At 61.0% G+C, this 55,946-nt stretch carries 57 protein-coding genes and 4 pseudogenes (2 of these 61 only partly in view); 24 read left to right on the top strand and 37 right to left on the bottom strand.

Annotated elements, in window-relative coordinates:
- From shn_RS34020 to shn_RS33990, 9 genes and pseudogenes are all read right to left on the bottom strand, one after another.
- Window positions 1-3,673: pseudogene (locus tag shn_RS34020) on the bottom strand (DEAD/DEAH box helicase family protein); it reaches 1,433 nt to the left of the window's first position.
- Window positions 3,674-3,980: 307 nt separating this feature from the next.
- The gene (locus tag shn_RS34015) at window positions 3,981-4,325 is read right to left on the bottom strand and encodes a hypothetical protein (protein ID WP_064334829.1); all 345 of its coding nucleotides are present in this window, start codon (window positions 4,323-4,325) and stop codon (window positions 3,981-3,983) included.
- A gap of 54 nt (window positions 4,326-4,379) precedes the next feature.
- The gene (locus shn_RS34010; RefSeq protein ID WP_064334828.1) at window positions 4,380-5,012 is read right to left on the bottom strand and encodes a hypothetical protein; all 633 of its coding nucleotides are present in this window, start codon (window positions 5,010-5,012) and stop codon (window positions 4,380-4,382) included.
- The gene (locus tag shn_RS34005) at window positions 5,009-6,037 is read right to left on the bottom strand and encodes a hypothetical protein (RefSeq protein ID WP_245337562.1); all 1,029 of its coding nucleotides are present in this window, start codon (window positions 6,035-6,037) and stop codon (window positions 5,009-5,011) included. Before shn_RS34005 ends, shn_RS34010 begins: the two co-directional genes overlap by 4 nt.
- Before the next feature lie 163 nt (window positions 6,038-6,200).
- Window positions 6,201-6,806 carry a DUF1419 domain-containing protein gene (locus tag shn_RS34000; RefSeq protein ID WP_064334826.1) on the bottom strand — a complete coding sequence of 202 codons (606 nt, stop codon included), beginning with the start codon at window positions 6,804-6,806 and terminating at the stop codon, window positions 6,201-6,203.
- 113 nt (window positions 6,807-6,919) lie between these two features.
- Entirely contained in the window at window positions 6,920-7,903 is a 984-nt protein-coding gene (locus tag shn_RS33995; protein WP_145926158.1) for a DUF3991 and toprim domain-containing protein, read from the bottom strand.
- A 713-nt stretch (window positions 7,904-8,616) separates the two neighbouring features.
- Window positions 8,617-8,808: a hypothetical protein gene (locus tag shn_RS36215; protein WP_145926157.1), complete on the bottom strand. Its 192-nt coding sequence runs from the start codon at window positions 8,806-8,808 to the stop codon at window positions 8,617-8,619.
- Window positions 8,805-8,984 carry a UPF0262 family protein gene (locus shn_RS37735; RefSeq protein WP_145926156.1) on the bottom strand — a complete coding sequence of 60 codons (180 nt, stop codon included), beginning with the start codon at window positions 8,982-8,984 and terminating at the stop codon, window positions 8,805-8,807. The genes shn_RS36215 and shn_RS37735 overlap by 4 nt, the downstream gene beginning before the upstream one ends.
- Window positions 8,985-9,024: 40 nt before the next feature.
- The gene (locus tag shn_RS33990) at window positions 9,025-9,594 is read right to left on the bottom strand and encodes a TlpA disulfide reductase family protein (protein WP_145926155.1); all 570 of its coding nucleotides are present in this window, start codon (window positions 9,592-9,594) and stop codon (window positions 9,025-9,027) included.
- A 129-nt stretch (window positions 9,595-9,723) separates the two neighbouring features.
- Between shn_RS33990 and shn_RS33985 the strand changes: the two genes are divergently transcribed.
- A complete protein-coding gene (locus tag shn_RS33985; protein WP_064334824.1) occupies window positions 9,724-10,329 on the top strand; it encodes an SCO family protein in 606 nt (201 codons plus the stop codon).
- A gap of 368 nt (window positions 10,330-10,697) precedes the next feature.
- Here shn_RS33985 and shn_RS37730 read toward each other — a convergent pair whose 3' ends face one another.
- From shn_RS37730 to shn_RS33975, 3 genes and pseudogenes are all read right to left on the bottom strand, one after another.
- Window positions 10,698-11,474, bottom strand: coding sequence for an HAD-IC family P-type ATPase (locus tag shn_RS37730; RefSeq protein WP_327510613.1), 777 nt, complete (start codon window positions 11,472-11,474; stop codon window positions 10,698-10,700).
- Window positions 11,475-11,596: 122 nt separating this feature from the next.
- Window positions 11,597-12,745 (bottom strand): annotated as a pseudogene (locus tag shn_RS37725) (heavy metal translocating P-type ATPase); the annotation flags it as partial.
- Window positions 12,746-12,771: 26 nt separating this feature from the next.
- Window positions 12,772-12,993 carry a heavy-metal-associated domain-containing protein gene (locus tag shn_RS33975; protein WP_064334823.1) on the bottom strand — a complete coding sequence of 74 codons (222 nt, stop codon included), beginning with the start codon at window positions 12,991-12,993 and terminating at the stop codon, window positions 12,772-12,774.
- A 177-nt stretch (window positions 12,994-13,170) separates the two neighbouring features.
- On the opposite strand from shn_RS33975, the gene shn_RS33970 reads away from it, so the two are divergent.
- From shn_RS33970 to shn_RS33950, 5 genes are all read left to right on the top strand, one after another.
- Window positions 13,171-13,590, top strand: a complete 420-nt coding sequence (locus shn_RS33970; protein ID WP_023517224.1) for a helix-turn-helix domain-containing protein — start codon at window positions 13,171-13,173, stop codon at window positions 13,588-13,590.
- Between the two features lie 105 nt (window positions 13,591-13,695).
- Entirely contained in the window at window positions 13,696-13,902 is a 207-nt protein-coding gene (locus tag shn_RS33965) for a hypothetical protein (RefSeq protein ID WP_023517225.1), read from the top strand.
- A gap of 29 nt (window positions 13,903-13,931) precedes the next feature.
- Complete coding sequence (locus tag shn_RS33960) at window positions 13,932-14,348, top strand: helix-turn-helix domain-containing protein (protein ID WP_023517226.1); 417 nt, start codon at window positions 13,932-13,934, stop codon at window positions 14,346-14,348.
- Window positions 14,349-14,485: 137 nt separating this feature from the next.
- A complete protein-coding gene (locus tag shn_RS33955; protein WP_064334822.1) occupies window positions 14,486-14,989 on the top strand; it encodes a copper chaperone PCu(A)C in 504 nt (167 codons plus the stop codon).
- Window positions 14,986-15,666, top strand: a complete 681-nt coding sequence (locus shn_RS33950) for an SCO family protein (RefSeq protein ID WP_064334821.1) — start codon at window positions 14,986-14,988, stop codon at window positions 15,664-15,666. The genes shn_RS33955 and shn_RS33950 overlap by 4 nt, the downstream gene beginning before the upstream one ends.
- A gap of 61 nt (window positions 15,667-15,727) precedes the next feature.
- Here shn_RS33950 and istB (shn_RS33945) read toward each other — a convergent pair whose 3' ends face one another.
- The 5 genes from istB (shn_RS33945) to mntR all read right to left on the bottom strand — a co-directional run bounded on the left by istB (shn_RS33945) (window position 15,728) and on the right by mntR (window position 20,138).
- Entirely contained in the window at window positions 15,728-16,483 is a 756-nt protein-coding gene (gene istB / locus shn_RS33945; protein WP_035089229.1) for an IS21-like element helper ATPase IstB, read from the bottom strand.
- A gap of 14 nt (window positions 16,484-16,497) precedes the next feature.
- Window positions 16,498-18,009 (bottom strand): IS21 family transposase, encoded by a 1,512-nt coding sequence (gene istA, locus shn_RS33940; protein WP_371328596.1) that lies wholly within the window; start codon window positions 18,007-18,009, stop codon window positions 16,498-16,500.
- A gap of 347 nt (window positions 18,010-18,356) precedes the next feature.
- Window positions 18,357-19,004 (bottom strand): thioredoxin domain-containing protein, encoded by a 648-nt coding sequence (locus tag shn_RS33935; protein WP_064334820.1) that lies wholly within the window; start codon window positions 19,002-19,004, stop codon window positions 18,357-18,359.
- Window positions 19,001-19,441 carry a disulfide bond formation protein B gene (locus shn_RS33930; RefSeq protein ID WP_064334819.1) on the bottom strand — a complete coding sequence of 147 codons (441 nt, stop codon included), beginning with the start codon at window positions 19,439-19,441 and terminating at the stop codon, window positions 19,001-19,003. The genes shn_RS33935 and shn_RS33930 overlap by 4 nt, the downstream gene beginning before the upstream one ends.
- A gap of 226 nt (window positions 19,442-19,667) precedes the next feature.
- Window positions 19,668-20,138 (bottom strand): manganese-binding transcriptional regulator MntR, encoded by a 471-nt coding sequence (mntR, locus tag shn_RS33925; protein WP_145926160.1) that lies wholly within the window; start codon window positions 20,136-20,138, stop codon window positions 19,668-19,670.
- 182 nt (window positions 20,139-20,320) lie between these two features.
- Between mntR and shn_RS33920 the strand changes: the two genes are divergently transcribed.
- The 4 genes from shn_RS33920 (at window position 20,321) to shn_RS33905 (ending at window position 24,442) form a co-directional block, all read left to right on the top strand.
- Complete coding sequence (locus shn_RS33920) at window positions 20,321-21,475, top strand: multicopper oxidase domain-containing protein (RefSeq protein ID WP_064334817.1); 1,155 nt, start codon at window positions 20,321-20,323, stop codon at window positions 21,473-21,475.
- Window positions 21,472-22,665: a ZIP family metal transporter gene (locus shn_RS33915; RefSeq protein ID WP_064334816.1), complete on the top strand. Its 1,194-nt coding sequence runs from the start codon at window positions 21,472-21,474 to the stop codon at window positions 22,663-22,665. The genes shn_RS33920 and shn_RS33915 overlap by 4 nt, the downstream gene beginning before the upstream one ends.
- A 166-nt stretch (window positions 22,666-22,831) precedes the next feature.
- A complete protein-coding gene (locus shn_RS33910; protein ID WP_145926154.1) occupies window positions 22,832-23,107 on the top strand; it encodes a metal-sensing transcriptional repressor in 276 nt (91 codons plus the stop codon).
- A gap of 15 nt (window positions 23,108-23,122) precedes the next feature.
- Window positions 23,123-24,442, top strand: a complete 1,320-nt coding sequence (locus shn_RS33905; RefSeq protein ID WP_064334814.1) for an MFS transporter — start codon at window positions 23,123-23,125, stop codon at window positions 24,440-24,442.
- Window positions 24,443-24,475: 33 nt separating this feature from the next.
- Here shn_RS33905 and lspA read toward each other — a convergent pair whose 3' ends face one another.
- From lspA to metC, 15 genes are all read right to left on the bottom strand, one after another.
- Window positions 24,476-24,982, bottom strand: coding sequence for a signal peptidase II (gene lspA / locus shn_RS33900; RefSeq protein WP_064334813.1), 507 nt, complete (start codon window positions 24,980-24,982; stop codon window positions 24,476-24,478).
- Window positions 24,983-24,985: 3 nt separating this feature from the next.
- Window positions 24,986-25,675 (bottom strand): L,D-transpeptidase, encoded by a 690-nt coding sequence (locus shn_RS33895; RefSeq protein WP_064334812.1) that lies wholly within the window; start codon window positions 25,673-25,675, stop codon window positions 24,986-24,988.
- A 193-nt stretch (window positions 25,676-25,868) separates the two neighbouring features.
- A complete protein-coding gene (locus tag shn_RS33890) occupies window positions 25,869-26,909 on the bottom strand; it encodes a murein L,D-transpeptidase family protein (RefSeq protein WP_064334811.1) in 1,041 nt (346 codons plus the stop codon).
- 69 nt (window positions 26,910-26,978) lie between these two features.
- Window positions 26,979-27,848: a peptidylprolyl isomerase gene (locus tag shn_RS33885; RefSeq protein ID WP_064334810.1), complete on the bottom strand. Its 870-nt coding sequence runs from the start codon at window positions 27,846-27,848 to the stop codon at window positions 26,979-26,981.
- Window positions 27,848-28,489: a DsbA family protein gene (locus shn_RS33880; RefSeq protein ID WP_064334809.1), complete on the bottom strand. Its 642-nt coding sequence runs from the start codon at window positions 28,487-28,489 to the stop codon at window positions 27,848-27,850. Before shn_RS33880 ends, shn_RS33885 begins: the two co-directional genes overlap by 1 nt.
- Window positions 28,490-28,657: 168 nt before the next feature.
- Complete coding sequence (locus shn_RS33875; RefSeq protein WP_064334808.1) at window positions 28,658-29,227, bottom strand: MAPEG family protein; 570 nt, start codon at window positions 29,225-29,227, stop codon at window positions 28,658-28,660.
- A gap of 204 nt (window positions 29,228-29,431) precedes the next feature.
- Window positions 29,432-30,034 (bottom strand): transglutaminase-like cysteine peptidase, encoded by a 603-nt coding sequence (locus shn_RS33870; protein ID WP_064334807.1) that lies wholly within the window; start codon window positions 30,032-30,034, stop codon window positions 29,432-29,434.
- Window positions 30,035-30,132: 98 nt separating this feature from the next.
- Complete coding sequence (gene copD / locus shn_RS33865) at window positions 30,133-30,975, bottom strand: copper homeostasis membrane protein CopD (protein WP_064334806.1); 843 nt, start codon at window positions 30,973-30,975, stop codon at window positions 30,133-30,135.
- Between the two features lie 10 nt (window positions 30,976-30,985).
- Entirely contained in the window at window positions 30,986-31,348 is a 363-nt protein-coding gene (gene copC / locus shn_RS35605; protein ID WP_168169022.1) for a copper homeostasis periplasmic binding protein CopC, read from the bottom strand.
- A 240-nt stretch (window positions 31,349-31,588) separates the two neighbouring features.
- Window positions 31,589-32,044 carry a pseudoazurin gene (locus tag shn_RS33860; RefSeq protein WP_064334805.1) on the bottom strand — a complete coding sequence of 152 codons (456 nt, stop codon included), beginning with the start codon at window positions 32,042-32,044 and terminating at the stop codon, window positions 31,589-31,591.
- Window positions 32,045-32,192: 148 nt separating this feature from the next.
- Window positions 32,193-32,984 carry an amino acid ABC transporter ATP-binding protein gene (locus tag shn_RS33855; protein ID WP_064334804.1) on the bottom strand — a complete coding sequence of 264 codons (792 nt, stop codon included), beginning with the start codon at window positions 32,982-32,984 and terminating at the stop codon, window positions 32,193-32,195.
- Entirely contained in the window at window positions 32,984-34,057 is a 1,074-nt protein-coding gene (locus shn_RS33850) for an amino acid ABC transporter permease (RefSeq protein ID WP_064334803.1), read from the bottom strand. Before shn_RS33850 ends, shn_RS33855 begins: the two co-directional genes overlap by 1 nt.
- Window positions 34,058-34,059: 2 nt before the next feature.
- Window positions 34,060-35,202, bottom strand: coding sequence for an amino acid ABC transporter permease (locus tag shn_RS33845; protein WP_064334840.1), 1,143 nt, complete (start codon window positions 35,200-35,202; stop codon window positions 34,060-34,062).
- 61 nt (window positions 35,203-35,263) lie between these two features.
- Window positions 35,264-36,286 (bottom strand): transporter substrate-binding domain-containing protein, encoded by a 1,023-nt coding sequence (locus shn_RS33840; RefSeq protein WP_064334802.1) that lies wholly within the window; start codon window positions 36,284-36,286, stop codon window positions 35,264-35,266.
- Window positions 36,283-37,509 (bottom strand): cystathionine beta-lyase, encoded by a 1,227-nt coding sequence (metC, locus tag shn_RS33835; protein WP_064334801.1) that lies wholly within the window; start codon window positions 37,507-37,509, stop codon window positions 36,283-36,285. Before metC ends, shn_RS33840 begins: the two co-directional genes overlap by 4 nt.
- Window positions 37,510-37,595: 86 nt before the next feature.
- On the opposite strand from metC, the gene shn_RS33830 reads away from it, so the two are divergent.
- From shn_RS33830 to shn_RS35600, 5 genes are all read left to right on the top strand, one after another.
- Window positions 37,596-38,525, top strand: coding sequence for a LysR substrate-binding domain-containing protein (locus shn_RS33830; protein WP_064334800.1), 930 nt, complete (start codon window positions 37,596-37,598; stop codon window positions 38,523-38,525).
- 232 nt (window positions 38,526-38,757) lie between these two features.
- On the top strand, window positions 38,758-39,081 hold the full coding sequence (locus shn_RS33825) for a hypothetical protein (RefSeq protein ID WP_064334799.1): 324 nt from the start codon (window positions 38,758-38,760) through the stop codon (window positions 39,079-39,081).
- Window positions 39,082-39,222: 141 nt separating this feature from the next.
- A complete protein-coding gene (locus shn_RS33820) occupies window positions 39,223-39,852 on the top strand; it encodes a L,D-transpeptidase (RefSeq protein WP_084438751.1) in 630 nt (209 codons plus the stop codon).
- Between the two features lie 11 nt (window positions 39,853-39,863).
- Entirely contained in the window at window positions 39,864-40,919 is a 1,056-nt protein-coding gene (locus shn_RS33815; RefSeq protein WP_242224962.1) for an NAD(P)/FAD-dependent oxidoreductase, read from the top strand.
- A 214-nt stretch (window positions 40,920-41,133) separates the two neighbouring features.
- Window positions 41,134-42,321, top strand: coding sequence for a DUF882 domain-containing protein (locus shn_RS35600; protein ID WP_371328653.1), 1,188 nt, complete (start codon window positions 41,134-41,136; stop codon window positions 42,319-42,321).
- Between the two features lie 13 nt (window positions 42,322-42,334).
- Here shn_RS35600 and shn_RS33805 read toward each other — a convergent pair whose 3' ends face one another.
- The gene (locus tag shn_RS33805) at window positions 42,335-43,264 is read right to left on the bottom strand and encodes a cation diffusion facilitator family transporter (RefSeq protein WP_064334797.1); all 930 of its coding nucleotides are present in this window, start codon (window positions 43,262-43,264) and stop codon (window positions 42,335-42,337) included.
- 184 nt (window positions 43,265-43,448) lie between these two features.
- Here shn_RS33805 and shn_RS33800 point away from each other — a divergent pair, with 184 nt between their 5' ends.
- The 9 genes and pseudogenes from shn_RS33800 to shn_RS33765 all read left to right on the top strand — a co-directional run bounded on the left by shn_RS33800 (window position 43,449) and on the right by shn_RS33765 (window position 52,346).
- Entirely contained in the window at window positions 43,449-43,964 is a 516-nt protein-coding gene (locus tag shn_RS33800) for a copper chaperone PCu(A)C (RefSeq protein ID WP_064334796.1), read from the top strand.
- Window positions 43,965-44,057: 93 nt separating this feature from the next.
- Window positions 44,058-45,205: pseudogene (locus tag shn_RS33795) on the top strand (FAD-dependent oxidoreductase).
- A gap of 580 nt (window positions 45,206-45,785) precedes the next feature.
- A complete protein-coding gene (locus shn_RS33790) occupies window positions 45,786-47,201 on the top strand; it encodes an amidase (RefSeq protein ID WP_064334795.1) in 1,416 nt (471 codons plus the stop codon).
- 258 nt (window positions 47,202-47,459) lie between these two features.
- Complete coding sequence (locus tag shn_RS33785; protein WP_064334794.1) at window positions 47,460-48,191, top strand: LuxR family transcriptional regulator; 732 nt, start codon at window positions 47,460-47,462, stop codon at window positions 48,189-48,191.
- Window positions 48,192-48,382: 191 nt separating this feature from the next.
- Window positions 48,383-48,754: a transposase gene (locus shn_RS37720; protein WP_371328652.1), complete on the top strand. Its 372-nt coding sequence runs from the start codon at window positions 48,383-48,385 to the stop codon at window positions 48,752-48,754.
- A complete protein-coding gene (tnpB, locus tag shn_RS33780) occupies window positions 48,751-49,101 on the top strand; it encodes an IS66 family insertion sequence element accessory protein TnpB (protein ID WP_064334793.1) in 351 nt (116 codons plus the stop codon). The genes shn_RS37720 and tnpB overlap by 4 nt, the downstream gene beginning before the upstream one ends.
- A 59-nt stretch (window positions 49,102-49,160) precedes the next feature.
- Window positions 49,161-50,798, top strand: coding sequence for an IS66 family transposase (locus tag shn_RS33775; protein WP_064334792.1), 1,638 nt, complete (start codon window positions 49,161-49,163; stop codon window positions 50,796-50,798).
- Entirely contained in the window at window positions 50,798-51,097 is a 300-nt protein-coding gene (locus shn_RS33770; protein ID WP_064334838.1) for a hypothetical protein, read from the top strand. Before shn_RS33775 ends, shn_RS33770 begins: the two co-directional genes overlap by 1 nt.
- Window positions 51,098-51,248: 151 nt before the next feature.
- Window positions 51,249-52,346 (top strand): class I SAM-dependent methyltransferase, encoded by a 1,098-nt coding sequence (locus shn_RS33765; RefSeq protein ID WP_245337560.1) that lies wholly within the window; start codon window positions 51,249-51,251, stop codon window positions 52,344-52,346.
- On the opposite strand, the gene istB (shn_RS33760) is transcribed toward shn_RS33765, so the two are convergent.
- The 4 genes and pseudogenes from istB (shn_RS33760) to shn_RS35590 all read right to left on the bottom strand — a co-directional run.
- Window positions 52,347-53,141, bottom strand: a complete 795-nt coding sequence (istB, locus tag shn_RS33760; RefSeq protein WP_064328778.1) for an IS21-like element helper ATPase IstB — start codon at window positions 53,139-53,141, stop codon at window positions 52,347-52,349. It abuts the gene before it with no gap.
- Window positions 53,131-54,663: an IS21 family transposase gene (gene istA / locus shn_RS33755; protein WP_145925847.1), complete on the bottom strand. Its 1,533-nt coding sequence runs from the start codon at window positions 54,661-54,663 to the stop codon at window positions 53,131-53,133. The genes istB (shn_RS33760) and istA (shn_RS33755) overlap by 11 nt, the downstream gene beginning before the upstream one ends.
- Before the next feature lie 72 nt (window positions 54,664-54,735).
- A complete protein-coding gene (locus shn_RS33750; protein WP_064334791.1) occupies window positions 54,736-55,302 on the bottom strand; it encodes a transglutaminase-like cysteine peptidase in 567 nt (188 codons plus the stop codon).
- Between the two features lie 390 nt (window positions 55,303-55,692).
- A pseudogene (locus shn_RS35590) lies at window positions 55,693-55,946 on the bottom strand (DUF1403 family protein) (it continues 708 nt past the right edge of the window).

The following is a 55,946-nucleotide window of genomic DNA, read 5'->3' as shown; positions in this document are numbered from 1 at the left end:
TGCGGCTGTCGAGGATCTGCTGGTACATCTTGAACGCCGCGGTGGGTGTCGCGGTGACGATCTGCCGTCCGCCGGTGGAAATGGCCGGAACACGGACATATTCCCGGAGATCGGCGGGCATCACGACGTCCGCAAAGGAGCGGAACATCGAGATCAGTTCCGGGACGTTGACGAAGCTGGCAAAGCGCGAGACCGGCTTGTATTTGCCCGAAGGCTGGATCTCCAATTCGGTGGTCGTCTCACCGAAGGTGCTCGCCCAGGCGTCGAACTCATGCAGGCCGCGTTCATGGAGAGCGTCGTAGCCGAGCAGGCGCTGGACGGAGAACATCTCGCCGAGCGTGTTGGTGATCGGCGTGCCGGAGGCGAGAACGAGCGCGCGGCCGGGGTTCTTCGTTTCGATATAGCGCGACTTTACGTAGAGATCCCAGGCGCGCTGCGAGCCGTTCGGGTCGATGCCCTTCAGCGTCGACATATTGGTTGCAAAGCTGAGCTTGCGGAATTCCTGCGCCTCGTCGACGACAATCTGGTCGACGCCGATTTCCGAGATGGTCAGCAGATCGTCCTTGCGGGTGGATAGCGCTGTCAGCCGCTCCTCCAGCCCTTCCTTCAATCTCTCTAGCCGCTTGCGCGACACGCGGTCGTCGGCCTCGACCCGGGTCAGCAGTTCCTCGTAGAGCTGCAACTCGTCCTGGATCATGCTCTGCTCGAAGGCGGAGGGACGGCGATGAACCTGAAGGCGGAGTGGGTGATGATGATCGCGTCCCAGGTGGCCGTCGCCGCCCGGCTGAGGAAACGCGCGCGCTTGTCCTTGGTGAAGTTGCTCTCGTCGGCGACGAGAATGCGGGCGGATGGATAGAGCGCCAGGAATTCGCGCGCCGCCTGTGCGAGGCAATGGCCGGGTACGACCAGCATCGCCTTGGCGATCAGGCCGAGACGGCGCTGTTCCATGATGGCGGCCGCCATGGTCATCGTCTTGCCGGCGCCGACGGCATGGGCGAGATAGGTCGCGCCATCTGCAATGATCCGCCAGATGCCGCGCTTCTGGTGAGCATAGAGCGTGAACGCAGCGGAGGCGCCGGGCAGCTGGAGATGCGAGCCGTCGAACTTGCGCGGCGCAAGGTTGTTGAAGCGCTCGTTATAGACGCCGGCCAGTCGGTCGGTCCGCTCGGGTCCGTCCAGACCCAGCGCTCGAATTCCGTCTTGATCTTCTGCAGCTTCTCGCGCGCGGCTTCGGTATCGACGACGTTCAGTACCCGCCGTTCGCCGCCGGCGTCCTTGAAGGTGTCGAAGATCTGCGGCACGCGGCTGTTGAGCGCATCGGCGAGCAGTTCGCCGGCGTGTCGGCGGCTGGTGCCCCATTCCGACGTGCCGGCGGCGCGATAGCCGAGCTGGCGCGCTTCGACGGTCCAGGAACCGAGTTCCGGCATATGGTGGATCTTGATCTCGACGTCCATCGTCTGCTTGACGAAGGCGACGACATCGGCGGCCGGGATCCATGGCGCGCCAAGACGCGCGGTAATATCCGAGGGACGCAGAGGCGAAGGCTGGACAGCCACCAGCGCGCGGACATTGCGCTCAAAGGTCGGATCGAGCGCCGCAGCGACTTCAGCGGCCGCAAGCTTGGTGCGGACCGGGCCGGAGAGATAGGCGTCAGCGGTCTGCCACGCGCCGTCCGCCGGGTTCTGGAACACGGTGTCACCGAGCTGGTCGACCACCTTGTCACGGTCGCAATGGAGTAGCTCGGCGATGTGGTCGAGGTCGACGCGGCCGCGCTCGTTGAGCACGACGGCAAGCGCGTCGCCGGCATTCGTCACCACCGGCGGGGCAGGGGGCGCGATCACCCGCTGCGAGAAGATCGGACCGGGTTTGGCCGTGTCGGTGTCGAGGTCGTAGTCCTCGATGGAGGCTACCAGCCAGCAGTCGGGATCGTCACGAAATGGCTGGAGGTTCGGCTGGCGATGCGTCTCGCGGTCTCGCCGGAGTCCACATCCTCGGTAATGCTGACGGTCGTGTGGTTGATCGGCCCGAAATCCCTGACGAAGCTCGACCAGGCGATGCGCAGCCGCACCTGCAGGTCGCGCCACGGCCGGCCGGTCTCCTGCGCCTTCAGCACCTCGCGCACGGCGTCGCGGACAGCTATCAGCTTCTGTACGATACGGACGTGCTTTTCCGTCAGACCGTCACCGACACGGCCCTTCCTGACCTTAATCACGACGGGCTGGCCGTCGACGATCTGCATCAGGCCCTGCCTGTTGTCGACGAAGTAGCTGCCTTCGCGAACATTGGCATTGCCGGGCCGCAGGTCGACAATTTCCGTCAGCTCCTCCTCAAGATCGAGATCGATTTCGGTCGGCTCGCCGTCATAGATGTCTTCCGGCAGACGGCAGATGGCAGCGTCCAGCACCTCGGCGGGATCCTCGCCCGCCCGCGCCCGGCAGGTGTAGGTCTCGCCGAACGGACCGGAGGTCAGCGCATGGGTACCGAGAACCATGCCGGGATTGTCTGCGAACCAGCGATTGACGCGGATGGCGCCTTCGTCCTCCGTGGCGGGGCAGACTTCCTCGATATCGAGCCACGACGTATCGCCCTCCGGCTCGCCGGCTTTGCGCTTGCGGAAGAAGAGGATATCGACGACGGTGTCCGTGCCGGCGTCGCGGCGGAAGCTGCCTTCAGTCAGGCGGATAGCCGCGATCAGGTTGGCCGATTTGGCGATATGCACCCGCGCCGTGGCGTCCGCTTTGTCCATGGTACCGCTGCTCGTCACGAAAGCCGCCAGCCCACCGGGTTTCAAAAGGTCGATAGAGCGGGCGATGAAGTAGTCGTGCAGACGAAGCGCAAGCGGTCGATAATGATGGTCGGAGCGAACCGTCCTGTCGGAGAAGGGCGGATTGCCAATCGCGAGATCGTAGACGACGCCGAGATCGGTGCGGGCGAAGTCGCCGTTGACGATGCGCGCCTTCGGCTGCAGCAGCCGCACGATGCGGGCCGTGACCGGATCGAGTTCGATGCCCGTGACATGGCTGGTGGCGCGATAGGTCGGTGGCATCAGCGCGGGGAACAGCCCCGTGCCGATGCCCGGCTCCAGCACGCGGCCGCCGCGCCAGCCGAGACGCTGCAGCCCGGCCCACATCGCCCGCACGATGAATTCGGGTGTGAAATGCGCATATTGGGTGCAGCGGGCGAGCGAGGCATAGTCCGCCTCGTTGACGGCCGTCTCCAGAAGGCTGCCGAGATCGTCCCAACCCTCGCGGAACTCCACCTCGCCCGGACGGCGGAACATGCCGTTGGCAAGCTCCGACGCGCCGAAGCCGGTGAAGCGAATGAGTTTCTGCTGTTCCTCCCGTGTCGCCGGCCGGTCCTGTTTTTCAATTTCGCCGGCGATGAGGATGGCGCCGACGTTCGCCTTCGCCCGTTCCTTCCAGCCGGCGGCGAGACCGCGGCCCTCGTCGTCGAGGAAGAAATTGCTGCGCGCGCCCTGTTTGCGCGGTGCCGGCTTACGCGCCGCGGCGATCGGTAGAGCCGGGGCAGGGGCGGGCGGCGTCGGGTCCGGATCGTCGTCATTGGCGGCGAAGGGATCGTGGCCGCTGAACCCGGTCATGCCGAGGCCGAGGCCCAGGCCGGACGTCAGCGCGGTGTTGCCGAACATGTCGAGCGTGAAAGGATCGTTGCTCATCGAGATCTCCTTGTGAGCAGGCGTGCGCCATCGTCCGCGGGAAGGGGTTCCGGCAGGTGAGGGGCGCTTGTGATGGGACGAGGGGGGTGATGCGGTCGGAAGCGGAGCGATGTCCTTCCTTCTTCAGACCTTGTCTTGCACGATCCGGAGCCCGCATCGCGGGCAGCCGGTCAAGGGCCGCTTCAGCGGCAACGCCTGCCCTTGACGGGCCGGACGCGCATGCGGGAAAGGCGCTTCTCCTTTCCTTTTCTTCTCCTTTTTTCACCGGCCGGCGGTCAGGAGCTGGCAGGCGACGTCCGAGGAATGACTAGGGTGATGCCTGCTTCCGCCTGTGCTCCTCCAGAATCTTTTCCGAGGCGGCTTTCGCGCGTGCCCGTGATTGCGCGGCGCGTGCGGGCAGGTCGCGGGTCTTGACGTCCTTCAATTCCTCGACGTCTCTCATCACGGTTTCCCTGGCGATGTAGCTCCAGATGTTGGCGGCCAGTTTCGGGTTCTTGAGCGAGCGCCGGTAAACGGCCACAGCGACCTCCGTGGCATCGTCCATCTCGAAGCAGGTATCGAAATGTCGGGTATGGCCACCTTTCCGGGAAATGACCGTCGCGGCATAGTTGACACGTCCGGCGAAGTTGTCGGTGCGGTAAACGCTGGGCATGGATATGCTCCTCAGTGTGGGGGAAAATGGTCTGTCGGAGTGAATGGGCGAGGCTCACGCGTCGCGCTTCGCCGCGAGCCAGTCCTCGTAGCCGCGTCGAGTGTCGCCGTTCGCAACCTCGTACTGCCAGTCCTCGATGGGGAACTGGCGTTCCGGTTCCGATCCGTCCGGATCGAGGTTCGATAGAGCGTCCTCGGCGTCGGTGAACGTCATCATTTCCATGATGGCGACAGCTTGCATCCAGGCCTTGCGGCTTCGGGGATCCCGTTCCTCGTAGAATTTCCAGGTGTCGGGCACCTGGTAGCCTGTGCCGATCAGCTCGGCCAAGAGGTAGCGGGCAAGCGCGTTCGTTTCCTCGACGATCTGGCTATCGCTACGCCCCTGCAGGGCGGTTAGGATAGCCGCGAGAAGCTGATCGACACCCTCCTGCAGCTCGTCACCCTCGAAACCGGCAATGAAGCGCTCCGCGCGATCGAGCGCCTGAAGGAGGAGAGGCGAAGGCGATGCGATCCGCGGGCATCGGACCTCCTCCAGATCGACGACGGTGACGACACCGTCCGGCGCCTCGACATTGTAGACGTTGGCTGAACTGGCCGGGCGCCGAACGATCTCGTGCGCCTTGCACGCCGCGTCGATCGGCGATGCGGCGTCATCGATGTCGATGTCCCATGAAACACGGTAGGTCATTGGCGCTTCTCCCGATAATCCGCCAGCTTCCCCAAAACCTTGACCGCGGCCTCCTCGGTCGATCCTGGAAGCGCTGGGCCGCGGTCCGTCCAAGCCAGAACCTCGATGACCGCCGGCACGAAATCGTGGTCGAACGGCGTCGGCGGTCCGACCAGGCGCTCGCGCAAATGATTGTGGATCTTGAGTGCCAGACCCGCGACCTGGATGGCCCGCCGGCGCATTCCAAGCGGTCCCACCAATGCCCAGACTTCGACCATCTTATGCACGCTTTGCGAAATCGGCTCATCATTCATGAACCGATCGTTGAAGTCGAGCATGGCTTCCCAGCAGGCGAGCGTCGTCTCCAATCGCCGTTCATCCTTGTCGACTTCGACAGGAACAGGTGCGCCGAAGGACTCGACGAAGCGGCGAATCCTGGTCAGAGAATTGTGCCCGCGCGGGTCCAGGATGAAGTTCTCGCTCGGGAACTTGCCGTCCCGCTGCAGGTCGATGACGTCGCGCATCCGCTTGACGGCCGGTTCGGCGCCGGCAAGATCGGGAACGCCCGGCGATCGCCTGATACCCTCGGCCGGTCGCTGGATCTCGGTCTCGGCGCGCATCTCCTCGAAAAAGTCGTCGCTGTTCCTGCCGGCAATCTCATTCGCCGTCACCAGCATGATGTTCATGCCGAAACTGTCCGGGTTCTGCGAGGGATGCCGATACCACTCCAGCACCCTGATCTCTGCCAGGGCCGTGGAGCGTGCAACGATATCTTTCAGGATGAACTCCCAAGATGTTTCGCTCAGGTCGACCGCAACCGTTTTTCCCGGCTCGTCCTCTTCGCACCAGGATTTCCAGACCCGCGCGATGATCCGGTTGATCTCGCTATGCGCAACAGCGCGCGACATCATATAGGCATTGGTGAGTTCGTGTGCCGGGATGCGCAAGTGGCTCGCCACGCCGCGGTCGCTATAGAGCAGCAGACCGCTGTCGGTCTCGCCGGCGTCGAAGACATGCGAGAGCACGAGGCGTTCAAGCAGGGTCATGTCGTCGAGCGGGATCGCCGGCGTGATGACGACGGTCGTTTCAAGGTCATTCATGGGTTTCTCCTTCCGGAAATGGAAAACCCGGCGCTATTGCCGGGCTAGTCGATGGTTTCGAGATGCAGTTGGGACGCCTATTCGGCTTCACCTGCCGGTTATGTCGCGTTCACGCGGCGGCCACGTCCGGCAGGTAGCGCAGATGCACCGGGAGCTTGGCGGCGATCTCCTCGTCGGTCATGGCTTCGAGCAGTTTCGGGACGCTGCCCAGTTTGCCACCGAAGAAGTGAACAGTGCGCCGGCCGCGCGATGCATGAGGCCAGCGATAGTCGGCGTAGCCGCGATAGAGTTCCGCAGTGCTGCTCCAGATGTGCTCGAGACGTTCCTCCCGCGTCATCGCCTGCACCGGCCGGCTCTCGCGTTCGATGATGGCGAGACGCATCCGCTCGACGGAGACATCGTCGGAAAGATCGCAGTAGCCATGGAAGTAGCGGATGGCATCATCGATGCGCAGCGCGAAAAACACTGATGTCACCGATCCGGTGAGGAATTGCCAGAGCGCGAACATCGAGCCACGGATCCAGAGGGGCGGCTCCACAGCGAACATATAGTCGTGCTCGGCCTCGCCGATCTCGAACCATTCCCCGGCATAGAGCACTGTTGCGTCATCAGCGCGGCGGTGGACGCGCCCGGCATGGCGGTCGAACATGCGATACATCTGGCGGCGGTCAGCAATGCCCTGGAAAACCTTGCGGATTGCGGGTGCTGTGGTCATGTACGGCTCCTTCGGGGTTGTCGGACCGAAGCGCGGCGCAGCCTTCTCGACCTCGCCTTTTCCTTCAGTCCTCTGTTACCCCTTCTCGACCGCCGGCATCGCGATCGGCCGGGTCAAGGGCCGGCTCGCCGGGCAAAGCCTCCCCTTGACGCGGACGGCGCGCATGCGGCAAGCCTCCCCTTCTTCCTTTCAATCCTTTCTTCGCTGCTCTTTTCCTTGAGCACCTCGTTCCAGTCCTCGGCCAACGGCCGCAGCCGTTGCCACCTGCACCCAGACACCTCGGCGAGCGCCCGCAGGCGCTCCGAGAAGGTCTCACCTTGCGCGTTGGCATCCGTCGCCGCAACCAGAAGCGCACCCGGTCGTGTGGCAAGGTTGCGGAGAGCGGCGTCGGTTTGGGGCGACCAGCCACCACCCGTGCTGACATAGACCGTCCCGTCCCGGATGCCTTCGATCGCCGCAAGGCTCATTGCATCAATCGCGGCTTCGGCCACGCAGAGGCGCAACGCCGTTGGCGGGCCAAACCGGAAGAGCGTCTTCGTTCCGCCGCTGGAAAAACCTCGCCATTCAGGACCGCGCTCCTCCCATCCGCAAACGACACCTCGCCCATCGACGTGCGCCGCCCACATGCTCCCGCAGGGGCCCTCGCGAAGGAGATCCGCCGAGACCACGGCTGCAATGATATTGACGGGGAGATATCGTTGATCGGAGAGATAGCGCCAGGTGTACGAACCGGGCCATGGCCGCCGACGTGCCACCCATCGCTGCGGCACGGACACGTCCGGCAACCGAGGACGCAGACTCTCACGCCAGGTCGGCGCCTCCGACTGAAATCCGACCAGGGCGGCGGCCCGAGCATAGCCTTCGGCGAAGCCAACGCGATCCAGGCGTTCGATCAGGGAGAACACATCGCCCTTATCGTCGCTGAGTGGATCGAACCACCCTAGTCCGCCATGAGTGACGATGACGATCTCGCCGCCGCGGCGGAATTTGACCGCGCGGCGCGTACTCTCCCTGAGGTCGATGGCGAAGCCGGCGCTTTCGAGCACCGCACCACAGCTCACCTTTTCTTTGACTGCCTCGATTTCGGATTTTTTCATTCTTTCTCGGCCGCGCTAGCGGCCCCTCCTTTTTTCCTTCCGGCGAACCTCTCGCCACTCTCACCAAAGGCCGCGAAGAGAAGACCCCTGCAAGGGCGCGGCTGGCTACTGCCGAAACTTGCAGTCAAGCCAGCCGGCCGCGGCGGAGCCTCCCTTGCGGGGGGCAGCTCGCTCGCGGCAACCGAGACGGCAAGGCCGGCTCAATGAGCCGGCCAGAGGAAGAATTCATGGATGACGTCAAGATTGTCATCAGCGTCGATTTCGCCGGAGGGGACGACGCCGTATTCTCCGCCGATCTGTAAGACCGTGACCGGGTCCAAAAGGTCGCGAGAGCGCTGGAATGCGTGGTATTATGCGAGTGAAAGGTCGTGTAACATCGTTTTGGCTCGATCAGAGAGCGGGCCAATTCCCGCTCGATGGCGCCTTGACGGATCGGGACGGGTCGCGATCACCGTGAAGGCCCCGATCGAAGGGACCCAAGCTTGCCAGCTGACCACGAAGCGGGTTCGGGTTGATCGCCTGAGACCCGAGCTTGGCTAGAACGTCATCCCAATAGAGCGGGATTGGTTCACCGAGTGGCAACGCTGGAGGCCATGCTGTTTACGACCATCATAACACCGCAAACCTGGATCGAGGAAACGTCGGCTGCGGCTGCAAGACCATCTTGAGTCGAGCGGAGTTCTGCTAGTCCACGGTGGGTCTTGGTGGATGAGTTAGATCACCTCACGCATCTTGGCGTTCTCGATCGCTTCCACAAGTGTCGATGCGCCTAATTTTGTCAAAGCGCTTGAAAAAAGAGAGGCGACCATCTCGACGGGCACGGCTTCGAGCACCGCTATGTCTCGGGAGCCTTTTCCTTCAGCTGCCCATCGAAGGCAGATTGCCTCGCAGACCGAAATCTTCATTTACCCACCATCGGCACGAAAACTAATCTGATAGACGGGCGTGCTCTGTCGGAATCAATCTGATATTTAACCGCCATTCGCTCCATCACGAATTCAGCACCTTGCTTGTCAATTGCCCTGTGCGCCAAATCGATCGCTTCGACACAATGGCAGCGCGTAGCTCTTGCCAATGACATCAAACGCGGTTTCGCTTGTCTGGGCGTAGTCTTTGATTGTTCATCGTGTTCCAGCGTTGGAATCGCGGGCGGCAAGCGCCTTCAACTCTGCAATCGTTCCCGCATCATCCCACTCCTTGGGACCGATCCAGCGCTTGAGCTCAACGCCGTCCGCACCGATGAGGATCGTCGTTGGCAGGCCTGTCACCATCAAACCTCGCATCCCGGCGCTGTCGGGATCGACGTAGATTCCGAGATTTCGTATGCCGATCTCCTCGTAGAACGGTCTTACGCGTTGCACTCCACCAAGGTCGATCGACAACGCCACCACTTCAAATCCATTCGTGCTGGCTGATGCCTGTAACCGATCGAGCGAGGGCATCTCTTTGCGACACGGCGTGCACCACGTCGCCCAGACGTTAAGGAGGATGGGCTTGCCCCCGAAATCGCCAAAGCCCCTCTCGCGGCCGGCTTGATCGGTGAATGTCAGCGAGACAGGCTCTGCGACCCCGTGGTCGACCATGCCGCTGCCAAGAGCCCACATCCCCCCGATAACGGTACCAGCTAGGAGGGCGACTGCCACGCCCCCAATTTTCATCGTGTATTTCACTATTCCGACATCTCTCGCCAAGCGGTCACATCACGCCGTACGCCCTCTACCAACTAGAGGGTCAAGACGAATCATTCTGTGCCCGTTGACCCTGAAGCCGCTTCAGCCTTTAGAAGACCAGCCAGATCGCAAGAAAGTGGAGCGTTTTGCATGGCATCGAAGACTTTGAGGATCGTGAGAAGGGTCACATGGGCGACGATCACGATCCTTGCTGTTGTGCTCGCCGTGCTGACCTGGACGCTGCAATCCGACAAGGACCGCCTCTCGCAGCAATCCTTCCCCCTGAACGGTCCATTCTCGATGGAAACCCATACGGGGGAAACGTTCAATTCGACGTCGTTGGCCGGAACGGCATACCTCGCGTTCTTCGGCTTTACGCACTGCCCCGATATTTGCCCTACGACCCTTTTCGAACTGACCGACATGATGAAGGAACTCGGGCCCGCGGCAGACAACCTCAAGGTGCTGCTGATTTCCGTCGATCCGAAGCGCGACAGTCAGGAACTGCTCTCTCAATACATGACGGCATTCGATCCGCGCTTTGTCGCCTTGCGCGGCACGCGCCAGCAGACCGACGACGTCGTCAAATCCTTTGCCGCCTTCGCAAAGAAAGTTCCCCTGGACGGCGGCCAGTACACGATGGAGCACACGGCTGGCGTCTACGTAATTGACGCGGATGGCCGCTTCGTCAGGTTGTTGCGGATGGAGGAACCTCGTGAAGAGCGGATGAGGCTCCTAAAGGATGTCACCTCGTAAAAGACTGCCTTTTTCGATATCCCGGCCTGCGCCAAAGAAGAGTGCTGCATTTCGCGGTCATGAGCGTTCTGGTAGCCGCATAGCGACTTGCCTACCGAGTCAGATAAGATTGATAAACACCACGAAAAGTGCCGCTATCATGAGGCCTGTCGCGCAGAGAGCGATGCGGACGCGTTTGATCAGATGAGGCGACGCGTGCCTCTTTCGATTGGTCCGCACCACGCTTCGGAAATGCGGATCCTGCCTATAGATCTTCTTCTTGCCGCCCACTTGATTTCTCCGACCGGCGCGAAGGATAGGTCTGGTAAAGCGCTATGAGAGGAGATTGACCGCCGCAAGTTAGCGGCGGTCCTGTGTGGTCTTCGGCACTACTTCTGCCGGATCAAGCGTGAAGAATTCGCAAGAATCCCGATGTCCGGTATCGACTGCATCGCGGCGGCGAAGATCGGCGGAATGACCCCGAACGCTGCAAGCGAAAGACCGACAAGATTGTAAAGCGCGGTAAAGGCGATGTTCATCCTGACCACCCCCATCGTGCGTCGCGCGATGCGGAAGGAGTCGGCGACGAGCGTCCAGTTCTCCCGCATGAGCACGATATGGGCCGCCTCCATCGCGACATCCGTTCCACCGCCCATGGCGATGCCCACATCGGCCTGCGCGAGCGCCGGCGCGTCGTTGACGCCATCCCCAACCATTACGACCCGATGGCCCTTCTCCTGCAGCTCCTTCACGACGCGGATTTTGTCCTCGGGGAGCAGGTTCGCCTGGAAACCGATCCCGAGCGGGCTCGCGATGGCAGCGGCCGTGCGCTCGTTGTCCCCTGTCAGAAGCTCGATCCGCGCAATACCAAGCTTGCGGATTTCCGTGATCGCATCGGAGACTTCCGGTCGCACCGTATCCATCGCCGCAAAGATTCCGGCCGGGCGGCCATCGACAGCCATGATCAGAAGTGTCTTCCCCTCATCTTCCAAGCGAGCGACATCATCAAAGCGCTCGTCCACATCCACCAGCCGCCGGTTCCCAATCTCAACAACCTGCCCATCGACGGTGGCGCGAATACCCTTGCCCGGAATTGCCTCGAAACGCTCTGGCTCACCACCCTTGACGCCTCGATCCTTAGCGTGATTGCGAACGGCCTCGGCCAGGGATGTTCGGAATGGCGCTCGGCGATGGCCGCAAGCTGCAGAAGTGCTTGCTCCGGCGTGCCATCCAGCGACACGACATCCGTCACACGTGGCTTTCCCGTCGTCAAAGTGCCCGTCTTGTCCATAAGGACGACATCCGCGACCTTGATGGCTTCGACATACTTGCCGCCCTTGATGAGCAGGCCACGCTTCGCTGCTGCGCCGATCGAGGCCATCATCGCGATAGGTGTGGCGAGTGCAAACGAGCAGGAGCACGCGACGACCAGGACGGCAACAACCGAGAGGACGTTCCCACTCAGCAGGTAGGTAAGAATCGCGATCGTCGCGACGACCGGCAGATAGTATCCACTGAACTTGTCGGCGACCCGCTGCACCTCGCCGCGGTTGGCTTCCGCCTCCTCGACGAGCTTGATCGTGCGACCGAAGGTCGTGTCACGACCGATCCGTTCGGCCTCGAGCTTGAGATGTCCCAGTTTGGCGAGCGTGGCCGCAAAAACCTTGTCTCCGGCTTCCGCTTCTACGGGCATGCTCTCGCCCGTGATGGCCGCCTGATCGAGGGTCGCCTGCCCTTCGATCACGATACCGTCGACAGGAACGCGCTCGCCCGGGCGCACGATAACCGTGTCGCCGACCGCAACCGCTTCGATCGTCACCTCGATCTCCTCTCCACCACGCAGCACGCGCGCCTTTTGCGGCGCGAGCGCGGTCAACCCCTTCAGAAGCTGCCGTGCCTTTTCGCTGGTGAAGCGCTCGGCGAACACACCAATGCGCATGAAGAAGACGACGATCGCCGCCGTCGCCCATTGGCCGGTGACCAGGGCCGCGACGGCACCTACGGACATAAGCGTGTGGCTCGTCACCTCCAGGCGAAGGGCCGAGCGACCAACATCGAGGAAGATCGGCGCACCAAACGCGAGGACCACCGCCGTCCCAAGCCAGAGAGGGACGCGATCCGTAACCACGTCGAACAGACCAAGGCCTTCCCCAATAACGACGAGAAACAGGATGACGCCGAACAGCACGCCAAGCAGCGTAAAGAGCTGCCGTTGCAGCAGATTGCCTTGAATCATATAGGCTGTATCGGCCGCCTGAGGCGCCGGGACGGTGAAGCCGACCTTTTCCACCGTCGCCTGTAATGCCTCGCGCGTCACGAGTTTCGGGTCATGGTCGATGACGGCCTTTTCAGCACTCAGGAGCACCTCGACATTTACGACGCCGGGGAGCTTCTTCAGGGCCCGCTGGACTTTCTTGGCACAGGCGGCGCAATCCATGCCGCCAATGGGAAGCTCAAGCGTGATCATCGCGGAACGTCATACCCTGCGTCCTCGACAGCTTCGACGATCGCATCCTGCGACGTAAGGGCAGCATCAAAGCTGATTATCGCGTTGTTATCGGAAAGGGAGACCTTGACCTCCTCGATGCCCGGCAGGGCATGAACCGCCTTCTCGACTGTACTGATGCAATGGCCGCAATCCATGCCTTCGATCTTGAGATCGATGGTGGTGAGGGAAGAGGTCATATTCTGCTCCTTTGGAAAATACGCTCGAAGTGCACCGATGGAATGTGCGCTCTGTAGTCGCTACAGGGTCAAGAGCCGTCTTTCAGCTTTCGATCGTTGGGCGGTAAAGTGAAATTGACTGGCGCGCCGGGACGATTGCCCCTATCTAAAGACTGTAGTCAGTACAGGGATGAAGCTATGGCAAACCGCCCGCTGACCATCGGGGCGCTGGCGCAAATGACCGGCACGAAGGTCGAAACTATACGGTTCTACGAGAAAAGCGGCCTTCTACCCGCACCAGCGCGTACGGGCGGCAATTACCGGTCCTACGAGCGCTCGCACCTCAATCGCCTAAGCTTCGTCCGGCGTGCACGCGATCTCGGCTTCTCGCTCGATCAGATTCGAACACTGCTCGATCTTTCAGACGACAAGAGCCGGCCGTGCGGAGCGGTCGATGCGATCGCCAAGGAACATCTGCTGGAGGTCGAGCGGAAGATCGCCGATCTGAACGCATTGCGGAGCGAGCTCGATCGGATGCTGTCTCAATGCTCGAGCGGCACGGTGGGCGACTGCCGCATCATCGAATCATTGTCCCCATCCCACGAGAACATGACATGACGCTTTCAAAGCGGAAGCGCGGTGACGCCGTCGCCATCATTTCGAACAACAAGAGTTGAGTTTGCGATCATCCTCGCCCGGGCTAGGCTTGGATGGAGGTGAAACATGGCCAAGGCGATCAGGTCGTCCGCTCTCTTTCTTGGTCTTGCACTGCTCGGCATTCTGGGTGTCAAGCTGGCAATGCTCTTCGTTTGCTGGGCGACTGCTCACACGACTCTCGAAGGCCTGTTCGGCGTTGTTGCGCCTCTCGTCATCGGTCCTCTCATCGGAGCCGAAGGCTTCTTCTGGTTCCGAATACTCCATGGCGATTGAACTCTTATAACAGACTTTGGAAAAACGACATGTTGACGATTGGTGATCTTTCGAAGACCTCCGGCGTGAAAATCCCGACAATCCGCTACTATGAGCAAATGGGTCTTCTTCCCCACGCGGAGCGCTCCGAAGGCAATCAGCGCCGCTATACCAAGGAGGAGATGGATCGCCTGACCTTCATAAAGCACTCCCGTGATCTGGGCCTTTCGATAGATGCCATACGATCCCTTATCGAACTCAGCCATCACCCTGACAAACCCTGCGCGGATGCCGACCGAATTGCCCTTGAGCAACTTGCCTCCGTTCGCGACAAGATCGCCAAGCTCCGGAAGCTTGAAATCGAACTAGAGCGCATAACCTCTCACCAGCACAACAATCATGTGCGGGATTGTTATGTGATCCGGGCGCTCGCTTCACACGACCTATGCTGCTCGGATCACGATTGATCCGCGTCATCAGGGGCAGACCAGCAGACGACAGAAAGCCGCAGGCGTCCGGGGTCGATTGACCCTAAAGCTGCTAGAGGGTGTAGAGCGGGGTCGCGGGCCAAGGTCCGGATCGCGCTCCTTACTCAGAGGCTGACATGAAACGTCTTTTCACCCCTGTTCTTATGTTCACGCTTTCCCTCGCAGCAGGGCCCGCCGCATTTGCGCATGATTATAGCGCTGGTGATCTGCAGATCGATCATCCCTGGTCGCGTGCAACGCCGATGGTCGCTCCCGTTGCCGGCGGCTATCTGAAGATCACGAATACCGGCGCCGAATCTGACACATTCCTTGGCGGCAGCTCTCCGATCGCAACGGCGGTTGAAGTGCACGAGTCGACTCTTCAAGATGGCGTCGCCCGCATGCGACTACTGACCGCAGGGGTGACGATCAAACCGGGTGAAACGGTCGAGCTTGCGCCAGGCGCTACCCACCTCATGTTCATCAAGCCCACGAAGGTTTTCAAGGAAGGCGAAAAGGTCGAGGCGACACTCCGTTTCGAAAAGGCCGGCGAGATCAAGGTTGAATTCGCGGTTCAGGGCATGGGCGCGAAACAGCCGGCTGAAAACGAAGACCATCAGGGCCATGGCGCAACCCCATGACGTCGATTTACAGCCGACGTGCGCTCTTCGGATCCGCAATCGCCGCCCTGTTGGTTGGCGGCCTCGTCTCCGGAGCTCTGGTTCTTGCGAATATGGCCGAAACCGAGCCCACCGGCGGGATCGGCGGCCCGTTTGAACTGACGTCCCATCGCGGCGAGGCCGTGTCGGATAGAAGCCTACGCGGCAGGCCCTACCTCGCATTCTTCGGCTTTACGCACTGCCCGGACATCTGCCCGACCACGCTGTTCGAACTGACGGATCTCATGAAGGAACTCGGTCCGCAGGCCGATGCGTTCAACGCGCTTCTCATATCCGTCGATCCGGAACGTGACACGCAGAACCTGCTTTCGCTGTACATGGAAGCATTCGATCCGAGGATCATCGCGGTGCGCGGCACGCGGAAGCAAACGGATCAGGCGCTGTCAGCGTTCCGGGCAACAGCCAAAAGGGTCGATACCGAGGGCGGCAGCTATACAATGGACCACACAGCGGGCATCTTTCTCATGGATGCGGATGGTCGGTTCCAAGGTATGCTGGACATGCACGAGCCGCGAGAAACCCGTCTGAAGAAACTGCGCAATCTCGCGGAAGTGCGTATTCCGATGATGCCGGACGGTTATTCCGACGCGAAGCCGGACAGGCATTCCAATTTGATGCCGGACACTGTTCCGATCTGAAGCCGGACGCGGCAAGTTGCCTTTGGGTCTGATTGATGATTGCCGTTGAGGCAGTGGTGGGTCAAGCGACGGTTGTGTCGGATATGGACACGGCGCGCTGTTTGCGCAGGCTCTCCCCAGATAATTCGATGCGATAGGCATTGTGCACGAGGCGGTCGAGAATGGCGTCGGCGATGGTGGCGTTGCCGATCATGTCATACCAGTGGTCGACGGGAATCTGGCTGGTGATGATGGTTGAGCGCCGCTCGTATCGATCCTCGACGATCTCCAGAAGATCACGGCGCTGTTCGTCGTTGAGCTTCTCCGGCCCCCAGTCATCGAGGATGAGCAGATCGGTTCTGGCCAGCGACTTGATCAGTCTGGTGTATCGTCCGTCCCCGCGGGCCAGCGCGAGGGCGGCGAAGAGCCGGGGAACGCGGTGGTAGGCGACGGAAAGATCCTCGCGGCAGGCCTTATGCCCGAGAGCACAGGCCAGCCAACTCTTCCCGACGCCGGCCGGCCCGATGAGGAGCAGGCTATGGTGCTGCCTGATCCAGTCGCAACCGGACAGCTTGAGGAAGAGATTGCGGTCGAGGCCGCGGGCAGCGCGGAAGTCGATGTTCTCGACCTGGGCGTCATGGCGCAATTTTGCGGCGCGCGCCCTGGCCTCGAAGCGCTTCTGGCGGCGCGTCGTCATCTCCCGCTCGAGCAGAAGGGTGAGCCACTCTCCATGCTGGAGGCTTTGGGCCTCCGGCTGCTGATCGAGTTCCTGGAAAGCGGACGCCATACCGGAAAGGCCGAGGGCGCGCAGGGTGTCGAGGGTGGGATTGGTCAGCATGGTCGATTGTCTCCTTAGTGAAAGTAGCCGGGGCCGCGAAGATTGGCGTGTTCGCCGACGGCGGCCGGTTCAGCGGAATGGCGGGGTGTTTTGTAGCTTTTGATGAGCGCGCCGATGCTTTTGCAGGTCAGCCCGCCGATCTCGACGGCGCGGGCCGAGACGGCCTCGGCCTGGGCGGCGCTGATGGCGCGGTAGAGCCCGAGAACCCCGAGGCAGGTTCGGAACCCCTGTTCTGGATGCGGCCGGCTGGCAAGGATCGCGACGATCAGGCCCTCGGTGTGCGGGCCGATCGATGCGGCCCAGCGTCGGAAGCGTTCCGGCGACCATTCGGCATATCGGCGATGCGAACTGGGCATGTGATCCGGATCGGTCCCGAAGCGTGAACCGCCGTATCGGCGCTGATGAGCCGCAATCCGCTGGCCTTTGAGGAATATCTCGATGGTGCGGCTCGTGGCCCTGACATCCACCTGCTGGCGGATAAGATGGTGGGGCACGGAATAGAAGTAACGCTCGAACTCGACATGGTAGTCCGTCGAGACCCGCGCCAGACGCCATTCGGCGAACTCGTAATCCTGCGCCGGAAGTGCTGCCAGCGCGGTGCGCTCCATCGCCTCGAACATGTCCCGGCGGCTTTGGCCGAGCCGGCGCATGACATGGGTGTTGATCCGCTCGACGGCTCCGACGATGGCGGCATTGGCCTCGGCCAGCGAGAAGAAGGTCTGGTTGCGCAAGCGGCCGAGAATGCAGGTTTGGGCGAAACGCACGCCACTTTCGACCTTTGCCTTGTCTTTGGGGCGCTTCGGGCGGGCAGGCAGAACGCCGACGCCATAATGCGCCGCCATCATGCCGTAGGTGCGGTTGATCTCGGGATCGTAGAAGCTGGCCTTGTTCACGCCGGACTTCAGATTGTCGGGAACGAGGAGCCGCGGGACGCCGCCGAAGAAGCGGAACATGCGCACATGCGAGCCGATCCAGTCCGGCAGGGCCTGGCTCCAGGTTACCTCCGCGAAGGTGTAGCTCGACGCACCCAGCACGCCGAGGAAGATCTCCGCCTCGCGGATCTCGCCGGTCTTGCCGTCGACGATCGGCAGCGTCTTGCCGGAATAGTCGACGAACACCTTGTCGCCGGCAACATGTTCCTGGCGCATCGTGGGCGAAAGCCGCTGCTCGAAACTGCGGAACAGCTCGCAGAACCGGCTGTAGCCGTAGCCATCAGGATGAATCGCGCGATATTCCTCCCAAAGGATCTGTAGGGTCACGGCCGGCTTCTTCAGCTCGACCGCCAGCGCGCTCCAATCGGGTTCCACCCGCCGGCGCAGGCCCTGCTTGACGCCCTGTCGGGAGAATAGCCGGCGCTCGATGACGTCGTCCGTCAGGTCTCCGGACAAGGGCCAGCTCAGTCCGGCCGCTCTCGCACGCTCAAGGTTATCCTGCACCGTGCTGCGGGCAAGCCCCAGCATCATGGCAATATCGCGCACGCTCACGTCGTCCGAGCAAAGCCGAAGCATTTGTCGTAGTTGTCTCATGGTCAGCCTTCTCTTCGCCGGCATCAGCATCTCCTCGTTCGTCACGAGGAAACACATGCCAAGGTTGCTGACCCAAAGGCATCGGTGGACCGCCTAAACTGTCCGGTTATTTATCGGAATCGCGTCCGGCTTCATGTCGGAATGGCGTCCGGTTTTTGATCGGAACACCGTCCGGTTAATTCCCGGAATCCGCAGCGGAAGTGGGCGGGGCGTGACCTTCAAACTTTCTCGGCCAAGGCAGTTGCTCACCCTATCGACCTCCAAGCATTGGTGAGGGACATCGAACCTACCACCAGCCGTGAAGCGCCCTACAGGCGGACAAGCCGCGATTTCTTGCAAGAGCGCTGTCAACTCGTCTTGTCGACTTCGCCTTTCACCAGATCGATCAAGCCCTGCGGGCTGAAATTGACCAGCAGCTTGCCGTTGACGAAGAACGTAGGCGTCTGCTCGACATTGTTCGCCTTGACGTCCGCTAGATCGGTCTGAAGCACCTGATCAACTTCCGGCTTCACGCTGTCGAGACGGGCGCCCATGAGTTCCAGACCCGCCTCACCGGCAATGTTCCAGGCCCGCTTCATGTCAGGCTCCCCGTGAGTAGCCCACTCGGGCTGCTTGTCCACAAGCGCCGCAAGGACCGGCTCGAACTTGTCCTGTTTGCGTGCCGCCTCGAGGATGCGCACGGCTTCGTCGGAGCCCTTGTGGAATGTGGTATAGCGGATCACCACACGCACATCATCCGGATAGGTCGCCAGGATATTCTTCACAAGCGGAAAGAAGGCGCGGCAGGCCTCGCATGAGGGGTCGAAGAACTCCACGATCGTGACGGGTGCGTCTTCCTTACCCAGAATCGGCGAATGCGCGCGCACGAGCGTATCCGCCGACGCTGTGACAGAAGCCGCATGTTCTTTCTGCTGCGCAGTGTAGTAGTAGGCACCTCCTCCAAAAACAGCGAGCGCGGCAAGCGCGGTGAGAGTGATGACGAGCGCTCGGTTCATCGGGCATGCTCCCTTCGGTCGATGAGGAGGAGGAATGAAATCGCGGCGAATGCCAGAAGTGACAGCACCGGCAGCGGGATCACCTCGAAAATGGTCATCTTCGCATCAGTACAGGAAGGCCCCTTCCCACAAGGAACGACTGCCTCCGGAATGAAGCCGTAATATAGCAGGACGTGGTATGTCGCGATCAACAGACCTGCTCCACTCAGCGGCAACGCATAGCGCCATACGCCACGGTCCATGCGAAAGGCGGAAACCGCCAGGACTAGCGCCAGCGGAAACATGAACGCGCGCTGATACCAACATAAGATGCACGGCGTCTGGCCCATGACTTCGCCGATGAAGAGAGCCCCGAGCGAAGCGATAAGCGCAACCATCCATGCGAGGAACAGCGTCAGCCACCCATCGTCTTCCGATCTCTTGTCCCGAACGCTCATGCAATGTCCGATATCGCCTTGATTCCCGAATTATGGACCCTCAAGCAGCTAGAGGGTCAAGCAGCGTGACTCCGATCAGAGCGCGCCACTCTCGTCATACAGCAGGGACTGTGGGCAAAATTGTCGTGGGATCGGATCTGCGAAAGCGAACTTCAATGCCACGAACGCTCCATCGTTGGATGAAGCGCCGCGCCCCCTGCCGTAGGCACATCACGGTCAGGATAGGTCAAGCGCGGCCGGGCGGCCCCGCCTTGTCGAGGAAAGCCTTGAAGACGGCAAGCGTCTCGTCGCTGACATGGTGCTCGATGCCTTCGGCGTCGATGCGCGCGGCCTCTTCTCCGACCCCGACGGCGCGCAGGAACCCTTCGACGATCCGATGTCGCTCTCGGCTCCTGGCCGCCAGTGCCTTGCCGGCTTCGGTCAGGAAGATGCCGCGATAGCGCTTCTGCTGAATGAAGCCGTCGCTGGCGAGACGCTTGAGCATCTTTGCGACGGTCGGCTGCGCAACGCCCAGCCTCTGTACGATATCGACCTGCCGCGCCTCTCCGCCATGGAGGATGAGGTCATCGATCAGTTCGACATAATCCTCGATGAGTTCGTTGCGCCGGTTGGAGCGCGTCTGGCGGAAGCTTTCGACATGGGTATCGGCGTCAACGAGCGAGTGTTTGTTTGCCGATTTGCTGCGACTTGCTGTCATCATGCCTTTCCCGAGATTTTATCCAGTTTATTGCGAATTCATAGCCTGCGCTATGATTTTTCCGCGATCGTCATCTTTTCCGGAGGCGACCGAAGCATCAGCAGTTCCGAACATAGCTATTGCTATAACTAAGAGCATGTGCTGTTATTGCTATTAAGAACCATTATCAAAAGGACGGGACAATGCGAAACTGGCTGCCATTCGACCTCGGACGCCGAAAGCTGCTCGGTGCGGGCCTGGCGGCGGCCGGCGGCGCAGCCCTCGCCGCCCGTTCAGCGCTGAGCCAGGATGCCGCCGCCCAGCATCAGGGCCACCAGATCTCCGCGGCGTCTGACGGCAAAGCCGGCACAAGGGATGCCGCGCCGCCGCATATGCAGGCACATGGAGCGATGATCACCGTCGGCGACGTCGATAACGAGCGCAACGGCTTCGATCCGACGTCGATGCTGACCGACTGGGATCTCGGGAGCGTCTCCACCCTCCCCGACGGCCGTCGGCTGCGTACGTTCGAAGTCGAGGTCGAGGACAAGGAGATCGAGATCGCGCCCGGCGTCATGTTCCCCGCCTGGACCTTCAACGGTCGCGTGCCCGGGCCGTCGCTCCGCGCGATGGAAGGGGAGCGGCTGCGCATCATTCTGCGCAATTACGGTTCTCATCCGCACTCCATGCATTTTCACGGCATTCATGCCGCGCGCATGGACGGGATTCCTGGCGCGGGCGTCATCAACCCAGGCGAGGAGTTCGTCTACGAGTTCGACGCCCGCCCCTTCGGCTGTCACCTCTACCACTGCCATGCCCTGCCGCTCGCGCGGCATATCCACAAGGGCATGTACGGTCTCTTCGTCATCGATCCCGATCCGGAACTTCGACCAGAATTCCGCGAGGTGGCGCTCAGCCGGCTGCACGGCTCGCCCGAGAATGCGAGATGGCAGGAACTCGCCATGGTGATGAATGCCTTCGACACCAATTTCGACGGCGAGAACGAGTTCTATGCCTGCAACACCATCGCTCACTGCTACGCCAAGAAACCGATCCGCATCGAGAAGAGCCGTCCGGTGCGCATCTACCTCGCGAACCTCACCGAGTTCGATCCAATCAACTCCTTCCACATCCACGGCAACTTCTTCGACTATTTCGACCAAGGGACCACCCTGACGCCGACTCTGAAGACCGTCGACCTCATCATGCAGTGCCAGGCGCAGCGCGGCATTCTGGAGTTCACCTTCGGCGAACATGCGGACCATGAACCGGGCCTCTACATGTTCCACGCGCACCAGTCGGAGTTCACGGAGCTCGGCTGGATGGGAATGTTCGAAGTCGTGGAGGAAGTGGCATGACCGACGAAACCGCTTCGAGCCAGGCCGCATCACCTAGCCGGCGCGCCGCTCTCCTCTGGACCGTCATCCCTTTCCTGGTTTTGGCGGCGGCCATTGCCTGGCTCTTCGGTACCAATCCGCTCCGAAGCTTCGAAAACGGCGCGCCGCCCGTCGAGAACCTCACCTATGAGCGCACAACGCTCGACGGCGGCGGGGTACGGCTTCTTGTACGCGCCGGCGGCTCGGAGCCGCTGAAGATCGCACAGGTCCAGGTCGATGCCGCCTATTGGCAATTCACGCTCGACCCGCCCGGCCCGCTTCCCCGCGGGCAGTCGGCCTGGATTTCCATTCCCTTCCCCTGGGTTCTCGGCGAGGCGCACCGTGTCACCGTCGTCACCAGCACCGGCGCAACGTTCGAGCACGAGATCCCGGTCGCGGTTCCCACGCCGGAGGTGACCTCGAACGGTCTCCGGTCGCAAGCCATCCTCGGCGCCTTCGTCGGCATTCTGCCCGTCGCCATCGGCCTGATGTTCTATCCGGCGCTACGCGGCGCGGGACTGAGCGCCATGCGGTTCCTGCTCGCGGTGACAGTCGGCCTCCTCGCGTTCCTCTTAGTGGACGCCGTAGCGGAGGCCTTCGAGCTTGCCGGCGCATCCGCACCCGTCTTCCAGGGTGGCGCAATGGTGGTCTTTGCCGCCGCCGCGTCCTTCCTGTTACTAATGGCCGTCTCGCGGCGGGGCGGACGGCCGAGCGGCGTGGCGCTCGCCACCTACATCGCAATCGGCATAGGCCTGCACAACATGGGCGAGGGCCTTGCCATCGGAGGCGCCTTCGCGGCCGGCTCCGCAGGCCTCGGCACCTTCCTCGTCATGGGCTTCACGCTGCACAACATCACCGAAGGCATAGGCATCGCCGCACCGCTCCTCAAGATCAGACCCACCTTCCGCCAGTTCGTACTGTTGACGCTGATCGCCGGCGGCCCGGCCGTGCTCGGCATGTGGATCGGCAGCCTCGCCTACGCCCCCCATTGGTCGGCACTTGCGCTCGCGATCGGTGCCGGCGCCATTCTCCAGGTCATCATCGAGGTGACGCTGTTCATGCTCCGCAACGACGAGGACCGTACGGACATCCTGTTCTCGAAGGAGGTCCTGGGCGGCTTCGCCCTCGGCATCGCACTCATGTACGTGACCGCGATGCTGGTGAAGATCTGATTGGTCTATGCGCTCGCAGTGAGGAACAGGTCCCGGCGCGCTTTCTCGGCAACACTATCTGGCCGATAAACGCCCGGTGCAACGCTGGCTGTAGGCGCGGCGCAATCACGAATGTGACGCCGTGCCCACAATTGCAATATCCTATCCAGGGGGATAGGTTATGCATATGAGCGAGCACAGGCACAAGACCCATCCCGAGATCGTCAAGCGGCTGAAGCGGGCCGAGGGACATCTGAAGAGCATCATCGCGATGATCGAGGACGGGCGCCCCTGCCTCGATCTCGCACAACAGCTTCATGCCGTCGAAAAGGCGGTCACCAATGCCAAGCGCGCGCTGATCCAGGACCATCTCGACCATTGCCTCGAGGATGTGGTCGGCCCCCTGCCCGCCGACCAGCGAAGCGCCATGGCCGAGTTCAAGGCGATCACCAAATATCTCTGACCGATCGGAAACAGCATGCTCGGCGTCCTCCAGAACCGAACCTATCGCCACCTCTTTCTGGCGCAGGTCGTCGCGCTGGTCGGGACAGGTCTGGCGACGGTCGCCCTCGGCCTGCTCGCCTACGAGATCGCCGGACCTGACGCCGGCGCGGTGCTGGGTACGGCACTCGCCATCAAGATGATCGCCTATGTCGGCATCGCACCGATCGCGGGCGCCTTCGCGGAAGTGCTTCCACGGCGGCCGCTGCTGGTCGCACTCGACCTCGTACGCGCCGCCGTCGCCCTCTGCCTGCCCTTCGTCACCGAGGTCTGGCAGGTCTACGTCCTGATCTTCGTCCTGCAATCGGCCTCGGCCGCCTTCACCCCGGCCTTCCAGGCGACGATCCCCGAGGTGCTGCCGGACGAAAAGGACTATACGCGAGCGCTATCGCTCTCCCGGCTCGCCTATGACCTCGAAAGCCTCATCAGCCCCGCCTTGGCTGCAGCGCTCCTGACGATCATCTCTTTCCATTCGCTGTTCGGCGGCACGGTCATCGGCTTTCTCGTATCCTCGGCGCTCGTCGTCTCCGTCGTGCTTCCCGCGCCTTCGAAGACCGAGCGTCGCAGTGTCTACGAACGGACCACGCGGGGCCTTCGTCTCTATCTGGCAACGCCGCGGCTGCGCGGCCTTCTCGCGATTTGCCTTTCGGTCTCGGCCGCCGGCTCGATGGTGATCGTCAACACGGTCGTGATCGTGCAGTCCACCTTCGGCCTGACCCAGGAAAGCACGGCCCTTGCGCTCGCCGCGTTCGGCGGCGGCTCGATGCTGGCGGCGCTCTTCCTTCCAAAACTCCTCGACACTATTCCCGACCGCCCGGTCATGCTGGCTGGAGCGGCGGTCCTGATTGCCGGGCTTCTGGCAGCCTCGGCCGTCGACGGCATCCGCACGCTCTTGCCGCTCTGGTGTCTCCTCGGCATCGGCTATTCGATCGCCCAGACGCCCTCCGGCCGGCTGTTGCGGCGATCCGCGCATGCGGAAGACCGACCGGCCCTGTTTGCGGCGCATTTCGCGCTCTCCCACGCCGCCTGGCTCGTCACCTATCCGCTCGCCGGTTGGCTCGGCGCAACGATCGGCCTGTCCGCAGCCGCCCTTTGCCTCGCGCTCCTCGCGACGTCCGGCTTCGCCGTCGCGATGGCGCTGTGGCCAGCGAACGACAACGTGGAGATCGAGCACGACCACGACGACCTGCCTGTCGATCACCCGCACCTCGCCGAAGGAGTGCGGCGCGGCGGGCATAGCCATGCCCATGCCGTTGTCATTGATCGGCTGCATCCCGAGTGGCCCTCAAGGCCGTAAGCTGTCGAACCGGTGGCTCCGGCCGCCTCGCTTTCATGATGATTGGCTCGTTGCAGTGTCTCTGTGGAAAGAAGCAACAACGATCATGAGGCCCGCACCAGCCACGATGGCCACATCGGCAAGGTTGAACGATGGCCAATGCCACTGTCCCGCATAGAAATCCAGATAGTCGGTGACCTGGCCGTCGGCATACCGGTCGACGAGATTGCCCATCGCTCCTCCCGCGACCATGCACAGTGCCAGCCGCTCAACCATCCGGCGCGAAAGAGCGGCCCACGACAGGAGCCCGGCAACGATGCATGCTTTCAGAACGGCAAAAAGCTGTGGCGCCGCCGATATCCATTCGGCGAACATTCCGAAGCTGACGCCGGGATTGTAGACGAGCACGAGATTGAAGAACGGTGTGACGGGAATGATCCGCGGCGGGTTCATCACCGCCGTGACCATGAAGTGCTTGAGAGCGATGTCCACGAGGAAGATTGCGGCGCCGAACGCAAACAAGGCGGCGAGCTCGCCTTTTCTTTCAACTACCAACCGCATGATCTACGTGCGTACGACAATGCGTGCCTTGGAAGGCACGCGGGTGTAGAGGTCGATGACATCCTGATTGACCAACCGCACGCAGCCGGAGGACACGGATTTTCCGATAGAGTTCCACTCACGTGTTCCGTGCAGACGGTAAAGCGTGTCCTCGCCATTCTGGAAGATGTAGAGCGCGCGGGCGCCGAGCGCATTGTCCGGCCCTGGCTCCTGTCCACCGTTCTCGACAGAGAATTTCGCAAGCTCGGGTTGGCGCGCGATCATTTCCGCCGGCGGCTTCCAGCGCGGCCACTTCTGGCGCCACTGGATAACCCCCTCGCCTTCCCAGGCAAATCCCGCGCGGCCAAGCCCAACCCCGTAGCGCATCGCGGTGCCGCCGGGCTCCGCGACATAGAGAAACTTCGAACCGGTATCGACCACCACAGTGCCGGCTGGCTCGCCCGTCGTATTGAAAACACGCTGGCGGTAGAATTTTGGATCAATTTGCCGGAAGGGAACGGCCGGCAGCTGATGACCGCCATCCTCCATCGCGGCATAGCGAGCGGCCAGTTCCTCCTCGCTCGGCACGCCCATCGGACGTCGTGCTACGCTGGGCACGGCGGAGGGGGATGTCGTGGAACAGGCCGCCAGCGCCATGGAAAGCGTCCCGAGAAGAAATCCGCGGCGCGCGACGGTGTTGGTGTCTTCAAGCATGTTGGTCCCTTTTCTCGACGCCGACTATTTACCGGTTTCAGCAGCAGCTGCCGACGGTGTCGACGTCTTCATTTCGCTGCGAATGTGAAAAGCGCTGTAGGCAATGACAGAGACTACGAAGCCCAGCAGAACAAAAAGCATGACGCGGTTCTTCCGCCGGATCATGCGCGCACGCTGTCGAACGTCACTTGGATCAGTCATCCGACGCCCCGCTGACAGCAGACGTGCCCGAATAGGGATCGGCAAGCGCAGCCTCCGGCCGACTGACCGGATATTTTATGATCGAGATATCCTCCGCCAGCTTCGAGGCCCCCTGTTTCTTCAAAAGAGCCCGGAAGCTTGGATGCATTCCGCCGTCCACATAAGCGAGCGCCGCGGCCGACTTTTCGGCGGCAAGCGCCGCGTCCACCTTGCCACGCTCCGTCGCCACCATTGACAGGAGGTCGGCCGAAGCCCCGCTGGACGATACCGGACAGGCGGCGAGCGGATTGCGCGGATCGCCCCCCTCGAACTCCCTGTTGAACACATAGCGCCGTTCGCAGGCCGCGACCTTCGGCTGGCGCTTCGAAAAAGCGAATTGGTCGTAGCCCTCCTTGAGGGTGAGCCAGAACGGCATGTTCGAATCCCCTCGATGCTTGGCGAGGTTCTCCGCGGTCATGCGAAACGGATAGGCTTGGACCTGAAAGCTGTCCTGACCGCTTTGCAGCGCCTTCTGAGCGATGGCATAGATCTCACCGACGCCCTGATCGGTCATGGCGTAGCAACCCGACGACGAGCAGGCGCCATGGACCATCAGCGCCTCACCGGTGTAGCCGAGCGCAGCTTCAAGACGGTTGGGATAACCGAGATTGAACGAGACATAGTACTGCGACTGCGGATTCAGCATCCCGGCCGAGACATGATAGAAGCCTTCCGGCGCCTGGCGATCGCCTTCTTTCGTCTTGGGGCCGAGTTTGCCGGACCAGCGGCACATCGGATAGGTCTTGAAGAGCTTGTAACGGCCTGATGCATCCGCCTTCCACACCTCCAGCTCACTCTCCTGCTTGAATATCCGCACAAGGACAGGATCTTCAGGCCGCATACCCTTCTTCGCCATCGCGGCCACGACGGCGGCGGAAAGCTTCGGCGGCTCGCTGGAGAGTTCGGCGAGCTCCATGGCAACGCATCCCGATAGCATGATCGCGATGAGAGAGACGGCGAGGAATTTTGGCAGCAGAGAATGGAGCGACCGCATGAGATGCCGGGACACGAGAATAATCAGAACAAGGGAACGGGATTGCACGAAAGAAACGATAGAGTTGCGCTATTCCCCGCCCTCGGCACCATGCTCGTGTCCGTCATCCGATCCCTCAGGCATCGCAACATCGGGCACGAGCTTCTCTATCCGCGCGGCCGCCTTGAGGTCAGCGACGATCTTGCTCACCGCCTGGGCTTCCATGCCACGGCGCAACTCCGTCGACACAACCTCGAATGCCGGTGGTTCACGCTTGCGCCGCTCTTCAAGTTTTACGACATGAAAGCCGAAGGGCGTCTCCACGGGCTTTGCGGCAATCTCACCGGTCTTCATCGTTACGATCGCCTCTCCCAGCTCCGGCGGGAGTTGTTCCATTGTCAGAAAGCCAAGATCACCGCCGCTCTTCTTCGACGTCTCATCCAGCGAAACGCTCCCGGCCACCTCTTCAAAGGACTTGCCCGCGGCTATATCCCTCATCGCCGCCTCAGCGCCAGCCCTGTCCTTCAGCAGGATGTGCCGGACGCGAACCTCTTCGACCGACGGCATGGCGGCGACCCGTTCGTTATAGACCTTGCGCAGTGCGTCCTCGGTTACAGCGGCGGCGGCAGCCTTGGCGAGATAGGCCTGCCGAAGCGCCTGTTGCCTCAGGAACACCATCTGCCGCTTGAACGTCTCGTCGTTCTCCAGCCCGTCCTTGATCGCGGCGTCAGAGACCACCTTGAGGTCGATCAGCGCATCGACGACCGCGGACTTGCGTGCCTCGGGTGTTGCCTTGGGATTAGGATCGCCGAGGAACGAGGTTGCGAACGATACGTCGGATTCCAGAATCTCGGAATCTCCGACGCGAGCTGCTACCTGATCCGCCCGTTCCTCGGCGAAGGCTGGAACAGCGACCAGAAAGAGCGCGGAAAGAAAGACGTTCCTGATTTTCAGCAGCATCACTTCTTTGCTCCCGCGACAATCGGTTCGATGACGGCGCGCAATTGCTCGATCGGCATTACGCCGGTGTATTTTTCGCCGTTGATAAAGAAGGTCGGCGTCGAATCGACGCCAAGTTCCTGACCTCTGGCCGCGACCGCATTGACTTTGTCGAGCAGCGCCTGGTCGCTAAGGCAAGCCTCAAGATCGGCCTCCTTGAGACCGGTCATCGACAGGACCGAGAGGAACCCTTCCTTGCCGTCCTGAGCACGCGCCCAGCGCGGCTGGTTACGGAAGAGGAGGTCGACCGTCGGATACCATCTGTCGTCACCCGTGCAGCGGGCGAGCATGAAGGCGGCGGTCGCGCGCGGATCAAACGGGAACTCGCGGAGAATGAAGCGGACCTTACCCGTATCGATGAACTCTGCCTTGAAGGCTGGCCAGATATTCAAGTGAAAGTTGGCGCAATGCCCGCATGTCATCGACGCATATTCGATAACGGTAACCGGTGCGTCGTCGCGCCCCAGAATCCGCTCGGGCAACGGCCCCGGCTGCAAGAGGTCCGTCGCCGAGCCTGTGGCGGCCGTCTGCGCAACAACGCGGTTTGCGGCCAGCAAGGTGAAAGCTGCCGCGGTCGATCCCAGAAATTGTCGCCTGAACATCTCGTCTCCAAATCAAAGGAGCCGGATCATAAAACCTCTAGGTACTTGAGGTGCAAGAGGCGTAAACGCGCGCCACGATTTTTACGACGGATTCAAACGAAGGGTCGGATTCAAGCCCGCCGGGGCCTATGCCGATCCATCAGTATGCCAGAATTGACGTCGTCAGCATCACGTTTGCCAGACCCGCGTGATCAAGTGCGCCAACGCGATCACGAACGCCGCGATGCTGGGGAGCGCAGTCAGGGCCATTCCAAACGCACGGCCACCGGCCCCTTTTGAGTACCCGACTAAGAAGCAAACGCGGCCGACACCGAACAGGACCACAGAAGCCGCGATAAACGGCATCATCGCCGCGCCTTCCAGCATCACGAGCGCGGATAACGTCACGGACGCGATGACGAATTGTTCGAGCGTGTTCTGAAGAAAAGCGGCTGCAACGGCAATTCTAGAGCTCGGGCGAGAGTACGCCGATCCGCCGATATCTTCCGCAGAATGACGTCGGCCTCGTGCCACCATGGCGACGCCTATGATGACCCAAACGACGAGAAGCAAGTTCGCGGCGGCTATGAAGAATAGCCGCGATTCCAGATTTTCGTCGGGGAAAACCTTGGCGCCGCGTAGAAGGTATTGCGTGCCACCGAGGGCCAGCATGCACACCATGGCAGCCGCACCGCTTCTCAAGAGGATTTTGCGCTGCTCTTTCCGAAGTTCAGCTTTGGACGCCGGGACGATTACCATATCAACACTCCGCACCGTATGAGCCTGAACGTAAAGCTCTTACTGTCAGGACCGCTCGATCGCGGGTGCCAGAGCTTTAAGTTCCGCTCGGCATGGTTTGGATGACCAGCAATTCGGCGGCTGCTGCGATTGTCGCCGTGCTCGTGTCGCAGTTTGGTCGAGACGAAAAAAGCTCTGCAGACGAAACCTCCTCGACCCCGAACTTCAGTGAACGGAACCGACCAGCGGAGCGTCGCCGTCTCGAATGGACACCCAGCGCCCCGTATGGTCGACCGCCTGTCGCTTCAGGTAAGTGTAGCCAGTTTCGTCCCAGTTCAAGACGGCATCTGTCAGATTATCAAGAATGACGTCTCCGATGTCGGTTCTCACCGTCAGAACGGCGTGCCCCTCACCGTTCGGTCGACGCAATACCGTAATGAGCACCGTTGACGACGGGATACCATCCTCGATCAAAACACGACGTTTTGCGAGCACATAGTCCTCGCAATCGCCTCCATCGACTGGATAGGTCCAGTATTCTTCCACTCCGTATAGATCAAAATCACTTATGGGCTTGATTGCCTTGTTCACTGAAACATTCAATTGTTGCAACTGCGCAAGGAACTCGCTCGACATTGGCAATGGCGCCGTTTTCCTGGAACGTAACGTGCATTCTGACGCGTTTCGCTTGCAGAACTCAAAATGACCGATTGGTTGAGACGTGAAATTTCCCGTGACCATCGCGGACGGATGAGCCCATGCGCCGTTGCCGACAAAAGACCAGAGAGCCGATAGGCTCGCACCTGCGATCAACCGTCCGAAATTCATCACCACTCCGATTCATTCCTGATCAACGTGTCCAGATTATTAATGATTCCCGTCTCGCGCGTCCATGCGCCTGACACTCGGAGAGCCGAAGACACCGCTCAAAGTGGTTCGAGCGTTCCAAACCATGCAACCAGCGCAACGGCCAATAGCCCAAGCGCGATCTCGAGTCTGGTTGCTCTCGCGAGCGCCGACAATGCGTCGGGCCTGTCCCGAAGACGCGGCACCAGGAAGTAACGATTGCACACCGCAAGTCCGACCATGGCCATTGTCACGAACACCTTCAAAGCCCAAAGCAGCTGATAGCGAATGCTCCAGTCAAGCGGTATTCCTTCGAAGATCCAAAGAGTAGCAATCAACCCGGTCACGAGCAGAAGCGAAACCCAAAAATGGCCCTCGCCTGAATAACGGATAAGAATCATCTTCGCGTCAAGCTTTTCCACGTCCGGCAGAAGCCGCAAGACATACGGCAGCGCACCCAACCAAGCTCCCGCAGCGATCTGGTGAAGCACGTCATTCGCCTGCCGCACATACCCGAATACGCCTTCGGATGCTGCGGCATGTCCGGTCATCGATTGGGCAATGAACACGATCACTATCGACAGCACGGTGGCCCTTGTCCATTGCATGACAAATGCAAACGCAGCCACCGTGATCGCCGCCGCCTGGAGAGCCCACGACCTTCCGGGCGTGGTGAAAACTATGACATCCCGAAGAAGGCCCGGTTCAAAAATATCGCCCCACCCGTCAGAAACCCGGGCCGCCTGTGCCGGCAGGAGAATAATGACCGCGACAACCAAGCACAGAATCATCCAGCCCTCGAAACGCATCCTCTCTGCATGAGGCTGGAGGCGCCAGCGAAACAATGACGCCCCCCAGATCATAAGGGCTGCTCCGAATATTGCGCCCCGGCACAGGATGAGGACAATTACCGGGTCCGCCATTCACGGCACCTCATTTGACGAGAAAGCTGAAATTGCCGTTTATCTTATGACCATCCTTGGAAAGAGCATCCCATTTGACATCATACCTGCCTGAAGGCAGCGGCTCCGGAAGGGGCGCAAGAAGCGTATGACCATCCTGCGAATTGATAGGCTTGCCCACTCGCACCGCCGCACCATCAGGCCCGATGAGTTCGATATTGCTGAAGCGCAGGTTGACGGTTTCGGAGAACGTGAGCTCAAGTGACCTTGGTGCTTCCACGGTTGTATCGGCACTTGGCGACGAATTCTTGAGCACGGAGTGCGCCGTTGCCGGGGCGGCTGTCAGAACTGTCATTGCAAACGACGTTAAGAATAAAGCTTTGAATTTGTTCATGTCGCTGCACGGTCCTGAATATCGGGTCGCCGTCATCAACGATGACAGCGGGTTGATAGGATGATTGGGGCGGCGGAGCGCCACGCCGCACGGCTACACGCTCTTCTCGCCTCAATCCGCGATGATTGCCTATCCTGCGCACAAAGTCGCCGAGCCGGACGACGTGTACCGTTGCGCACAGATGCATAACGGTCATGGCATGACAAGAAGCCGGCTCGTGTGTGGCGTTGCTTCAAGAACTCACGTCGTCGGCACCTGCGCCAGCAGTTCCTCGAACACCTTCTTTGCCTTGCCTATATGTTTCACCGTCCTGGCCTGTTCCAGGTTGACCGGCTGCCCCACCGCGATGAGCGCCACCATCCCCATTCCATAGTGCGGAAGGCATTTTACACCATAGATGCCTTCCTGCTCGACGGTTACCGTGATCTGCTCGTTGATTTTGCCTTTGAACGCGTTCGCTCCATCCGGGATCAATCCCTTGATGGTCTCGGCATTGTGGCCCTTGTCGACGGGCACAAAGGTCACTGTATCGCCAGGCGCGGCCAAAATGAAATCGGGCTCGAAGACCATCGCGCCCTTCTTGCCTTTGTTGAGCATCATCACCTGATGGTCTTTCGTTGCCGCTCTGACAGGCAGCGCCGTCAACGCTATGGTGCCAATCGCTGCACCCAGCAATACGTCTCGTCGTTTAAGCATGTGGTTTCTCCTTCACAATCTTGCACGATTGCAGGATATCGCCTGCCTGTTCGGAACACTTTGGTCAATCGTAACCGGCAAAGCGAGATGTCGCGCGGCGAACTGCCGCTCCCCAGCCGCCCATCATCGCCTCCATCGCCGGCGGTGTTCAATCCGCGGTTGGACCGTCTGTGAACGATCGACCTAAGTGCCCGACTATCTGGCTGAGAAACGCGCGCGCGCGCGGGTTTCGCGGCGACTTGAAAAACTCCGCCGGCCGGTTTTCTTCGATCACTTTTCCGCCATCCATGAAAACGATGCGGTCGGCAACCGCCTGCGCAAAACCCATCTCATGCGTGACGCACAGCATGGTCATACCGTCGTTGGCGAGTTCGATCATTGTGTCGAGCACCTCCTTGATCATCTCCGGGTCCAGCGCCGATGTCGGTTCGTCGAACAGCATAATGCGAGGTTTCATGCACAGCGCCCGCGCGATCGCCACACGCTGCTGCTGACCGCCCGAGAGCTGCCCGGGATACTTATCGGCCTGCTCCGGAATGCGGACCTTTCGGAGGAACTCCATCGCAATCTCCTGCGCGTGTTGGCGCGGCATTTTGCGAACCCAGATTGGCGCGAGGGTGCAGTTTTCCAGTATGGTCAAGTGCGGGAAGAGATTGAAGTGCTGAAAAACCATTCCAACTTCCGATCGGACTTTCTCGATCCCCTTCAGGTCACCGGTCAATTCGATCCCGTCAACGATGATCCTGCCGCGCTGATGCTCCTCGAGCCGATTGATCGTGCGGATCAGCGTCGACTTGCCAGAGCCGGAGGGTCCACAGATAACAATCTTCTCGCCTTGCGCGACAGAGAGGTTGACGCTCTTCAAGACCTCGAAATCGCCATAGGACTTCCCAAGATTCTCGATACTTATCGCGAGTGTTGCAATGGGAGTGGCAGCCATCAAAGCATCTCCTTACCGCGGCGTTCCAGGAAGTCGGCAAAACGAGCAAAGGAAAAGGCGAGAATGAAGTAGATCAGACCGATGAACAGGAAGGTCTCTGTCGATGGTGCTGGCCAGTCCGGATCGGACAGTGCCGCCTTGCCGGAACTGATGAGATCGAAGAGGCCCACCACCAGAACCAGGCTGGTGTTCTTCACCATCACGATGATGGTGTTGGTCAGCGCCGGGATGACGATGCGGATCGCCTGCGGCAAGATGATCAGTCGCTGGGTGTTCCAATATCCGAGGCCCAGCGCTCCTGCCGCTTCCGCCTGGCCCGCAGAGATCGACTGGAGCCCACCCCGTATCACCTCCGCGAGGTAAGCCGCCGCAAAAACCGTGAGCGCAAGAAGCGCACGGACGAATTTGTCCGGGAGGAGCCAATCCGGAAGAAAGAGCGGCAGCAGGATCGAGGCGACGAAAAGAAGGCTCAGAAGCGGAAGACCGCGGATCGTCTCGATGACCAGGATACTCAATGTTCGCACAACAGGCATATGCGACCTGCGGCCGAGAGCCAGAAGCACTGCCGCCGGAAATCCGAGGCCGATGGCGAAGACGGTGAGGATAAGCGTCACCGGCAGGCCGCCCCAGGCGCTTGTGGGCACGTAGGGCAGACCGAAACCGCCGCTCATGAGCCACAGCACGACGATCATCATGCCCGGCCAGGCCAGGGCGAGCCAAGGCCGCCATGACGACGGCCTTGCGGAAACCACCAGTGTCGCGAGGATTAATCCGCACACCAGTGCGGCGCGCCACCGTTCCGAGGGCGGATAGATGCCGAAGAGGATCTGCCCATACTTGGCGAGGAGAAAACTCCAGCAGGCGCCTGTCGCCGCCTGGCAGGTCTGGGGCTCGGCGGGAAGCACGGCTGCTTCGAAGATCGCCCAATCCGCAAGCGGCCACCCGATACGGACCAAAAGCGCGACCAGCGCTATCGTCAAGACAGCATTGAGCGGCGTGCCGAAAAACGGCGCCAACCGTCTCGTGAGAGGGCGACTGGTAAGCGCCGGTACGTTGTAGGCGATTTCGACCATTTTCAACGCTCCACGATGGCGATGCGCCGGTTGTACGCGTTGAGCAGCGCGGACAGGGCGAGGTTGACGAGGAGAAAGACGCCGAGGATCATCGCGACGCCTTCGATCGCGTGGCTGGTCTTGTTGATCATAGTGCTCATGACCGTCATGAAATCCTGGTAGCCGACCACGATCGCGAGGGTCGAATTCTTGATGACGTTGATGTACTGGCTATTCATCGGAGGGACGATGCTGCGCAGGGCAAGCGGCAAGACGACCAGCCGGTAGGTCTGCGCCCGAGTTAAACCCAACGCAGTGGCGGCTTCCCACTGTCCCCTGCGTACCGCGACGATCCCCCCGCGAACGATTTCCCCGACGAAACCCGCGGTATAGAATGTAAGGCCGATCAGGATGGAGGTCAGTTCGGGCGTCAGCGACCAGCCGCCGACAAAGTTTGCACGGCGGAATTCGGGCAACTCGATCGATAACGCATTGCGATAGAGCATGAGAAGCAGGGCCACGCCCGATGCCACGGCAATCCATGCCCATAAGACATAAGGCGGGCGCCGGCCCGTACGAGACTGCCGCCTGTGGGCGGCGCGGGATGCCGTGAACACGCCCAGGAGGCCGGCGCCAACGAATGCCAGCGGCATTACCCCCGATGCCGACCAGTGAAGCGCCGGCATGGAAAGTCCCCGCACCGAAAGATGCGTGCCGGGGCCCAGCTTCCACGCTTGCGAAGCGAGAGGCAAAACCTCCCACCAAAGCGCGTAGGTGAAAATGAGTAGGACGACGAGCGGCGTGTTGCGGGCGATCTCAACCCAACCACGGCAAAGGCCGCTCATCAGGGGGTTGTTGCTCAGGCGCCCGATGCCGATGAAGAGGCCAATGACGCTGGCGATGACGATCACGAGGACTGAAATGAACAGGCTGTTGGCGAGGCCGACGACCGCCGCCCACCAGTTCGGATCGGAGGACGAATAGGGAAGGATCGTCTCCGCGATCTGAAAATTCGCCGGTTTCCAGAGAAAGCCAAAACCGACGGGTATGCCCCGAAGCTGAAGGTTTTGCGCCGTGGCGGAGACCAAGGCGATCCCGAAGGTCGCAACGCCAGCCAACAACATCAGCTGAACGGCAGCCGCACGAAAGCGGGCATCCTGCAGCATGATCTGAATCTCCTCTGCATGCATTGCCCGGCCGCTGCGACCGGGCAATGGTCCGGTTCGGTTACTTGAACGCAATCGGGAATAGGATGCCGCCATCGCGCGGGAGGGCGTTGAGACGGCGCTCGGCCTTGAGCGCGCTCTGTGCCCCAAGATTGCGGTCAAAGACTTCGCCGTAGTTTCCGACCTGCTTGATGACATTGTAGATCCAAGCGTCGTCCAAACCGAGCGGCTCGCCGATGCCGGGTTCGGCCCCCAGCGCCTTGCGCGTTTCTGCATCGCCGCTCGTCGTTTTGATTTCATCGACATTCTGCGAGGTGATGCCGCGATCTTCGGCCCAGACCATGGCGTTGAACGCATAGCGCACGATGTCCAACCAGCGGTCGTCACCACGGGGGATGGCTAGAGCGAGCGGCTCGGTGGTCGCGCCGCTATAGAAGATGGCATGCTCCTCCGGATTGCCAGCGACAGACGCACGCTGGCCGGCAATGGCGAAGCCGTCGCTCATATAGCCGTCGCAACGTCCGCCGAAATAGGCATCCCGCGCCAGGATGGTCGAATCGAAATAGACGCGTTGGACCTTGACGGCATTGTCCTGCTCGATCGTGTCGAGCGCGTTCTCGACCAGGCTGCCACCGCCCTGCAGGCAGATCGTCAACCCATCGAGGTCAGCCGCTTTCTGGACGTTCAACGCCTTGCTCAACATGATGGCGTCGCCGTCGACGAGGTTGATCGCCACGAAGCGGACCGCGGTGTCGCGTGTGTAGGTCCATGTCGTCGTCCGCGACAGGACATCGATCTCGCCCGTCTGAAGGGCAGGCAGGCGCTGGGCCGCGTTCAGTGGAACGAACCGTGCCTTTTTGCTGTCCGCGAACACCGCGGCGGCAACGGCTCGGCAACTGTCGACGTCGAAACCGGTCCACTCTCCCTTTTCGTCGGGGCGTGACAGGCCGGGCACCCCCTGGCTGGCGCCGCAGCTCACATATCCCCGTTCCCGGACCTTGTCGACGATGGATTGGGCGTGAACCGGCTCGCCGGAAAGTATAGCAGCAGCGATGGCGCTGGTCAGCAGAATTGCGTACTTCATCGTTCTCTTCCTCTTGTTGTGATTGTTCCCTCTTCATCAATCCAGTGCTCGTGCACCACATCCGCGACCAAGGCATTCAGGGCCGCCTCGATATCCGCCTGCAGGTCCTCGACCGGCTCTAGACCGACCGAGAAACGGACGATCCTGTTGCTGCCCGGAACAGGCAATGCCTGGTTCGCGGATACATCCAGTTGAGGCGTGACGATGCTTTGCGTGCTTCCCCAGCTTGCACCGATACGGAAGACCTTGAGCGAGTCCACGAAAGCGGAGACATTGGCTTGGAACGGTGGTGCCAGCCTCACCGAGAAAAGGCCGCTGGCACCCTGGAAATCACGCCGCCAGATCGAATGGCCCGGGTGGTTCGGCAGGGCAGGATGCAGCACATCGCCGATCTCTGAACGGCACTGGAGCCAGCGCGCGAGCGTCAAGGCGGATATCCCCTCCCGCTCCAACCGCAGCGGCATCGTCTGAAGCCCGCGCAGCGCGAGGCTGGCGTCATCGGCCGAGATGCCGAGACCCATGGTCCTGCCGGTGTCTTTCAGCCGCCGGTACAATCCTTCATCGCGTGTGACCAGGGCACCGAGCAGAAGATCCGCATGCCCACCCACATGTTTTGACAAGGCTTCCATGACAAGATCCGCACCGAGATCAAGCGGGTTGCAGTTTAGCGCAGACGCCCATGTGTTGTCGGCGAGCACGCAGGCTCCGGCCGCACGGGCGGCGCCTGCGATCGCCGGTATGTCCTGTATCTCGATAGTGTTGGAACCGGGCGATTCCACCACGATCACCCGCGTGCGCTCGTCGATCAGGCGAGCGACGCCTGCTCCGGCGGCTGGCTTGTAGAGAACCGTTTCGACACCGAACCGTGAAAGCGTGTCATGGCAGAAGCTGCGTGTCGAACCATATGCGGCGGATGTGACGAGAACGCGGTCGCCTGCTTTCAAAAGGGAGGTCAATGCGAGCGCGGTCGCCGATTGGCCCGACGGCAGGCAAAGGCAGTGGTCCGCGTCGTACAACTCGGCGAGCCGTGCCTCAAGCGTACGGGTCGTCGGCGTGCCGTACAGGCCATAGGTATAACCGTCATAGAACCGGTCGTAGCGGCGCTCGAACGCGTCGGAAGACGGAAAGACGATGGTGGAGGCACGCGTGACCGGCGCGGAAAGGCTCCTGAACCCTTCATCGCTTATCGGTCCGGCATGCAGCAGTTTGGTTTCTCGGTTCACGGCTAAACTCCCTGAACGAGATATAGCGTATCGCCACTATGTGCGATAATGTCTCAGCCATAGGCACTTTATGCGCGGATGTTATAATGCACCTGGGAGAACTCGAGGCCTTCGACGCGGTGATGCGTATGGGAAGCACATCGCGAGCCGCTGAGTTCCTGGGCATCAGCCAGCCGGCCGTCAGCCGGGCGGTTGCCCGCCTTGCCCGCTCGACGCGACTGACCCTATTCCGCCAGGTCGGCGGCAGGCTCGTACCAACGCCAGAGGCAATTGCCTTGCACGAGGAGGTCGAGCGGGCTTTCATCGGGATGGACCAGCTGCGCGCGCGTGCGGCGATGATCCGGGAGTTCGGCGCCAGCGGACTCCGCCTGGCATGTTACCCTGCGCTCGGGCTTTCGTTCGCGCCGAAGGCTATCCAACGCTATCGCAGCAGGGACCGAACCGGCCATGTCACACTTCTGATTGCCGGCTCGAATGCCGTGCGCGATATGGTCGCTTCCGGCCAGGCGGATGTCGGTCTTACCGCCGACGAAATCGACACGTCTCGCGTCTCCGTGCAACCCTTCATGTCCGCGCCGGCCGTTTGCGTCATGGCGGCCAGTCATCGGCTGGCAGGAAGGGAAAACGTAACGCCCGCGGACTTGGAGGGCGAACCGTTCATCGCGCTGTCTCCGGACGACACGGTGCGCAGACGGATTGAACGGACCCTTGAAGAGGCGCAACTGCAAACCCGCACTGTCGTCGAAACGCAATATTCCGAGGTCGTCTGCAATCTGGCCCTGGAGGGCGTCGGAATCGGCATCGCCAATGCAATGACCTACAAGGCCAGCCAGTTTGAGAGCCGTGGCCTTGTCGCTCGCCCCTTCATCCCTGCGATCCCGTTCCGCGCCCTCATCCTCACGAGCAAGGATCGACTTAAATCCACAAGGGCCGAGACGCTTATTGCCGCGCTGCACGACGCCCGCAACGACATCGGCATCAAGGTCGGCACTATCGAGACAGCGGTCAGTATGTAGAACCTTTGCCGAGTGCGACCCGCCGCAAAACGCCGAACGCGGGATGCCATCGTGATTGGCACCTGCCGATGTCATGACATCAAACGCGCGGGATCAAAATCACTTGCGATTTCAACGGGTCGTGCGCGAAGGCAGGAATTTCGCCTCCACGCTGCACACACCGGTAATCGCCTGTTAAGCATAATGCCGTGAGATAGGTCTTCGAAAATGCAGCGATCCGGGCATTACGCACATGCACCGCGCCCTCATGAAGTTGATCATTGTCTTCCTTATGTCGCTCGTCGTCGGAGCAAGCACCGCGGCGTCGGTGGCGGCGCGCAGCCACGCGCTGTCCGACCCGTTACAGAGCAGCGTGAGCCTTTTGGCGATAGACACTGATGATTCAGAGCTTGACCATCCGGCGAGCCTAGAGACCTGTCACGAAGCCTGCAGCTGGCTGGTCGCGTGGTTCTGGCCGGTGGCCGCACCGGTCCGCCGGATTCGCCCCAATCAAGCTTTCGACACGCAATCGTCAGTTCCAGCCCGGCTGATTCTGCCTCCCCCTCGCTCGGCTTGAACCAACCGGGGACGCACGCGTGCGCGATGCGGTCTCCGGTGACGCGACCGCGGCATACGCTCGGCCGCTCACCCACCATTCCCATTTCAAAGCCGATTGCAGACCGCCAAGCGACCCCTGCCCGTGCCAAGGAACACTTCCATGAGACGACTTTCAAACCACGATACCGAACAATCCCCAACAGCGGAGCGGCCGGCTTCCCCGGTTCTGGATCGACGGACCTTCGGCCTTGCCGCCGTCGCTCTCCTTGCCTCACCCGCGCTCGCCTTCGCGCAAGGCAGGAAACGCACGATCGACATCGATGAGAGATTTCTGCCGCAACTGGTGACATCTCCCTATCCGGAGACGGCCGGTACCATCATCGTCGTACCGAGGGATCGCTTTCTCTATCTCATCGAAGAAGGGGGCCTTGCCCGCCGCTATGGCGTAGGTGTCGGGCGCGCGGGCCTGGCGTTCTCCGGCACGGCGACTGTCGGCCGGAAGGCGAAATGGCCAAGCTGGCGCCCGACCGACAACATGATACGGCGTGATCCGAAGAAATATGCACGCTATGCCGACGGCGTTCCCGGCGGGCCGAAGAACCCGCTGGGCTCGAGGGCTCTCTATTTGTTTCGAGACGGCAGAGACACCCTCTATCGCATCCATGGCACGACCGAGCCCTGGACGATCGGCAAGGCGGTTTCGAATGGTTGCATACGGATGGTCAACGGTCACGTCGAAGACCTCTATGAGCGCGTCCCGGTAGGAACACGCGTCGTGGTGGTTTCGTGACGGCGCGGCAGGTGCTTGTCATCGGAGCCGGCCAGGCTGGCCTTGCCGCAGGGTACTACCTGCGCAGGGCCGGTCTGCCTTTCCTGATCGTCGACGCCCATCCGCGCGTCGGCGACAGCTGGCGCAGCCGCTACGCTTCGCTGACCCTGTTCACTCCACGCCAGTTCAGCGCCCTTCCAGGCCTGCCCCTTGCCGGCAACCGGGAGCAATATCCGAGCCGCGACGAATTTGCTGTCTACCTGGAAGACTACGCCGCGCGTTTCAGCCTGCCGGTGCGATCGGGAACACGGGTCGCGCGCTTGTCGCGTGCGAACCGGGTCTTCCTCGCAGAAACGGACTCGGGCGAGAAAATCGAAGCGAGTGAAGTGATTGTCGCGACCGGGGGTTTTCAGAAACCGATAGTCCCGTCCATCTCTAGCGGCTTCGGATCTGAGGTGCTGCAGTTGACGCCGCAAACCTATCAGAACCCTGCGGGTGTGCCCGATGGACCGGTCCTCGTCGTTGGAGACGGCGCAAGCGGTCGTGACATCGCACTTGAATGCCGGACCCTGCAACCTGTGATGCTTTCCCACGGCAAGCCTCGAAAACTGTTCCCCGAAGGGCTGTTCGGGAAGTCGATCTGGTGGTGGCTCCGCTTGCTCGGCATTCTGAACGCCTCGCCGGAGTCATGGATCGGCCGCAAGGTGCGCGCTGCCGATGCCTTTCCCGACCGAGGGCAAGGCGACAAACACCTGGCGCAGGCAGGTGTTCGGCTTGTGCCACGCCTTGTCGCCGCCTCAGGCGAGACGGCCACGTTTTCCGACGGCAGCTCCGCCACCGTGCGAACGGTAATCTGGGCGACCGGCTATCGCGATGAGACGGGTTGGGTGGAGATTCCGTCGGCCGTAGGACCGGATCGTGCGTTCTCGCACACCAACGGCGTTTCCGCTGTGCCTGGGCTCTACTTCGTGGGCCGGCCGTGGCAACGAAACAGGGCATCCGCTCTCGTCATGGGTGCCGGGCCGGATGCCGAGCGCATCGTCGAGGAGATTGTCCGCCGGCAACACCGTCAAGGGGCCAAGCGATGACCACCAGGCATCAACGGCTTCTTAAATCTTTGTTGACCATAATCCTCGCCAGCAATCTGCGGCGAGACGTCTCTGCCGCCCCGTGAAGTATCTCGTTTGGATCGGAACTGCTGTGTCTGAGTATCCTGTGACTGCGTTTCTGGCGCGCCTGTTCCACGCTGCTGCCGACAAGGGAATCGAGACGATTGCGCGCTGGGTTGCGCAAGCCTCCACCATCACGGCCGCCGCCGCCTCTGTCGTCGCACTGACCGCTGCCACGGCTGCCGCGGAAGATCGATCGCTGAAACTGTTCTTCACCCACACCGGCGAGCGGGCGACGATCACCTTCAAGCGCGACGGCAGGTTCGACCCGAAGGGTCTCGCGCAGGTCAACCGCTTCCTGCGCGACTGGCGCCGGAACGAACCTGCTCGCATGGACCCTCGCCTGCTCGACCTCGTCTGGGAAGTCTATCAGCGCAGCGGCGCGAAGGATTACATCCACATCGTCTCCGCCTACCGCTCCCCCGCCACCAACAATATGCTGCGCGGTCGTTCGCGCAGTTCGGGCGTCGCCAAGAACAGCCAGCACACGCTCGGCAAGGCGATGGACTTCTTCATCCCTGGCGTGAAGCTGGCAAAGCTCAGGGCCACCGCCATGCAAATGCAGGTTGGCGGCGTCGGCTACTATCCGAAATCGGGCTCGCCCTTCGTGCATCTCGATGTCGGCAATGTGCGCGCCTGGCCACGGATGTCGCGTCAAGAGCTTGTGCGCATCTTCCCGAACGGCAAGACACTGCACGTTCCCGCCGATGGTCGCCCCCTGCCCGGCTACAACGTGGCCATGGCGGACTACAAGCGACGCGTCGGCTCGAAATCGATCATGGCCGCGAGCTCCGCCGGCGCTGCACTGTCCGAAGATGACACCTCGCCGAACAGTCTCGTGACCGCGTTGCTGCCGACACGCAAAAGCCGCGCGGAAAAGGCGCTCGAGATGCAGGCCGCGGGCGAAATGACCGTCGAACAACCGGCGTTCTTCGACCTGGCGACCATCAGCGCTCCGCTCCCCACGTTTCGAGCAGCTGAAATCGAACGCGTTGTGAGTGTAAACACCTCCGCTTTCATTCCCTCCTCAACGTTCAAGGCCATGGGAGGCCTCGGCATCACGGGGCGGGTATTGCGCCAGCCCGCTGTCGCCGAATCCGGCCTTCTTGACCTTCACCAGGCAAGCGCATGGACGGTTTCCGACAAGGCGATGCTCGATTGGGCGCTTGCACCGGCCGAGGCGCTTCAACGGCTGACGCTTCCGGCTAGCCTGCGGCGTGCCGTCGCAAGCGTCGACGATACGCGACGCGGTTCGCAAACAACACGGGCACTTGATGCGTCGAGCACCTTCAACCTAGACCGCTTCGGATCAGACGGCTGATTGAAGGGCACGATCACGCGTGCCGGGCGAGAAGCGCGCCCCGCGGGTCCACCTGGACCGTGACATGATCGATGCCGTGCCCTTCCTTGAGAAAGGACGCGACGACCGACGGCAGGGTCAATGGGTCGATCCCCTCCTTAGGGCTGACGTGGACGGTCGCGACGATGCTTTCGTCCGTCAAGGTCCATGCATGGAAGTGGCCCGCCTCGGCGATGCCCGGCAGATTCAGCAGGCCCGCTTCGATTTCATGGGCAACAATGCCTTTCGGCGTGGCCTGCAGGAGCACGCGGATGGAATCGGAAACCAACCCCCAGGCCGAGCGGATGACGAGGCCGGCGACCAGCACCGAGAGAAATGGGTCAAGGATGCTCCATCCGGTGAGCATGATGCCGATGGCCGCAGCAATGGCGCCGACCGATCCGAGAAGGTCGCCGACGACGTGAAGGAGCGCGCCGCGCAGGTTGCTGTCACCGCTGTCGCCGGACCACAGCGCATAGGCGCCGATAAGGTTCACGACGAGACCGATGGTCGCGACAACGAGCATCGGACCGGCGAGGATCTCCGCGGGCTGGTTGATGCGCTGCACGGCTTCCCAGGCGATCCATGCGACAAGCAGCAGCAGGGTCGCGCCATTGGCGAGAGCAGCCAGGACCCGGACACGGTGAAAGCCGTAGGTCCGCTGCGCATCTATCGGCCAGCGCGCCACACGATAGGCCACCAGCGCAAGCAGCAAGGCTGCCGAATCCGAGACCATGTGTCCGGCGTCCGCGATCAGCGCAAGAGAACCTGCAAGCCAGCCACCAATTGCCTGCACCAGCGCATAACCGGCGGTCAGGATGAACACGAGCCTGATCCGGCGCTCGTTCGATTGCGTCACCTCGGCTCCGTGTTGGTGGTCGTGATCTCCATCGGAATGCGCATGCCCCGGCTCGCTGCTCATCATCTTGCGCCCTCGCTACCAGCTTTATCGCGACTGCTTGGAAACTGGTGCGGTAGCGGGCGAACGTCAATCATCCATGTAGATGGTCCGGTGTCCATATGCCGCATTTGTGAAGGACAGTGCGTCATTATTCCGGCGAGAATTCTGGTAAGACAACATCCGGATCAAAAGTCGGAGAACCTGGGCCATGCGCATGATCGCCTGCGCTGCGACAATGTTTGCAACCACGCTGCCGGCTTTCGCCGCCGGCGCTTCGGACGATTTGTCTCTCCATGATAATCCGCCTCGCGCCTTGCTGGTCGAGCACGCCGAACTCCTCGTTGTGGATCAACAAAGCGGTCAGACCAAGGGGTTCCTCACGATCTGGAACGGGACGGACGGCGAGATGCGTCTGTCGTCTGTCGCAAGCGAGACCTTTCGATCGGTTTCGACGCTGTCGTCACAACCCGCCGATGATGTTTCCGAGCAGCGCCGCTTCGAGGATTTCGTTCCGATCCCCGCTCATGCCGAGTTGAGAATGCAGCCAAATGGCATTCGGCTCCTTCTTGGGGATCCAGTCTCCGACATGACGGGGCGCCAGGCCGACCGCTTGACGCTGACCTTCGACGACGGCACGAAACTGGAGGTGATCGCCAAGATCGTCAGCTCCCGTGGCGAACTCGTCAGGCACCATCACGGTCAGGTCGAAGCCGATCCGGGTTGAATCGTCTTGTTGGCGGCAGCAGAGTCGAGAAGGAGCAAACACCCGTTGAGCCAACAGAGTTGCTGCATTGTCGGCGCCGGCCCTGCCGGTCTCATGCTGGGGCTGCTTCTGGCGCGCGCCGGCGTTCCCGTGACGGTGATCGAAAAGCATGACGATTTCCTCCGGGATTTCCGTGGCGACACCATCCATCCCTCGACCCTCGAGGTCATGGCCGAACTCGGGCTGCTCGACGAATTCCTTGCCCTGCCGCATCAGCAGGCCCCCGCCCTCTACGCCGAGATCGACGGCCGGACGGCAAAGATCGCCGATTTCTCCCGGCTGCCGACCCGCTGCAAGTTCATTGCCTTCATGCCGCAGTGGGATTTTCTCGACTTCCTCGCCCGCAAGGCCGCCGCCTATCCCGGCTTTTGCCTTCTCATGGGTTGCCAGGTCATGGGCCTCGTGGAAGAGCACGGTGCGGTGCAGGGTGTCCGGATCATCGAGAAGGGGAACGAGAAGACGATCCGCGCGTCGTTGACCGTCGGTGCCGATGGACGGGAATCGATCGTCCGGCGCGAGGCCGGCCTTGAGATCGAGGACCTCGGCTCGAATGTCGATGTGCTGTGGATGCGGGTTTCCCGCCGGCCGGACGATCCGGCGATGCCGACGGGCCATGCCGGCCCTTCCCAAGGGCTCGTCATGATCGACCGCGGCGACTACTGGCAGATCGGCTTCGTCATCGGCAAGGGACGCTCCGAAGACGTGAAAGGCGACGGGCTTTCGGAACTGCGGAAACGGCTGGCGGCTGTTGCGCCCCTCCCCTCGAACGGTTCGAGGAGATCGCCGGCTGGCCGGACGTTCACCTGCTGCGGGTTCGCATGGACCGCGCGAGGCGCTGGTGGAAGCCGGGCCTGCTCTGCATCGGCGATGCCGCCCACGCGATGTCGCCGATCGGCGGCGTCGGGGTCAACCTCGCGGTGCAGGACGCCGTCGCCGCCGCAAACATCCTTGCCGGGCCGCTGAAGGACGGGACGTGCTCCTCTGGGCATCTTGCCGCGGTTCAGAAGCGTCGCGCATTCCCGACGAAGGCGACGCAGAAGGTCCAGCTGATGATGCGTCGCAAGCGCGGTCCCGCGGCCGACGCGTCCCAGCCAAAACGGCCGCCGGCCTTCCTGCGGTTCATCGCACGCTCCCGGGTCCTGCCGCATCTGACGGGACGGCTGATCGGGATCGGGTTTCGTCCCGAACATATTCGCAGCTGAGCGCAATCAACGATCATCGACTCCGATGGCATCGGCTAGATTGAATTTCGGCGTCGACCGCCCGTCCCGAGGTCTCTTAGGCCGCGCACACTTCTCCCAGATTGGTCGGGTTCATCGATGCACGAGAGCGCGTCGAGAGCACACAAGTTTTGCACGAAACGCGCGTCAGGGTGTCTTGTCCCACAGTGTTCATCATCAAAGCTTGGCGCGACTAGCGTCCAATGAGAAGCCGGCTAGAACAACTCCATCGGGTTCCAGACCGCCAGGACGCCGATCACACTGAACACCACTGAGATGCCCACCAACGCGAAAAGTACGGCAAAAATAAATCTTCTCAGCACAACACCCAAGAACCGAATTGCGATTATGGTAGGCTTGGCGATCAAGCCAACAAGCTTCATTATCTACTCTAAGGATGGCGGCGTGACCACCTCCGCCTTCACATGGCGAACCTGTTTTCTCACCCAGATATCGGCTGGCACTCCCATATCTCCCCGCTCGAACGTGAGTTCACCTAGTCAAGATGACCCGGCATATCTTTCCGTCTATCCACGGAGAACAGAGGACTCAAGCTTCCAAAATGACAAGCGACCCAGCAGAACTGACAGCTGCGGAGTTATCGAGACAGATCTCGTCGGGAGAGCTGTCATCCGCAGAGGCTGTAGATGCGTTTCTTTCTCGGATCGCATCGCTGGATGGAAAGTTGCACGCGTTCGTAGATGTTTATGGAGATGAGGCGCGAAAGGTAGCTGCTTCTGCTGATCGCGCCATTCGTCAGGGGCGTGCGATAGGCCCATGGCACGGCGTGCCTATCGCGTTAAAGGATTTAATCGAGATCGAAGGAAGGATCACAACGGGAGGTTCTGCTGAGTGGCGGAACAGACGTTCAGACCGAACGGCGACCATTGCACGCCGCCTTCTAAACAGAGGCATGATCTTCCTTGGCAAGACCCAAACGGTGGAGTTTGCAATGGGTGGCTGGGGCACAAACCAGCACATGGGTACGCCTTGGAATCCTTGGGATCAAGCGACAGCAAGAACGCCGGGGGGATCGAGTAGCGGTTCCGGTGTCGCGGTTGCGGCGCGTATGTCGCCTTGGGCGATTGGAACCGACACGGGCGGCTCGGTCAGGCTTCCAGCGGCATTCTGTGGCATCACGGGTTTGAAGGTGACGTCTGGGCGCATCAGCTCGTATGGAGTTATGCCGCTGAGCCCGACGCTCGACACAGCGGGACCAATGGCCCGGACTGCTGAGGACACCGCCCTGCTGTACTCCCTTCTCGAGGGGATCGACCCGCTTGATCGTGCAACGTGGGGCACCCCTAGAAGCGATGTGCTGGCTGGCCTCAAGGGAGGGGTTGAGGGTCTTCGGCTTGCCCGCATAGATCGAGATGAAAGAGAGGGCGTCGACGAAGAGGTTCTCGCTGCATACGATGCATCGTTGGAGTGCCTTGCGAAGCTTGGCGCCGATATCATCGACCTACCGTTGCCATTCCGATTCAACGCCTGCTTTTCCCCTCAAGCTGCAATCACAAAAGCCGAGGCATATGCGTTGTTCGGTCATCTTGCAAATGACCCAACCACAGCGCTCGGTGACCTTGTTCGTGAACGAATCCTGTCGGGGCGAAATCTCTCTGCCCAGGACTATCTCGTGGCAATGTGTCAACGAGAAAAACTGGGGCAGGAAATGCAAGCAGCGATGATTGACGTGGACGCGCTTTTGACGCCGACGACCGAGACGCCGGCACGCACACTTCACGACCTTGACGAATCCTACGCAGCGTCACGGTTCACCAAGTTTGTGAATACGTTCGATATGTGCGCGTTAGCAGTTCCGAACGGATACACCCGTAATGGACTTCCGACATCGCTACAAATCGTCTGCAAGAGCTTTGCCGAAGATCTGGCCCTCAGAATCGGCCATGCATTCCAGTTGGTGACGGGTTGGCACCATAAGGCGCCCATGGTCGACACAGTTCGGGCGCGATCTACCTAGGACAAAGGGAACGCTGCTCGTCTCGACGGCGCCAGCAGCACTGACATCTCTCGCGGGATCTTGGCCCCAGGTGGGCTCGCCGCGGCGAAAAGCCACACGCCCGTTTCCGCACGGCCGGGCGCTGCTGGATCACTTGGACTGATCACTCAACTCATCTTTTTGGCAGTTTCAGGAACATGAGACCGCCGGTAAGAAGAAGGCTTGATCGTATTCAGGCGGCCCAGGCGCGGCTAGGACGAAGAGGAGTGCGCATTTCGAATGGATGATCGCTCGTACCTATCGCTCACGCTCGGAGAGCTACAGACCCTGTCGGAACCTGGCGAGCTATCCGGTGCACTCCATGCGGTCAGAACTCGCTATGGTTTGTCGCACATGACATTCCTTGTCGTCCGGAGAGGCGCTGGCCCGTCGGCGGCTCCCTACTACTGCAGCACCTATCCAGAGGAATGGATCGCGACCTATTTCGCCAACGACTACCTTGCAATAGATCCTGTTATCGATATTGCGCGCTGGGGACTGCTCCCGGTGGACTGGTCGACGCTCGACCAAAGAGCCTCACGGGTCCGCCGGCTGTTCGACGAAGCTCGGGCCTATGGGATAGGCCCGAACGGCCTCACCGTCCCGATCCGTGGCGCAAACGGAGAGCGCTGCCTGTTTTCGGTTACTTCCGACTGGTCAGGTAGCGACTGGTTGGCCCTCTGCGCTGCAAACCTCCACGACCTGCATATTCTCTCCCACTACCTCCACGAGAAAGTGCTCACCCTCTCGGGGCTGCGCCGCCCCGTTCTTGTCCGAGAATTATCGAGGAGAGAACGCCAATGTCTCCAACTTCTTGCGTCCGGCAAGATCTATAAACAGATTGCCGTCATCCTGGGCATCTCGGAGAGTGCGGTTCACCTCTATATGCGGTCGGCCAGGCGGAAGCTAGGCGCCACGACTAGCTACCATGCCGTGGCCAAGGCGAGCTACTTGGAACTGGTCGACGTCTAGGCACATCGCAGCGTTTTAGGCCAATCATCACCTTGACGATCTTCTCGTCACTCTCTGGCAATCTGGCGATTTCGATAGATTGCGCCCCCCTCCTCGTATCCCTCCGCCGAAGGCCGTCTGCCCTGACTTGCTGATTGGCGTTAAGTCCATGGCTTATGTCATGCGCTACAATCATTTCCCCGATTGAGGTTTTGTCCGCCGATGATCTTGGCCGCCGGCGGGATTGGTCGGACGAGGAGAAGGTCCGGATCGTCGAGGAGAGCCTGCAAGGTTTTCGGCAGGGCTCGGTGACGGCACGGCGATATGGACTGTCGCGGTCATTGTTGACCCGCTGGCGTCGGGAATACCGTAGTGGCCTTCTGAGCGGTTCCGCTCCAACGGGCTTCGTGCCACTTTCGATTTCGCCGCCAGCGGCGGCATCTTGCGAGGTAGCCCCACCTCTCCGATCTGAGGACAACAAGACGATCGAGATCGCGCTGCCGAACGGGCGACGGGTGACGATTCCGGCCTCGCTTGATCCGACGATCCTCGCGCGCCTGCTGCCGGTTCTGGACACGCCATGATCGCCTTTCCGGCCGGGGTGAAGGTGTGGATCGCGGGCGGCGTGACGGATATGCGTTGCGGTATGAACAGCCTGGCGCTGAAGGTTCAGCAAGGTCTTGGCCGCGATCCTCATGGCGGCGAAGTCTTCTGCTTCCGAGGTCGCAAGGGTGACCTGATCAAGGTCCTGTGGCATGACGGCGTCGGCATGTCGCTCTACATAAAGCGCCTTGAGGCGGGCAAGTTCATCTGGCCGGTCAGCGAGAATGGCTCCGCCGTTCCGGTCTCGGCGGCACAGTTGGGATATCTCCTGGAAGGGATCGATTGGCGCAATCCTCGCTGGACGCAACGGCCTGCGGCGGCAGGCTGATCGTAATCATTCCTCTGTTTTTGTTGGGCTTTCAGCATGTGACATGGTAGCTTTCGGCCATGGATGATGCTGCTTCGGAGATAGCCAGATTACGCGCCGCGCTTGTAGCATCGGAAGCGCGTGCCGCCTCCGCCGAGGCCGATCTCGCGCAGGTGCGCGCCGTTGTGACGACCTCCGAGGCGATGATCCGGCACCTCAAGCTTGAGATCGCCAAAATGCGCCGCGAGCAGTACGGCCAGAGTTCGGAACGGCGCGCCCGGCTGATCGACCAGATGGAATTGCAGCTCGAAGAACTCGAGGCCGACGCCACCGAGGACGAGATCGCCGCGGAACGCGTGGCAGCGAAGATCACAAATGTCTCCGCCTTCGAACGCCGCCGGCCAGCCCGTAAGCCGTTTCCCGAGCACTTGCCGCGCGAACGCGTGATCATCGAGGCTCCGGCGCACTGCGCCTGTTGCGGCTCGGCCCGGATCGTGAAGATGGGCGAAGACATCACTGAGACGTTGGAGGCGATTCCGCGCCAGTGGAAGGTGATCCAGACGGTGCGCGAGAAGTTCACCTGCCGGGACTGCGAGAAGATCAGCCAGCCACCGGCACCTTTCCATGCGACCCCGCGTGGATGGGCGGGACCGAACTTGCTGGCAACGATCCTGTTCGAGAAGTTTGGCCAGCATCAGCCCTTGAACCGCCAGGCTGAACGCTACGCCAGGGAAGGCGTCGATCTCAGCCTCTCCACGCTGGCCGATCAGGTCGGAGCCTGCGCGACGGTGCTACAGCCGATTCATGATCTGATCCGCGCCCATGTGCTGGCCGCCGGCCGGCTGCATGGCGACGACACAACCGTGCCGCTGCTGGCCAAAGGTGCAACGCGGCAGGCACGATTATGGACTTATGTGCGCGATGACCGCCCCTTCGCCGGCGGTGCCCCTCCCGCGGCGCTCTTCCACTTCTCTCCCGATCGCGAGAAAATCCATCCCAACACGCATCTCGCTGGGTGGCATGGCACACTGCAAGCCGATGCCTATGGTGGCTACAACGACCTTTATCGTGCGGACCGAGGCCCTGCACCGGTAATCAGTGCGCTCTGCTGGAGTCATGCGCGCCGCAAGTTCTTCGAGCTGGCCGACATCGCCGGCAACGTGCGCAAGGGCAAACCCGCTCATGAGATATCGCCGGTCGCACTCGAGGCCGTGGCCCGCATCGACGCTCTCTTCGATATCGAACGCGACATAAACGGATTGCCTGTCGAGGACCGGCTCGCAGCACGCCAACAACATGCTCGTCCGCTCGTCGAGGAACTGCACGACTGGCTGATGGCGCAGCGCACCCAGATGTCCAAGCACAATCCCGTCGCCAAGGCGATCAACTACATGTTCGAGAAGGAGGGGCGCTGGGAAGCCTTCACCCGGTTCCTCGATGACGGCAGGCTTTGCCTTTCGAACAATGCGGCCGAGCGCGCTCTGCGTGGGATCGCTCTGGGAAGAAAGGCATGGCTGTTCGCCGGTTCCCAGCGTGGGGGCGAGCGCGCTGCCTTCATGTATTCCCTGATCGTCACGGCAAAGATGAACGATATCGATCCGCAGGCTTGGTTGGCGGATGTCCTCGCCCGCATGCCCAACCTTCCCGTGTCACGACTGCCGGAACTGTTGCCGTGGAACTGGACCGCCGCCGGCAGCGCACGGCAGATGGCGGCCTGATGGCGCGACCGACCCATGTCTACACGATCGAATACGTCGCCATGCTGATCGGCGAGAACCTCGAACTCGTCCAGGAAATTGCCAGCAACTCAGACAACATCGACTACGGCGAGATGATCCATGCCTATGACGGCAGCGAAGAGGGCATCACGACCTTCACCGACCGGGGCATCGAAAGTCTAAAGGAATTCCTCGCCGATATCCGCACCTGGGATGGCGGTGTCCGACAGTTCCTTGTGGACGAGCAATGCGATTCTGCAAGGATCGAACGCATCATGGCAGACGAGCCGAAATCATAAACCCCGCGGCCTTCGCCGGATGGATACCCCTCCTCTCGCCCCGAAGATTGTCGTTCCGCAACAGCATCGACCCTCGTGTAGCGAGCGGGCAAAGGCGGTTCAACTCTCGCCTGGTTGGTTCGCGTCGGCGGTCGATCAATGGGAGGCGATGATGACGGTGGATCCGGAAACAATAGAGCGCTGGCGAAACGCCCCGCGGCTGACGTCCTTCGCCCCCTTCTTCGAAAGAACGGCCAGTGGTCGAGGTGGGGCGCCGGATCTTGCACAGCCACAGCCTGACTTGAGCCTGATGGATTTCGATCTCGACTGCGCTGTCTTTGCGGACACGCATACGCGCTTGTTCGGAATTTTCGACCAGCACTATTACGCCAGCATTCCTTACCGGCTCGAAGAAGAATGCCGTCTCGGGGCGGCTGTCCTTTCGTTCGCACTGCAGAACTGGGCTCGAGCCATGATGCCCACGACGATCTATACGCTCGGCACTGGCACAGGTTGCCTTGCACGAAGCCTTGCGGCGCTTGGCGGAGGGCGCATCAAGACGCTCTGTTGCAGTCCAACGCCCGCCAACCGCGAAGCTTTTCTCGCGAGACGGGGAAGCGAGCACGCACATTTCTTTCTCGGGCCGTTTTTCGAACTCGATGACGATCGCTACGCGAGCGATTCAGATCTCTCCCCCTTCCGGGACGGCTTTGATGTCTTGTTCGAAGATACAACCTTTCAGATGTACGATCAGGATCGCGTAAAGCAGCTCGAGTTCGTCGTCCCTCATATCCGGCAGGGCGGCGTCCTGGTGCAAGTGCAGAAACTCGCCCATGAAGATGATGCCGTATACGCTGAGCGGGAGCGCCAAAAGGATGAGCTGTTCAAGGCCCGATATTTTTCGCAGGAGCATATCTCCGAAAAGAAGGCCGAGATTCTGAACACCATGACGGCCTGTCAGGTGGACCTCTCGACCACGACTGCGGCGCTCAGGGCGTTCTTCCGCTATTCCGTGGTGACCTGGAACAGCGGCAATTTCTACATGATCGCTTCCTCCAACTCGCGGGCCTCGTTGTTGGAACTCATCTCGCTGATGCTGAAACCGGCTATGCCGCCTGCGTTCTGCTACGAGCCTCTTCCTCTCGTTGTGATCGACACGGAATCCGATCCGCTCGGCCCGGAACTCTCTTGGCGTAGTTGTTGGTTTCCACGCAGAACTGAGCCGGTTTTTCCACCGAGAAGTGAGCCACCTCTGAGTATGGTTTTCTGATCAGGGTTTGGTCAAGGGATTGGCCTTTTCTCCTCTCTTCTGTGCTGCTGCGGCCGAGCTGGCCTTGAAGCGGAAGCTGTCGTTACCGGTTTCCAGGATGTGGCAACGGTGGGTCAGGCGATCGAGCAAAGCTGTCGTCATCTTGGCGTCGCCGAAGACGGTTGCCCATTCGCTGAAGCTGAGGTTGGTGGTGATGACGACGCTGGTGCGCTCATAGAGCTTGCTCAACAGGTGGAAGAGCAGCGCTCCGCCGGAAGCACTGAACGGAAGGTATCCTAGTTCATCGAGGATCAGCAGATCGAGACGGACCAGCGTCTCGGCGATCTGACCTGCCTTGCCCTTTGCCTTCTCCTGCTCGAGCGCATTGACCAATTCGATGGTCGAGAAGAAGCGGACCTTCCGGCGGTGATGCTCGATCGCCTGGACCCCAAGGGCAGTCGCGACATGTGTTTTTCCTGTGCCCGGCCCACCGACGAGCACGATATTCTGCGCCCCGTCCATGAACTCGCATCGGTGCAGTTGGCGCACCGTCGCTTCGTTGATTTCGCTGGCGGCGAAGTCGAACCCGGAGATGTCCTTATAGGCTGGGAAGCGAGCAGCCTTCATGTGATAGGCAATCGAGCGAACCTCACGTTCGGCCATCTCGGCTTTCAGCAACTGGGACAGGATCGGCACGGCCGCATCAAAAGCTGGAGCCCCTTGCTCAATCAGGTCTGTGACGGCTTGGGCCATGCCATACATCTTCAGGCTCCGCAGCATGATGACGACGGCGGCACTTGCGGGATCATGACGCATGGCGACCTCCCACGATCCGGACACGCAAGCCATCGTAGCGTTCGACGTTGGCCTTGGGTTCACGCAACAAGGTCAGCGCCTGTGGCGTGTCGATGTCGGGGCCGTCAGTCGTCTTCCCATCGATCAGACGATGCAGCAGGTTCAGCACATGCGTCTTGGTCGCGACGCCTTGATCCAGAGCCAGCTCCACAGCCCTGACGACGACCTGTTCGTCGTGATGAAGCACCAGAGCAAGGATATCGGCCATCTCACGATCGCCGCCCAGGCGACGCAGCATCTGGTCCTGCAACTGTCGAAAGGCCAGCGGCAATTCCAGGAAAGGCGCACCATTGCGCAAGGCACCGGGCTTGCGCTGAATGACGGCAAGGTAGTGTCGCCAGTCGTAAATCGTCCGCGGCGGTTTGTCGTGGCTGCGCTCAATCACCCTCGGATGTTCGCATAGGACATTACCCTCGGCCGCAACGACCAGTCGCTCGGGATAGATTCGCAAGCTGACAGGCCGGTTCGCAAACGATGCAGGCACGCTATAGCGGTTCCGCTCGAAGGTGATCAGGCATGTCGGAGAGACACGTTTGCCCTGCTCGACGAAGCCGTCAAACGCAGCGGGGAGCGCCATCAATGCTGGCTGTTCCGCGGACCAGACGTCCGCGATCGTGCCGGGCAAGGTGCCGTGTGCTGTGTCGCGCCACAGGTCCTGGCAATGCTGTTCCAGCCAGGCATTCAATGCCGCCAGATCAGGAAAGTCCGGCATCTGTTGCCACAGTCGCGGCCGGGCATCCTGGACATTCTTCTCGACCTGGCCCTTCTCCCAGCCCGCGGCAGGATTGCAAAACTCAGGCGCAAAGACGTAGTGGTTCGTCATCGCGAGGAAACGGATATTGACCTGTCGCTCCTTGCCACGACCGACGCGATCGACCGCGGTTTTCATGTTATCGTAAATGCCGCGAGCAGGGACGCCGCCGAACACACGGAAGCCGTGCCAATGGGCGTCAAACAGCATCTCGTGCGTCTGCAGCAGATACGCCCTGACCAAAAACGCGCGACTGTGCGATAGCTTGATATGCGCGACCTGCAGCTTTGTGCGCTCGCCGCCAATGACGGCATAGTCCTCACTCCAATCGAATTGGAATGCTTCGCCTGGGCGGAAAGACAGCGGAACAAATATGCCGCGGCCCGTCGTCTGCTGCTCACGTTGTCGTTCCGCTCGCCAATCACGGGCGAAGGCGGCAACCCGACCATAGGAGCCGGTAAAGCCGAGAGCCACCAGGTCGGCATGAACCTGCTTCAGTGTTCGTCGCTGTTTGCGCGACTTCCCGGCCTCGGTCTTCAGCCAGGCCGCCAGCTTGTCGGCAAACGGATCAAGCTTGCTCGGTCGTTCCGGTACGGTGAATGTTGGTTCGATTGTACCAGCGTTCAGATACTTCGCGATCGTGTTCCGCGACAGCCCTGTTCGCCGGCTGATCTCGCGGATCGACTGCTTCTCACGCAGCGCCATCCGACGAATGATATTTAAAAGTCCCATGTGGATCACTCCGTTGCCCCCGTCGCTCTCCGCGTTGGGGGAAGGTTCACATGGCTCAATTCTCAATGGAAATTATGCGCCTAACCGGCTCAGTTCTGCGTGGAAACCAACAGACTGACGCTTCAGATATCGGTACTCGGTGTCCGACCAGAGCAGGATCTTGTTGCGCATATTGTCGAGCACGAAATCGCCGCGATCGGTACGAAGGGTCAGCACCGCGTGGCCCTGTCCGCTCGGCTGAACAACGACGGTGATCAGCAAGTTGGAAGGCGAGATCCCGGCCTCGATAAGCTTCTTACGCTTAATCAGAACGTAATCCTCGCAGTCGGCGGCACTTTGCGGGTAGGTCCAGAGTTCTTCAACGCCGTAGATTTCCATGTCCGTCAGTGGCAGATAATCCACGTTCGCGTTATAGTTCACGTTGACGATAGTCTTCCAGTTTTCCTGTGTTAGAGCCATCGGGCCCTTGTCCTCGCCGTTGGGCTGGCATTCTTCGGTATATTTCTTGCAGAATGTATAGTGGCCGATCGGCTGGCTAGTCTTGCCAGCGAGTTCCATCGCCGCGGGAAGGGCCATGGCCTGTGCGGCGACCATGGAGAAAAGAAATGCGAGTGCACTGACCTTGATTGTTTTTGTCATTGTTCTGTCCTCGTTCAATAATGGGACAATGACATTGATACTTTGATCTTGCGCAAAAATTAGAAGAATAATTTAGTTTAAATCAAGGTAGAACATGCACTAAATGAAAATAAAACATCAATCAAATTTAATCAGTATTTGAATTACTTTTGATTCAAATTTTAGGAAAATTCTCGATGTGCTAGACGAAGCCAGCTGACATTTATATAACTGAATTTAAAAAGCTTTTTCCAAATCGGACAACATCGCTATTTCCCAGAAGACAGAGCCCTTGCTCCAAAGGAAGGCAACCCGTCAGCGCATAGGTGGATACCTCACGCTCGGCAGATTTGATGGTCGCTGTGAACGTGAGGCTCCACAGCCAACGATGGACCCCGAATTTTCAATACCTCATCGGCCATGTGCCACATTGAAACGCGATACGTCCGTCGCAAGGTGGTCGCCTAGTTTGCGCCAGGACGTGGTCCGCGGCCCAGCCGGTCGAACAGCCGGGGTCGCCGCCCAGCGCGAGAGATTGCTGCCAGGCGCCGAGGCGGCGACGGCGTCCTGATCGAGAAGCGCTTGGATGACGGCGCCGGCGCCCCTCGTGCGAACCTTTGACGCCGCGGTGCGCAGCGTCCCGGCCCGCCGAGCAATCTCGCCGG

This window comes from Shinella sp. HZN7 (assembly GCF_001652565.1).
In the GTDB taxonomy this organism is placed as follows: domain Bacteria; phylum Pseudomonadota; class Alphaproteobacteria; order Rhizobiales; family Rhizobiaceae; genus Shinella; species Shinella granuli.
Note: the sequence above shows the minus strand (reverse complement) of the source record. Positions and strands in the feature narration are given on the sequence as shown.

What these genes read in the sequence shown, in the direction of transcription:
- shn_RS33805 (WP_064334797.1), bottom strand. Translation starts at nt 43,264, where the DNA reads ATGATGAGCAGCGAGCCGGGGCATGCGCATTCCGATGGAGATCACGAC.
- shn_RS33995 (WP_145926158.1), bottom strand. Translation starts at nt 7,903, where the DNA reads ATGAAAAAATCCGAAATCGAGGCAGTCAAAGAAAAGGTGAGCTGTGGT.
- shn_RS33845 (WP_064334840.1), bottom strand. Translation starts at nt 35,202, where the DNA reads ATGCTGCAGGATGCCCGCTTTCGTGCGGCTGCCGTTCAGCTGATGTTG.
- shn_RS33885 (WP_064334810.1), bottom strand. Translation starts at nt 27,848, where the DNA reads ATGCTGCTGAAAATCAGGAACGTCTTTCTTTCCGCGCTCTTTCTGGTC.
- istB (WP_035089229.1), bottom strand. Translation starts at nt 16,483, where the DNA reads ATGCTGACCAATCCCACCCTCGACACCCTGCGCGCCCTCGGCCTTTCC.
- istB (WP_064328778.1), bottom strand. Translation starts at nt 53,141, where the DNA reads ATGCGTCATGATCCCGCAAGTGCCGCCGTCGTCATCATGCTGCGGAGC.
- shn_RS33825 (WP_064334799.1), top strand. Translation starts at nt 38,758, where the DNA reads ATGCACCGCGCCCTCATGAAGTTGATCATTGTCTTCCTTATGTCGCTC.
- shn_RS33955 (WP_064334822.1), top strand. Translation starts at nt 14,486, where the DNA reads ATGAAACGTCTTTTCACCCCTGTTCTTATGTTCACGCTTTCCCTCGCA.
- tnpB (WP_064334793.1), top strand. Translation starts at nt 48,751, where the DNA reads ATGATCGCCTTTCCGGCCGGGGTGAAGGTGTGGATCGCGGGCGGCGTG.
- copD (WP_064334806.1), bottom strand. Translation starts at nt 30,975, where the DNA reads ATGGCGGACCCGGTAATTGTCCTCATCCTGTGCCGGGGCGCAATATTC.
- shn_RS33790 (WP_064334795.1), top strand. Translation starts at nt 45,786, where the DNA reads ATGACAAGCGACCCAGCAGAACTGACAGCTGCGGAGTTATCGAGACAG.
- shn_RS33785 (WP_064334794.1), top strand. Translation starts at nt 47,460, where the DNA reads ATGGATGATCGCTCGTACCTATCGCTCACGCTCGGAGAGCTACAGACC.
- shn_RS33750 (WP_064334791.1), bottom strand. Translation starts at nt 55,302, where the DNA reads ATGACAAAAACAATCAAGGTCAGTGCACTCGCATTTCTTTTCTCCATG.
- shn_RS33960 (WP_023517226.1), top strand. Translation starts at nt 13,932, where the DNA reads ATGTTGACGATTGGTGATCTTTCGAAGACCTCCGGCGTGAAAATCCCG.
- shn_RS34015 (WP_064334829.1), bottom strand. Translation starts at nt 4,325, where the DNA reads ATGCCCAGCGTTTACCGCACCGACAACTTCGCCGGACGTGTCAACTAT.
- shn_RS33930 (WP_064334819.1), bottom strand. Translation starts at nt 19,441, where the DNA reads ATGAGCGTTCGGGACAAGAGATCGGAAGACGATGGGTGGCTGACGCTG.
- shn_RS34010 (WP_064334828.1), bottom strand. Translation starts at nt 5,012, where the DNA reads ATGACCTACCGTGTTTCATGGGACATCGACATCGATGACGCCGCATCG.
- shn_RS33970 (WP_023517224.1), top strand. Translation starts at nt 13,171, where the DNA reads ATGGCAAACCGCCCGCTGACCATCGGGGCGCTGGCGCAAATGACCGGC.
- shn_RS33965 (WP_023517225.1), top strand. Translation starts at nt 13,696, where the DNA reads ATGGCCAAGGCGATCAGGTCGTCCGCTCTCTTTCTTGGTCTTGCACTG.
- shn_RS36215 (WP_145926157.1), bottom strand. Translation starts at nt 8,808, where the DNA reads ATGAAGATTTCGGTCTGCGAGGCAATCTGCCTTCGATGGGCAGCTGAA.
- shn_RS33875 (WP_064334808.1), bottom strand. Translation starts at nt 29,227, where the DNA reads ATGGTAATCGTCCCGGCGTCCAAAGCTGAACTTCGGAAAGAGCAGCGC.
- mntR (WP_145926160.1), bottom strand. Translation starts at nt 20,138, where the DNA reads ATGACAGCAAGTCGCAGCAAATCGGCAAACAAACACTCGCTCGTTGAC.
- shn_RS33765 (WP_245337560.1), top strand. Translation starts at nt 51,249, where the DNA reads ATGACGGTGGATCCGGAAACAATAGAGCGCTGGCGAAACGCCCCGCGG.
- shn_RS33910 (WP_145926154.1), top strand. Translation starts at nt 22,832, where the DNA reads ATGAGCGAGCACAGGCACAAGACCCATCCCGAGATCGTCAAGCGGCTG.
- shn_RS33830 (WP_064334800.1), top strand. Translation starts at nt 37,596, where the DNA reads ATGCACCTGGGAGAACTCGAGGCCTTCGACGCGGTGATGCGTATGGGA.
- shn_RS33975 (WP_064334823.1), bottom strand. Translation starts at nt 12,993, where the DNA reads ATGACCTCTTCCCTCACCACCATCGATCTCAAGATCGAAGGCATGGAT.
- shn_RS33850 (WP_064334803.1), bottom strand. Translation starts at nt 34,057, where the DNA reads ATGGTCGAAATCGCCTACAACGTACCGGCGCTTACCAGTCGCCCTCTC.
- shn_RS33870 (WP_064334807.1), bottom strand. Translation starts at nt 30,034, where the DNA reads ATGAATTTCGGACGGTTGATCGCAGGTGCGAGCCTATCGGCTCTCTGG.
- shn_RS33855 (WP_064334804.1), bottom strand. Translation starts at nt 32,984, where the DNA reads ATGGCTGCCACTCCCATTGCAACACTCGCGATAAGTATCGAGAATCTT.
- shn_RS33935 (WP_064334820.1), bottom strand. Translation starts at nt 19,004, where the DNA reads ATGAACCGAGCGCTCGTCATCACTCTCACCGCGCTTGCCGCGCTCGCT.
- shn_RS33920 (WP_064334817.1), top strand. Translation starts at nt 20,321, where the DNA reads ATGCGAAACTGGCTGCCATTCGACCTCGGACGCCGAAAGCTGCTCGGT.
- shn_RS33895 (WP_064334812.1), bottom strand. Translation starts at nt 25,675, where the DNA reads ATGCTTGAAGACACCAACACCGTCGCGCGCCGCGGATTTCTTCTCGGG.
- shn_RS33840 (WP_064334802.1), bottom strand. Translation starts at nt 36,286, where the DNA reads ATGAAGTACGCAATTCTGCTGACCAGCGCCATCGCTGCTGCTATACTT.
- shn_RS34000 (WP_064334826.1), bottom strand. Translation starts at nt 6,806, where the DNA reads ATGACCACAGCACCCGCAATCCGCAAGGTTTTCCAGGGCATTGCTGAC.
- lspA (WP_064334813.1), bottom strand. Translation starts at nt 24,982, where the DNA reads ATGCGGTTGGTAGTTGAAAGAAAAGGCGAGCTCGCCGCCTTGTTTGCG.
- shn_RS33985 (WP_064334824.1), top strand. Translation starts at nt 9,724, where the DNA reads ATGGCATCGAAGACTTTGAGGATCGTGAGAAGGGTCACATGGGCGACG.
- shn_RS33770 (WP_064334838.1), top strand. Translation starts at nt 50,798, where the DNA reads ATGGCGCGACCGACCCATGTCTACACGATCGAATACGTCGCCATGCTG.
- shn_RS33890 (WP_064334811.1), bottom strand. Translation starts at nt 26,909, where the DNA reads ATGCGGTCGCTCCATTCTCTGCTGCCAAAATTCCTCGCCGTCTCTCTC.
- istA (WP_145925847.1), bottom strand. Translation starts at nt 54,663, where the DNA reads ATGGGACTTTTAAATATCATTCGTCGGATGGCGCTGCGTGAGAAGCAG.
- shn_RS33800 (WP_064334796.1), top strand. Translation starts at nt 43,449, where the DNA reads ATGCGCATGATCGCCTGCGCTGCGACAATGTTTGCAACCACGCTGCCG.
- shn_RS33905 (WP_064334814.1), top strand. Translation starts at nt 23,123, where the DNA reads ATGCTCGGCGTCCTCCAGAACCGAACCTATCGCCACCTCTTTCTGGCG.
- shn_RS33860 (WP_064334805.1), bottom strand. Translation starts at nt 32,044, where the DNA reads ATGCTTAAACGACGAGACGTATTGCTGGGTGCAGCGATTGGCACCATA.
- copC (WP_168169022.1), bottom strand. Translation starts at nt 31,348, where the DNA reads ATGAACAAATTCAAAGCTTTATTCTTAACGTCGTTTGCAATGACAGTT.
- shn_RS33775 (WP_064334792.1), top strand. Translation starts at nt 49,161, where the DNA reads ATGGATGATGCTGCTTCGGAGATAGCCAGATTACGCGCCGCGCTTGTA.
- shn_RS34005 (WP_245337562.1), bottom strand. Translation starts at nt 6,037, where the DNA reads ATGACCCTGCTTGAACGCCTCGTGCTCTCGCATGTCTTCGACGCCGGC.
- shn_RS37735 (WP_145926156.1), bottom strand. Translation starts at nt 8,984, where the DNA reads ATGTCATTGGCAAGAGCTACGCGCTGCCATTGTGTCGAAGCGATCGAT.
- shn_RS33950 (WP_064334821.1), top strand. Translation starts at nt 14,986, where the DNA reads ATGACGTCGATTTACAGCCGACGTGCGCTCTTCGGATCCGCAATCGCC.
- shn_RS33915 (WP_064334816.1), top strand. Translation starts at nt 21,472, where the DNA reads ATGACCGACGAAACCGCTTCGAGCCAGGCCGCATCACCTAGCCGGCGC.
- shn_RS33820 (WP_084438751.1), top strand. Translation starts at nt 39,223, where the DNA reads ATGAGACGACTTTCAAACCACGATACCGAACAATCCCCAACAGCGGAG.
- shn_RS33880 (WP_064334809.1), bottom strand. Translation starts at nt 28,489, where the DNA reads ATGTTCAGGCGACAATTTCTGGGATCGACCGCGGCAGCTTTCACCTTG.
- istA (WP_371328596.1), bottom strand. Translation starts at nt 18,009, where the DNA reads ATGAGACAACTACGACAAATGCTTCGGCTTTGCTCGGACGACGTGAGC.